Source organism: Levilactobacillus sp., from assembly GCF_022646225.1.
Lineage (GTDB): Bacteria > Bacillota > Bacilli > Lactobacillales > Lactobacillaceae > Levilactobacillus > Levilactobacillus suantsaiihabitans.
Genome location: NZ_JALCJA010000004.1, coordinates 114,645 through 172,315 on the forward strand (window position 1 = coordinate 114,645; position 57,671 = coordinate 172,315).

The following is a 57,671-nucleotide window of genomic DNA, read 5'->3' on the forward strand; positions in this document are numbered from 1 at the left end:
GGCTGCCAATTGTTCGATAATGGCCCCGGTCAGGACCTTTTGTAACGACGCAATTGGGAAGAGGGTGTTGGCAGTGTTGGCCAACTTGCTTGAGACGTCGGCATCCCCCACGCTGACGCGACTCGCCCCGGTGGCGTAGTGGTTAAATAACATGGCGCGCCCTTGGAAATGGGCGTTGTTCAGTAAAGCCGCGGCATTTTGCGAACGACTGTACTTTTGCAGGGCCTTTTGGTTGACCCAGCCAATCGTTTTGCCGTACCACGCGAACTTGACGTAGGTCGTGCCGTTAGACAGCTTAGCGACCTTGGTGACCTTGACGAAGCGGTGTTGCCAGTTTTTTCCGCTGGCATCGCGGGTCTTGGCCGACCGTTGCGTGTAGTAGGGCGCATAGTAATAAATCCCGTCATTACGGCTACTCTGACTCACAAAACGAGCATTGTAGCTGGTTGACTTTTGGCTTGTGATCTTGAGGTAACTGCTGGCGTGTGCCAAAGTGGCAGGCACGACCAGTACCAGACCCAGAGCCGTTCCCAGAACTAACAAAATTTTCTTCACAATCATCATCCATTTCCCCTTATAGTGTTTTCCATAGTACCGCGGTTTGGTTGCGAAAGGGTAACAGGACTGTCACTTTTCGGTAACATTTTGAACAATTTATTTTATAATCGAATTCGGTGAACTAACTAAGTTGACAAAAAAATTTAGGCTTAACTCACTTAATGGGTCGCAAGTTTATAGGGAGTGTGGTAAAATTACCTCCAATATAAAATTAGTTATGAGGAGCTGACCCCAGCATTGTTACATTTTCTTGGCCAACTTTATGGGCCATTCTTTGATTTACACAATTGGGAAACGGTGATTTCATCCGGCAACGATTGGTTGATTATCTTTTCATTAGTTTTGATTGAGTGTTTACTCTCCGTGGATAATGCGGTCGTTTTGGCGGCGCAGACCCAGTCTCTGCCTACGCGTAAGGAACAGGAAAAATCCCTGTTTTACGGCATCTGGGGGGCGTATTTGTTCCGGTTCATCATCATTGGCTTGGGGACTTACCTCATTAATTTCTGGGAGATCAAGGTCGTCGGGGCGTTGTACCTGGTTTTTCTGGTCTTTCAGTACTTCACCAAGACGCGGGTCAAGCACACCCGCAAGCTGGTCAAGGATAAGAAGAAACGCTGGCTGCCACTGTTCTGGTCGGTCGTCTTGCAGATTGAAATGATGGACATCATCTTCTCTGTGGACTCCGTGCTGGCCTCACTGGCCATTTCCAGCAACCCAGTCATCGTCTTGATTGGGGGCTTGATTGGGATTCTGGCCATGCGGGGTGTCGCCGAGGTTATCATGAACTTGATGCGGCGGATTCCGGAACTGGAACCGATGGCCTACATCCTGATTGGGATTATCGCCGTTAAATTGTTCATCTCGATTCCCGCAATCGACATCGAGATTCCAGCAACGCTGTTTGGCTTTGTGGTCCTGGGCGCCATCGTCATCACGCTGATCATTCACGTGATTCGCAAGCGGCGTCATGCACGGGCGACGGCGGCTAAGACCGTCAAGCATCCTTCAAAATCTGAATTGTAATTCTGGCAAAGGTGACCTGACGAGGGTCATCTTTTTTGCTTGGATAGGGCTAATGGTCAAACCTACCAGTTGGCAGTGAGCGTGCCGACTGGGTCTAGCAGTGGTCCGTGGTATGATAAAAAGAGTGATAAACAAGGAGGAAACTGTTATGCAAATTGGGTTTATCGGTACCGGCGTCATGGGTACTGGCATTGTCTTGAATCTCTTGAAGGCGGGACATGCCGTCGTGGTCTACAATCGGACCAAGGCGCACGCGCAAACGGTGTTGGACGCGGGCGCGACCTGGGCGGCATCACCCGCTGACGTGGCCAAGCAGGCGAAATTGGTCATGACCATGGTCGGCTATCCCAGCGATGTCGAGGCCGTCTACACCGGCGACCACGGTATTTTCACGACTATTCAACCAGACAGTGTCGTGGTCGATATGACGACCAGTACGCCGGCGTTGGCGGTCAAATTAACCAGCATTGCCCACGACCATCACGCGTTGGCTTTGGACGCCCCGGTTTCCGGCGGGGATGTTGGCGCCAAGAACGCCACGTTGACGGTCATGGTCGGTGGTGATCGGGCCGCCTACGACCAGGTCTTGCCGGTCTTTGAACAAATTGGCCAGCGGGTCAACTACTTTGGAGATGCCGGTAAGGGGCAGCACACCAAGATGGCCAATCAGATTATGATTGCCGGGACCATGACTGGTTTGACGGAAATGTTGGTCTACGCCAAGGCGGCCGGTTTGGATCTGCCTCAGGTGCTGGCCACGCTCAGCAGTGGCGGTGCCGACAACTGGAGCATGGACAATTACGTGCCCCGTATTTTAAAAGGCGATTACACCCCCGGCTTCTTCGCCAAGCATTTCCTAAAGGACCTGCGTATCGCCTTACAAGAGGCCGACCGCATGCATCTGGACTTGCCAGCGACCAAGCAGGCCAAGTTGTTGTACGAGGCCATGGTCGATGACGACGGCCTGGGCAACGACGGGACGCAGGGGTTGATCAAGACCTATAAACAGAAGTAGTGCAGGAGAGTGGGCCAACAGGCGGAACCAGTTGTCTATTGGCCCACGTTTCGGCTATTTAAAATAGACGGCTAAAACAGGTCTAGGATGTGTTGTCCTGGCCTGTTTTATTGTGCTGTTGAGGGCGCCATGGTATAGTTAGCCCTGCAAAATTAGGAACTGAGATATGTTCCCCCTATTAATCCGATTTCTGATAGTGAGCTTGCCAGCACAAGCGAGACGCCGACCACCACTATGGACTTCACGTCTTCAACACTGAGGCGGCCAGCTTTGCTTCAGTGCAGGCGATGGACCCGTACTTTGCAGGCTGCTTAGAAATTGCGGACTTAGACGACTTCTTTGATTTTTACCGGCGAGTCCATACGCCGCAGTCGCAAAACCTTGCAGTAAGAAAATAAAACACGCCACAAACCGACAGCATCGACAACTGTCAGTCTGTGGCGTGTTTTCAGTTAAATTTTTTTCGCAGCGTCACGACCGGCGCGCCGTCCTCATCAAAGGGCGCGCCAATAGCGTGATAGCCGCAACGTTCGTAAAAGGCTTGAGCTGTGAGTTCGCCGTCGATCAGACCAGCGGTAAAGCCGTGGACGCGGGCCCAGTCTTCTCCAGCGGCCAGGACTTGGCGACCGATCCCCTGACCACGGTAGGCTTGACTGGTACAGACGCGGCCAAAGCGCATTTCCGTGGGTGACTGGGGTTCTAAGCGTAGCGTGCCCACCGGCAAATCTGGTCGGTCATAGGCGACTACGTACAAGCGGTCCGGTGTATCGCGGTCATCGAATTCGACGTCGCGGGGAATCCCCCGTTCTGTCACGAAGGTGGCTTGGCGTAGGGATAGGGCGGCCGCGCGGTTAAACGGGGCGTTTGAGATTACGATTTCCATGGGGCACCGCCTATTCGATCTCAGCGAAGAAGCTGTAGAGCTGTTCGCTGGTCAGCGCCTGTTTCTCGGCACCGGCCACGTCGTAGGTCACCTGGCCGTGGTGCAGGACGATCAGCCGGTTGCCGTAGGTCAAAGCGTCTTCCATGTGATGGGTGATCATCAGGCAGGTCAGCTGATCTTGCGCGACCCGTTCGTTGGTCAAATGCATCAGGTCCTGGCCGGTCCGCGGATCGAGCGCCGCCGTGTGTTCATCCAATAGTAAGATCTCGGGCCGTTTCAACGTGGCCATCAAGAAGCTCAAGGCCTGGCGTTGCCCCCCGGATAGGTTACCGGTGGCGGTCGTCAGCCGTTGGTCGAGGCCGTTGTGCATGGTTGCGGTCAGTTCTTGATAGTGGGCCAGGTGATGCTTCAACCCCCGGGGCATCAACCCGCGCCGTTGTCCGCGGCGTTCGGCCAGCAATAAGTTTTCGGCGACGGTCATCCGCGGTGCCGTGCCTAACTTGGGATCCTGGAATACGCGGGCTAAGAAGCGGGTCCGCTTTTCCACCGATTCGTGGGCGATGTCGTGGCCGTTTAACAGAATCTGGCCGCTGTCAATGCTGAGGTCGCCGCCAATCGCGTTGAATAGCGTGGACTTCCCGGCCCCGTTGGATCCCAGCACCGTGATGAAATCGCCGGCGTTGATGGTCAAGTTGAGCTTATTTAAGATCGTAATTTCTTCGGGCGTGTTGCGGTTGACCTTTAACACGACGTCCTTTAATTCGAGTAGTGGTTTAGTCATTGGTATCCAACCCCCGTTTCAAAATGTGCTTGAAGTTCAAAACGCGCTTGAAGACCGGCAACATCATGCATAGCGCCAGGATGATGGCGGAAATCAAGTTGAGGTCGTTGGCACTGAAGCCCAGCTTGAGGACCAGCAACAGCACGAAGCGGTACAAAATACTGCCCAGCGTGACGGCGACCAGTCGTTGGTTCAGGGTCAGATCGCCAAAGGCCACCTCACCGATGATGATGGAGGCCAGCGCAATCACGATGATGCCGATCCCCATGTTGACGTCGGCATAGCCGTTGTTTTGGGCAACCAGTGCGCCGCCAAAGGCAATCAGACCGTTAGAGACCATCAGTCCCATGATCTTCATGTTGTCGGTGTTGATGCCCAGCGAACGGGCCATGGTCTGGTTGTCCCCGGTGGCGATGAAGCCTTGACCGAGTTCCGTTTGTAAGAAGTAGATGACGATGCTGGTGATGACGACCATGACCACGATGCCCAACACGACGCTGTCAAAGTATTGTGGCAGGCCGGCGAGCAGGTGGTTCTTGAACAGCGTGGCTTTTCCCAGCAAAGACACGTTGGCCCGGCCCATGATCCGCAGGTTGACCGAGTAACAGGCGGTCATGACCAGGATACCGGCCAACAGGATGGGGATGTGGCCCTTGGTGTAGAGCAGACCGGTGATCAGGCCGGCTAGCGCCCCGATGACGAAGGCGAGCAGGGTGGCCAGCAGGGGGTTCATCCCCTGACTAATGGCAGCGACGGCGGTGGCGGCACCGAGTGGAAAGGTCCCTTCCACCGTCATGTCGGCAAAATCTAGAATTCTAAAGGTCAAGAACAGCCCGACCCCTAAGACGGCCCAGAGCAGGCCCTGACCGATGGCGGATACAGCTAAACTCATTTGAAGACCTCCCCGTTGGTTTTGGCTTCTTTGACAACGTCGGCGGGAAGCGTGATGCCCAACTTCTTGGCTTGTGTCAAGTTGATGGTCATTTCCCCGCGCTTTTCAAAGTGAATTGGTGTGGTGGCAGGATTCTTGCCCTTTAAAATGGCGGCGGTCATCTTACCAGTTTCCACGCCCAGCTGGTACTGATTGATACTCAGTGTGGCCAGGCCGCCCGCTTTGACCATGGTATCGACGGCCGGGAAGACCGGAATCTTCTTGGCGTTGGCCGTCGAGACCAGCGTTTGCATGGCACTGGCGACGGTGTTGTCGGTCGGCACGTAGATGGCGTCGACCTGACTGACCATTTGCTCGGCGACCTGGTTCAAGTCGTTGGTGCTGGCAATCGTGTAGGCCTTGAGGCGGACGTGTTCTTGCTTGCACAGCGCCGCAAACTGGTGATACTGCGCGGTAGCGGAATCATCAGATGAGGTGTAAATGATGCCCAGCGTCTTCATATTGGGCATGATCCGTTGAATCAATTTGAGCTGCGACTTCAGCGGCGCTTGGTCGGACACCCCGGTCACGTTATTGCCAGGACGGGTGTTGCTCTTGACCAGGTCAGCGCCCTTCGGATCAGTGATAGCGCCCAACACCACAGGGATGTTCGAGCTGGCATTGGCCAACGCCTGGGCAGCTGGAGTGGCAATCCCAATCATGGCGTTGGCGTGTTCGTTGACGAAACGCGCGCTCATGGTCTTGAGATTACTCTGGTCGTTTTGAGCATTTTGAAAATCGATCTTGACGTTCTTGCCGACGTGATAGCCTTCCTCAGCCAACCCGTGGATGATGCCCTTGTGAATGGCGTCTAGGGCGGGGTGGGAGAGCAGTTGTAAAATGCCGACGGTCGGGACCGCCTTTTGGTGCGCGGATTCGGGTCGACTCTCCTGAACGAAGGCAAACCCGAGGAATAAGAGCAGAATCGCAATGAGTCCGTACATGCGTTTCATGATGATAACCTCACTTTTACTGGATTGAATGAACGGTCGGTGATACAAAAAAGCACCCAGACCGGCTGGGTGCCCAAATAAAAAGGCCCGCAAAACCGGAATGACAACATCCGTGCGGGCTTTTGCATCAGAAAAGTTAGCCGGCGCAGATGCGAGAATCGCTCTGGGAGCTCAAGTCGCATCAACACTGATGAGACTTGATTTACCGGCTTTGCCAACGTCCATTAAGTTCAATGCTAGACAGTTGCATAACTTTTCCTTCTTTCCGTAATTGAATAAATTTAGTTTACGGCATCCTTTTCAGACCGTCAACCTTAATTTGTGGTTTCGGTCAAATTTGGTGGGATTTTCGGTGTGAGGGTTGGCTAGTTGCTGGGTTGGCGAGGGGTAAGACTCATGGTGATGCGTAGGCCCAATCCAGCGGCATAGCGGTCAAGGGTTCTTAAGGTTGGCATAGAATCTAAGTTTTCCAGTTTTGCTAATTGCGGTTGCTTCATGCCGATTCGCTTTGCAAATTCCTTTTGCGAAATTCCCCGCCTGATACGTTCAACTTGCAGGGCACTGAGGGTGTCAATGATTGACATTTCTTGTGGGGCTATATTTTCAATCGTTGGTTTAAAGTTTTCCCAAGTCCATTCTGACATTTGCTGCTACCCCTTTCGTTGTAACCAGTCTGTCAAATTATTAAGTGCTTTTGTAATTTGTCGCTGATCTGTCTTGTTTGTACGCTTTGTGTAATGGTGTAAAAGTAAGATTTCGTTGTCCCAGACAACGGCATAGAATATTCTCTCAGGTTGTGGTCGAAGTTCATAGAGTGGGTATGCGTAACCTTTAAGCAATTTAGACTGCGGCATACCAAGATTAGGGCCTAAATCTGTAAGCATATCTAACTGATGGGTAATTTTTTTCATTAAAGCGATCTCATTTTTTTGATGGCTTTTACTCAAATTTGTCAAAAAAGTTGCGATATCATTATTACCCTTAGCATTGCTGTAAAAGAGAATCTGATACGTCACAAGGGTAAACCTCCACTTCAATACTCGTCGACATAATATAACATGATTGCTAATGGATAGTCAATTGATAGCTGTTAGGGTTAGATAGCAATTTTTTTAATTTAGTATGTCACTGGTTGGCGCTTGCATTAATATCGGTTCCAACACGATTTTTGCGTTAGCGGCCGCGGATTTTGGTATACTAGACGGTAACCAATTGCGCTTGATCACGATGTTGATTTGTTGGCATGGTTGGTCGCGCGAGGCTACACCAGCCTTGAAAGCAGAGACAAGGAGGGCTACTCCATGAAAATTGCAGTTTTAACAGATACGTCTTCGGGCATCGACTTTGATGAGGCACAGCGGCGGCACGTGACGTTGCTAGCGGCGCCCATCATGTTTGGCAACCGTCAATATCACGAGTACCAGGACCTGAGCACGGCCGATTACTACCGGTTGATGCGGCTGTCGAAATCCAAGAAAATGGTGCCGACTGCCCCGCAGATTTCGATGAAGACGGTTCAAGCGGCTTGTGATCACTTGGCCCAAACCGGCGTGACCGACGTCATCGTGATCGGGCCGTCGCTGGGCATCTCCGGGTTTGTGAACACGTTAGCGGCTTACGCGGAAAATATCACCAGCGTCCACGTCTGGCCGTGGGATTCGCGCGGCATCTTGACGACGATGGGCGAGCAGGTGCGGCTAGCCGCGGCTCTGGTCGAACGGGGGGCCACGGTGGACCAAATCTTTGAACGGTTGACGCAGCTGCGGGCCACGGCGCACAGTGGGTTCGTGGTGGACTCCATCAAGCCGCTGCTGCGGACTGGGGAAGTCAATCCCAGCCACAGTCCCGGCAGTACGCCACTATTGGCTGGGAAACCCATCTTGATCTTCGACCCGTCCGGTAAGATGCGCGTCGCCGGCAGTGCCTTGCGGGTGAAGGGGGCCATGGCCGACTTCTCCGATGCCTTGGCCACAGATTTGGCGGGCGCCGCGCCGGTGCGGGCCACGATTTTAAATGCCGACCAACCCGAGGCCACCCAACGGTCCGTCGACCGGGCGCAGAAGCGGTTTCCGACGGTCAAATTTGACGTCGCGTTGATCGGGCCCAGCTTCGGCGTCCACGTGGGGGATGGCGCCATGGGCCTGGCCTGGTGCCAGGACTACCGCAGCCTCCTCGAACCAGCCACCGACTTTAGCGACCAGTAACAGTTTTCGTGGCGGCATGGGGACGTGCTGGCCGCCTTACCGTTCGCCAAAGATGGGCTGGAACGCGGTGGGCGGACCGGACCGAGCCAAAGTGCGGTCTCGGCCTCGCTTTGAGCCGAAGGTCGCGTCTCAAAGACGCCAGTTCCCTAAGCGGCATGAATCGCGCCGCTAAAGGAACTCCCACGGCTGAACCCATCTGCCGGAGTTCTTGGCTGCCGCAGGCACGGTTTTGTACTATATAACGCACTTGAAAAATGAGAATTAAATTAAAATTCAGGGTTGACAGTCTTATTTTTTCATGGTTAACTGAAAGATGTAAATTGATAAATGAAAGGGAGCTTGCCATCATGCAACTTCATTACCGAACTCATTTAAATAGCCAATTTGCCTTTAGCTTTTTCTTTAGATAGCGTTTGTATTCACCTCGTTGGATACGAACGCGCCGCACAACTGCGTTTGTATCTATCGAATAGCTAAAGTTTTTCAGCATGAACTTAGCGCCAGATAGATACGGGTAATCTATCTGGAGAAATATATCGGGCCCGATAACACCAGGTAGATTCTACTCAGAATCTGTCTGGTGTTTTTTGTTTTCCTGGCATTGACCAGGGCGGCTTGGACGCAAGCCACTTGCGAAAAATTTGGTGAGATTTACCCATTTTAAATTTCAGCAGCATTCACAGGAGGAAATCACAATGAAAAAATTATTAGCAAGTAGTCTCGCGTTACTCGGTCTCGGGCTGGTTCTGGCCGGCTGTTCGACCAAAACATCCAGTGCCAAATCAGACAGTCTTAACGTCGGCATCTTACAGGTCGTGCAACATGGCTCTTTAGATGAGGCGCGCCAAGGCTTTAAGGCCGGGTTAAAGGCCGAACTCAAGGCCCACGGCAAGTCGACCAAGGTGACGTATCACTATTTAAACGCCCAGGGCGACCAGGCCAATTTGAATACCATGAGCCAGCAATTGGTTCAACAAAAGAATGATTTACTGCTAGGCATTGCCACACCGGCGGCCCAGGCACTCGCCAAGAAGACCACCACGACGCCCACTTTGGTCACGGCGGTCACGGATCTCAAAGCGGCCGGGTTGGTCAAGGCCAACGCCAAGCCGCAGACCAACGTTAGTGGGACCAGTGATTTAACGCCGGTGGGCCTGCAGCTGAAACTGTTGAAGAGCCTGACGACCGGCAATAAACCGCTGGGCATTATGTACAACTCCTCCGAAGAAAATTCCGTGCTTCAGGTCAAGCTGGCCAAGGCCTACGCCAAGAAGCACCACTTGAACCTAAAGGTCGTGAGCGCCACCAGCACCAACGATGTCGCCAGCGTCTTAGCCGGCTTGACGGGCAAGGTTTCTGGCCTGTACTTACCGACCGACAACCTGATGGCCAGCGCCATGAAGACCATCGGCGCCAAGGCCAAGGCAGCTAAGTTGCCCGTTGTGACCGGATCGATTGAAATGGCCGAGGACGGCGGTACCGCCACTTACGGCATCAACTACTATGACTTGGGCAAGCAGACCGGGAAGATGGCGTACAACGTCTTAGAAAATAAGCAAAAGCCGCAAACCATGGCGGTCCAAACGTCGAAGAAACTTCACCTCTACATCAACCAAGCCAACACCAAGGCCATTGGGTTGAAGCCAAGTCAGATCACCAAGCCGTAAGAAAGGGGTAATCCGTTATGTTAATCACCAGCATCGGTCAGGGCTTACTGTGGGCGCCGCTCGTCATTGGCGTGTTCCTGACGTTTCGTATCTTAGATATCCCCGATTTGACCACCGAAGGGAGCTTTCCGTTGGGCGCCGCGGTCACCGTGAGTGCCATGTTGAGCGGACAATCGGCCGTGGTCGCTAGTTTACTGGGCTTTCTTGCCGGTTGTGTTGCGGGCTGGGTCACCGGGATGCTCGACACCAAGCTGCACATGCCGTCACTGCTGGCCGGCATCCTGACCATGACCGGCCTGTACTCCATCAACATGCACGTGATGGGCAAATCCAACGTGCCGCTGTTGACGCAGAAGGTCTTGACCAACTACTTGCCAGCCACCTGGTCCAGTGATCTGCAGACCATCGTGGTGGGGTTAGTCGTGACCGGCGTCGTGATAGCGCTCTTGATCTGGCTGTTCAAGACGCGACTAGGGTTGTCACTGATGGCGACCGGGGATAACCCGGCCATGAGTGCCGCCAACGGCATTTACACGGACCGAATGGTGATCTTGGGCTACATGGTCTCCAACGGCTGCATCGCCTTGTCCGGGGCCTTGATCGCCCAAAGCAACGGCTATGCCGACATTGGCATGGGCATCGGCACCATCGTGATTGGGCTGGCCTCCGTCTTGGTCGGCGAGATCTTCTTGCACGGTCGGCAGATGTGGGTGCGCTTGAGCGGCATGGTCGTGGGCGCCATCATTTACCGCTTCTTATTGACCGTCGCCATGGGCTTAGGTTTCCCGGTCGACGATTTGAAAATTTTATCCGCCATCATCTTGGTCGTGGTCATTTGCTTGCCGATTTTGCGGACCAAGGTCAAGACCCGTCAACAGCTGAAACGTTACCTCAAACAGATTGGAGCCGATGAACATGAATCAACAACCAGCAGTCTTAAGCGTCAAGCATCTCCAGAAGGTCTTCTTTCCCGGGACGGTAAATGAGCGCCACGTCTTGAAGGATGTCAGTCTGACGATTGAACCGGGCGATTTCGTTGCGGTCATCGGCAATAACGGGGCCGGCAAATCGACGCTGCTTAACACGATTGCCGGCACGCTGCCAGCCGATGCGGGCCAATTGACCTTGGCTGGCCACGACGTTACCCGAAAATCGGTGGCCTACCGTGCTAAATGGCTGTCACGCGTCTTCCAGGACCCCAAGTTGGGCACGGCGGGGGAACTGAGCGTGGCCCAGAACCTGACGTTGGCTCAGCGCCACACCGGCAGTATGAGCCTGCGCCGCTACCGCCAGGCCAGTCAGGACGCCACGTATCGGGAATTGCTTAAAAGTCTGAACATGGGGCTAGAGGACCGATTAACGACGCAGGTCAAGTACCTGTCGGGCGGCCAACGCCAGGCGCTGTCACTGTTGATGGCCACGTTGAGCCATCCGGACTTGTTGTTACTGGATGAGCACACGGCGGCCCTGGACCCCCAGACCAGCCGTCAGGTCATGGCGCTGACGCAGACGATCGTGGAGACGCATCAGCTGACCACGATGATGATCACCCACAAGATGAGCGATGCTTTGGCCTATGGCAACCGGCTGGTCATGGTCCAAGACGGCCAGATCAAGCTCGACGTCCGCGGGGCGGCCAAGGCCAATCTACAACAGGATAAGTTGATGGCGTTGTTTGCGGAATGATGGTCTGACGGGGGAGAAATTGTAATGACATCGCGAATTGTCATTCAGAGTGCAGCAAAATTTGCTGGAACTACTGGTTCATGTACTTCGTGACGTTAAAGATAGTCGTTCACAAGCTCAAAATGCGAACTGGCCGCCTACCGTTCGCCAAATAGGGGTTGGAACGCGAGCCAAAGAGCGGTCTCGACACCTCGCTTTGAGCCGAAAGTCGCGTCTCAAAGTGGCCTCATGGCCGAAACGTGCGCCAACAGGCAACTGGTTCTGCTTAACACTGCTAGGCAAATAATCCAAGACCGGGATTATCCGCCTAGCACCGTTAATGCTCGCCAGTTAACCGCCTGTCGTCACACTCTTGTTAAGCGGCTGAACCCATATTTGGCGAACTCACGGCTACGGTAGTGCTTGTCAATGACGTTTGCCTTAACCCCAGGTGGTAACTACATTGGCGATTAGTCTATCATTAACGCAATGTTGCTGATAGACGATACCTTGCCGGAGGCAGCCAGGGATGGCCCCATCTGGGTCGGCGGTGTTGGCTGAGGTTTTGTCTCAGCCTACAGCGCGGGACGACTTGAGAGACTGACGGGCTTTGTCAGGCTTTCAAGCGAACCGGAAGACCGCCCCTCAGGCTGGAGGCGTTCCCCAGAGCAGGCGGAACCCTGGCTGACGCAGGCGCCTGGTTTCACCAAATTCAGCTGTCGGAACACCGTCTTCACCGCAATTAGCGCGTTCATTTCACTTGCAATCTTTAGTTAAAAAACAGCCAGTACGTCATCTCTGAAGTGAGACGAGTACCGGCTGTTTTCGGTTTTAAATATATGCCAGCAACGACAACGCATTGTTCAAGAAATGCAGCGTCACGTTGTAGCGCAGGTCGCGGAACTTCAGGTAGGTGAAGCCCAGCACCCAGCCCAGCGCCGCATACATGAACAGCGTGGGCGTGAAGCTCATCACGTGCATCATGCCGAAGATCATCCCCGACATGAAGACGCCCAGGAAGTTCATGACCCGCGAGTCTTGCCGGAAGAAGTAATTCAAGAAGATGCCGCGGAAAATCATTTCCTCCACGAACGGCGCCAGTAAGATAGCGTAGGCCAGGTTCCAAAATGGCAGTTGCAGGATCTGGGAGTTGAGTTCTGTCTGGTTGGCGGGGCTACTCAAGATGTGGAAATTGATCAGGAGGTTCCAGCCGAATTGAATCGCCAGCATCAGGACAAACAGGCCCGCTAGTTGCCAACTGCGTTTGGTCGTGAAACGGGACTTACCGATGTGGCGGGGGTTACTTCGCTTGATCTGTTGCCAGTAGCGCCAGGTCAAGAAGGCCAGCAGCAAGGCCGAGTAGATCAGCATGACCCCAATCAGGCGCGTGGCCACTTGGGGATGGTGGGACTGACTGGTCGCCATGGACAGCAGGAGGGTGTCGCCCAAGTAGATGGCCAAAAAGCCCACCCACTTGAGACACCGCACCAGCCAGTCGCCACCGGCCGCCAACCATTGGGTCAATTTAGTCATGAACGGGTCCGCCTCCTACTGGTCGTATTTGCCGATTTCAATCAGATTTTCGTCGGGGTCGCGGACGTAGACTGACGTCATGGGGCCCAGAGCACCTTGCTTGGTCACGGGGCCGTCGACGATTTCCACCGCATAGTTGGTGAGGTGGGATAAAATATTGGCGAGTGGGTCGGTCGCAATGATGGCGAAGTCGGCGCCACCGACCGTGGGGTGCTTAGCGACGGGTAAATGGAGCTGGTCGCTTTGTTGGAAATTAATTTTTTGTTTGCCCAGCTTCACGCCGCGGCGACCATCGTCAAATTCGATGATGGGCAGGTCAAAGACCTCGTGGTACCAGCGCACGGCATGCTCCACGTCACTAACAGTTAAGGTGAGGTGGTCAATGTTACGAATATTCATGAAGTGTCAGTCCTTTAGGCATAAATTTTAATCATTATAGCATAAAATAGGTGGGCGCCCTAGGCCAGGAAGTTGACGAACCCCCGGTTTTCGTGGTAAGTTACTACCTAATATAGGTTTAGCTAAAGGCCTTGACGTTGTCGGGGCTTTTTTCGGCTTGAGAGAAGAAGGGAAGGGACAAACAGTGCCACTATTAGAAGTTGACGACCTCAGCATGAGCTTCGCAGATAAGAAGCTTTACGAAGGCGCCAGTTTTACCCTAGAAAAAGGCGAACACATGGGTGTCGTCGGGCAAAACGGGGTTGGGAAGTCAACCTTAATTAAAATTATTACCGGCCAGGAGCTCCCGTTAACGGGGTCCGTGAAATGGCAAAAGAAAACCCACATTGGGTATTTGGATCAGTACGCCGATATTCCAGACGGCATGACGCTGATCGACTTTCTGCATACGGCCTACGCCGATTTGTACGAAATGAATGACCGGATGACGGCGATGTATACCGAATACGCGGAAACGATGGAAGATAAGTTGCTCGAACGGGCCGGTCGGATCCAAGAAGAACTGGACGCGCGTAACTTTTACGACGTGGAAACGGAAATCGAACGGGTCATCTCCGGGTTGGGCTTAGACGACATCGGTCGCGACCATGAAGTTGCCAAGATGTCCGGGGGGCAACGGTCCAAGATCATCTTGGCCAAGCTGTTGCTGGAAAACCCCGACGTCATTTTACTGGACGAACCGACCAACTACCTGGACGTCGCCCACATTGCGTGGTTGGAAGACTACCTAAACAACTTTGACGGCGCCGCGTTGATCATTTCCCATGATTACGACTTCTTGCAAAACGTGACGAACTGTATCATCAACGTGGCGTTTGGCCAGATCACCAAGTACCGGGGCAGCTTCAAGCAAGCCATGCGCCAACGGGGTGAACGCGAGAAGGCCCAACAACGGGAATTCGACAAGCAACAGGTCGTCATCGAAAAGGCCGAGCGCTTTATCCGCAAGAACAAGGCCGGGTCCAAGTCGACCATGGCCAAGTCACGGGAAAAGATGCTCAACCGGATGGAACGGGTCGATCCGCCATCGACTAACGTGCAAGCCCACTTTGATTTTCCGTATCAAGAGACCGGGTCGCAAAACGCCTTGGTGGTCGATGAACTATCCGTGGGGTATGACCGGCCCTTATTGAAGCCGGTGACGTTCTCCGTGACGACCGACCAAAAAGTTGGTCTGACCGGGTTCAACGGAGTCGGGAAATCGACGCTGATCAAGTCCATTTTAGGCATCATCAAAGCCAAGGGTGGGGAAGCGCATTTTTCACCGTCCGCACGGATCAGCTACTTCAGTCAGGATCTGGTTTGGGACAACACCCAACAAACCCCACTCCAGATTATCCAGGCCAAGTACGAAAAGTTGCCGCAAAAGGCGATTCGCACGAAGCTGTCGAAATGTGGGCTGGACTCCGCCAACGCCATGAAGCCAATTGGCGAGCTCTCCGGTGGAGAACAGACCAAGGTCAAGTTGGCGTTGATGGAATTTGAACCCGCCAACTTCTTGATCATGGATGAACCGACCAACCACTTGGATGACGAAACCAAGCAGGCGTTGAAGCAAGCCATCTTGAATTTCCCGGGCAATGCGATTATCGTTAGCCATGAGGCCAGTTTCTACACCGGCTTAGTCGATAAGATTTTGAACGTGGAGAAGCTGAGTTTAAGGAATTCTGCAAACTAGATTGCACCGAGATTACGTTTTGGTAAAAGGCGTTCCCTTTTTCAGAAAAATCCGTTACAGTAGGGGTAGTTAGGAAAATTTGAAAAGGACGGCAGACAATGAGACGTTTAAGACAGTTACTCGTAGTTGTCGCGCTGGTCATCGTGGCGGCGGTCGGTGTGAACCGGCTGATCCAAGGCCACACAGCACAGCCGACGAGTCAACCCACTAGCCAAACGACGAAGAAGGCCAATAACACGGCCAAGGCGGACACCATTAATTGGCGGAAGCCGTCGGAAGACAAGCCTTATCCGAACCTCAAGCAACACACCGATGCCTGGCTGGACGTGAATACCAGTCGCCAACGGGTGTATATCCGGGATGCCAATAACAAGGTGCTGTACACCATGTATTGCTCCACGGGAACGGGGAAGGAAAATAAGACCCCTCACGGCACGTATGCCATCCAAGGGGAACGGGGAAAATTCTTCTACAATCAAAGTTCTGGTGAAGGGGCTAAATATTGGGTCTCTTGGAAGGACCACGGGATTTATCTATTCCACAGCGTGCCCACTGATGCTAACGGCAATTACATCAAGAGCGAAGCCGAGGAGTTAGGCAAGACGGCCGCTTCTCACGGTTGCGTGCGCCTGTCAGTGGCGGATGCCAAGTGGGTCTACAATCACGTGCCTTATGGGATGAAAGTTGTGGTTCACTAGTTTTGATCTAAGGGTTGAAAGTCTAAAAACAGATCTCAACCCTGGGAAAATTTGAATTGAAGCAGATAAATATCGTCATTTGTCATCATTGAGCCTTGCCTAATAATCTGACTAGATTATTAGGCAAGGCTTTTATAAACTCACCGAACACGGAACTGAGAATCTCTGTGTTTAGGTCAAACCTTTTTTACCTATGGTCGACGTGGGTGCTGCTGTCACAAGGTTACCGACACAAAAGCCTTCACCGGGCCCCAGTGGGGTGGTGAAGGCTTTTGCGGTTAATCCTTAATCATTAAAATTATCATTTTCGACGTCGCGGATGAAGGTTGCCAGGTGATCGTAGTAAACGGGTGCGTTGTCGATCATGTGGTGGTGGCCACCTTCTGGCGTGGTGACGAAGCGGGAGTGTGGAATCAACTCAGCCATCTTCTTACCAGTAGCCAGTGGCATGGTTTCGTGTTCGCCAAAGGTCAACAGGGTTGGCACCTTGATGTCCTTCAAGTGATCACGGAAGTTCCATTCAGCCAACTTGCCCTTGATGACAAATTCGTTGTCACCTTGGAAGGCGCCGTAAACGTCGGTCGCCATGGTGCTGATCAAATGAGAAATGGCAGCGGGCTTCTTCCGGTCCACGTAGCCGTCATTTAAGATGTCCACGTAGCTTTGGTACTTTGGATCGTCGTAGTTGCCGTTGGCCTCGATCTGCTTCATGTAAGCCACTTGGTCGGCGGTCAGAGCCGTTTCCCGAATATGGTTGATGCTTTCAACGTATTCGTCGATGTTATCAACCATGGAGGAAATGATAGCGCCCTTCAAGTGTTGGCCAAATTTAGCCGCGTACATTTGGACCAATGCGCCACCCCAAGATTGGCCGATCAAGTAGAACTTGTCGATGCCCAGCTTTTGCCGAACTTCTTCAACTTCATTCAAGAAGTAGTCGTAAGTCAGATATTTCTTAGCGATTTCAGGGTCGCTATAGTCGGGTTGGTCGGAGTACCAAGAACCCAATTGATCGTACATGTGGACCTGAACGTTTAGGCCTTGAGCGGCTAATTGCTTGGCCGTGTCTTCCCAATATTCATGGTTGCCACCAGGGCCCCCGTGTAAGGCGAGCAGGTGGATGTCACCAGTGCCTTGGGTGTTGGTCCAAAGGTGGTAACCGTTGTCTAAGGTAATGATCGTGGTACCTTGCTTCATGTCAAATTCCCCCGTTTCTAATGAGTTACTAATAGTTTATCACTGTTAGCTATATTTCTAAACCGTTAACCGTGGAATGATGTAGTGTCGGCTATAGGATTGGTGGCGACTAGGTCGTTCGCAACTGCCAGGGATGTTGCCTGTTGGGAAAATCCCTGAAGATACTGTCTTCCCTAGTACCGTTCTGTTGTCAAAGTCATTTCGCGGAGCAGACTGAACAAAATTTCAACTTATACCGTCGACACAGCAAGCACCATCCTTGGCTGGCTCTAGCGAGTTGACCAGGAACAACGTATCGGCTGAACGCTAGTTGACGAGTTAGGCGGCTATCAAGGGCTAAATCGATGGTTGTTGACAACCACTACTGTAGCCGAGAGTTCGCCAAATATGGGTTCAGCCGTGGGAGTTGTCTTAGCGGCACGGTTCATACCGCTTAGACAACTGGCGTCTTTGAGACGCGACCTTCGGCTCAAAGCGAGGCCGAGACCGCTTCTCAGGCTCGGTCCGGTCCGCCCACCGCGTTCCAACCCATATTTGGCGAACGGTAAGGCGGCCAGTCCCTGCTATGTTGCCCAGGCTATTCCGCCAGGTAAGGCAGGTGCAGGGCGGAGTTGCCGAGCTGGATGGAGTACTGCAGGTCCTGATTGCCGCGGACGGTCATGCCGAAGTCGGTAGCATAGATGACCAGTCCCAACTGGTGGCCGGCAAGCAGCCGGTAGTGGGTCGGCTGCAGGGTCACGCTCAGGTCGTAGAACGCGTTAGGCTTCAACTCATCGACGTGGTAAGCGTTGGTCCGGTTTTGCAGGTTGCGGTGGCCTTTGGTGATCATTTTAAATGGCGTGGTTGCGGCCGGCTGGAATTCACGCAGGTCGTCTTCACGCCAACGGTAGCCTTCGTCGAGGGCCTTGCGCGCCAGAATGGTGGGCGAGACACCTAGGCGTTTGGCATCGCCGTAGTCCACGAGTTGGAAGCTCAACATGCCGACCGGTTGGTTGACCGCCACGCGCAGGTCGACCACTGGCTTGCCGTCCAGCAACAGGTCGTCGGTCAAGACCGCGGACTTGAAGATCAACCGGTGGTTAAACATGGCATTATGTTTGTCGCCCAGTAGGTCGTTTTGCCAAGCCGCGATGTCGTGTGTGTAGCGGTTGTATTGTTCGACCGGTAGTTGGTCGCTAAAGCTGGTGGCGTAGGCCAGTGGGTCGTGGGTCTGTTGGTCGACCAACTCGTCGTGTTGTAAATTAAAGCTACGCGTTGGATTGGTTGGTGCATCCCAGTCGGAGTAAGCGTGCCAGATTTCCGGTTGCGTATTGTCCTGAATGATAACGTTGGGCAACAGCGTTTCGGCCTGGTTGTCGACGCCCAGCAGTTCGTGGGTCAGCCACAGGTTGACGATGTCGGTGTAGTCGATCGAGCGAAAGGCGTTGATGTAGATGTGTTGGCCTTGGTGCAGAATCAATTTCTTGGTGACGGGTAAGTCGCGCACGGCGTTCCAAAGGTTATTAACGTTGCGTGGTTTGACGTTCCAGTCGTTGAGGCCGTGGACCAGCAAGAGGTCAGCCTTGATATTTTTCGCATGCTTCAGGTAGTTACGGGCGTCCCAGAAACGGTTGTAGTTCCCGGTCGCGCGGTCCTGGTCATGGGTGATGGCAGCCAGGTCGGCTTGCCATTTGGCCTGGATGCGGTGGTAGTCGCCAGCTTGGAGTTGCCGGCTAAACGTTTCCTCGGCCAGCACGTCGGCGTCTTCACCGGGGAAGCCCCCGGGCGCAATGACCAGACCGCCGTCACGGTAGTAATCGTACCAGTTGGAAATGGCCGCTTCGGAAATGACGGTCTTGAGACCCGCAACACCGGTCGTGGCCGCAGCCGTGGCTAGCGTGCCCAGGTAGGAACGCCCGGTCATGGCGATGGCGTGATTGCTCCACCAAGCGGGGATGGCCTGAGTGGCCGCGCGGCTGGTGAAGGCCGTGCGGTTGCCAGCCAGCCATTCGATGATGGCAATCGTGGAGGTCGTTTCCTCGGGGTCACCGGTGGTCCGGACACCATCGGAATCCAGCGTCCCGATTCCGGCCGCATAAACGACCGCGAAGCCGCGGGCCAAGAAGTAGTCGTTCAACGTGTAGGATTGTTCCCGCGCAAAGGTCTGTTCGGCTTCCTTGGTAGTGGCAGTTACGGGCCGAGGGGCCGGGACTGGCGTGGTATCTGGTTGGGCGGTCACGTCGGCTAACGTCGTGTCATTGGGCTGCTTGGGCTGCAGCGGCACGTTGACGTTGTGCATCATGTGGTCGCCGGCCTCGTCGTTGGTGCCCTGATTGTACGGGCTGGCGGTGTAGAGGACGGGCACTTTTAACCCGGCTTCCGTTTCCGCTGGGCGAATGATCTCGGCTTTCAACAGGTCGCGTTGGCCGTCGTGGTCGGTATCTTGGGCGCTTTCGACGTAAACGACCTCGCGAATCAGCTGGGTCGTGTCAAAGACCGCCTGGGACTTGCCGTTAAAGATCAGGGGCTTGTCCACGTTGGGGTCGTGCACGAGTGGTTCGAAATAGCCGTGGGTGGTCAGTTGGTCTAAGAAGGTCTGCCCGTTCTTGGAATGCGTCGTCAGCAGGTGATACCAAGCCTGTTTGAGCTCGGCAATAGTGAAGTCATTGCCGGCATGGTCGGCCACGGGCAACTGAATCTTGGCCATGGCAGCCAGCGGGTCGGCCAATTTGAAGTCCAGGTCGACCGCAAAGCCCAGCCGTTGTAATGCCAGGTTGTAAAAGACTGTGACGGGAACGTTGTCATGATGGCTTAGAAACGCCCAGCCATCGGTATCTGGCGTTGCCATCAGGTTGGCCAGTTGCTGGTGAATGACATCAGGGGTCTTAAACTCTGGCCAACTCCGGTCATACAAGTCTTGCAAGAGCAAACTGGGGGTACTGAGGTCAGCATTTTTCTCATCTAAAAAGTGAATTCGTTGAAGTTCGTCAAGGGCCTGGGCGGGTGCCGTGGGCCGAATGGCAAATTGTTGGTTACGCATAAATCTTCGCCTACCTTATCAATTTTTTTGAAATCAACGTTTCTTGGAAAAACTAGGGGGGACTGGTCGCCTGCGGCTGTCAGGGATTCTGCCTGCTATGGGGAACACCTGCAGCCCAGAAGCGGGCTTCCGGTTCGCTTGGAAGCCTTGCACAACCCGCAAGTCTCCCAAGTCGTCCCACGCTGTAAGCAGAGAAAAAACCTCTGCTAACACCGTCGACACAGCTGGCGCCATCCCTGACAGCCTTCGGCTACGAAAACAGTTAGCTGAAAAGTGGGATTAGCAATTGCTGAGGCACACGACACAATGCGGCCAATGGTTCTGACATCTGCCATCTAAGCCGTGAGTGAAATCCCCCGGCTGGGACTTTGAAACGCGGTTTGGGCGGTTCAAAGCGAGGTGAAAGACCGCTCTTTGGCTTTCGCCGTCCTTCCCCAGCGTTCCAGACAACGGTAAGGCGGCCAGCACGCACCGTGTTGCTTAGAACCTAGGATTGGTCGTTGAGCCGGCTGTGGCGGAGGCCGTAGCCGAAGTAGATCAGCAGGCCCAGCGCAAACCAGATGGACGACGCAATCCACGTTTCAGCTGGCAGTTGGAGCATCATGTAAAAGCACAGAAGTCCGGACAGAATCGGCAAATATGGATACAACGGCACCTGGAAGCCCGTGTTGTGGGGCAAATCGGGGAGGTTGCGCAAGCGTAAGATCCCGAAGGAGACAAACAGGAAGGCGACCAACGTCCCGATGTTAACCAGGTTGGTCAGCTGGGCCAGTGGCACGAAGCCGCCCAGTAAAGCAATCACAATGGTCACCACGCCCAGACTATGCTTTGGTGTCCCGGTTTGGTCGTCGATCTTGCCTAGAAATTTTGGCAACAGGCCGTCGCGACCGACCGAGTAGATCAACCGCGAGGAGCTGTAGATCATGGTGACCATCATGGTAAACATCCCGGCCAACGCGCCCAGTGAGATGATGCCAGACGTCCAGTTTTGGTGGACCAGCGTCAAAGCAAAGGACACGGGATCGGCGACGTTTAGCTTGGTGTAGTGGACCATCCCGGTCAAAACGATGGCGACCAGCATGTACAAAACGGTGGCCACAATCAGCGTGCCGATGATTCCGATGGGCATGTTCTTCTTGGGGTTCTTGACCTCGGCCGCCGATGCCGAGACCACGTCAAAGCCCAAGTAAGCGAAGAACACGGTCGAGGCCCCGCGCAAAATCCCCTTGGAGCCAAACGGAGCGAACGGCTGCCAGTTGCTGGGCCGCACGTAGAAAATGCCGACCGCCACAAATAAAATGATAATGGCAATTTTGACGATGACGATGGCATTGTTGATGCGCATGGATTCACGCATCCCGCGATTGAGCAGCCAACTGATGAAGAAAACCACCAGAATGGCGATTAGGTTGCCGTAAGTGCCGTGCGCCGGGTCGTAGGGACCGGTGATGGCGTTGGGCAGGTTGAGGCCGAATCCTGCCAGAAAGGACTTGAAATAGGCGCCAAACGCGTTGGCCACGGCGGCGACGGCTAAAACGTATTCCAGGATCAGTGCCCACCCGAGAACCCAGCCAATGATTTCACCAAAGACCAGGTTGCCATAGGAGTAGGCTGAACCGGCGACCGGCAAGACGGAGGCAAATTCGGCGTAGCACATGGCGGCAGTGGAACAGACAATGGCGGCAATCAGAAAGGATAAGACGATGCCGGGGCCACTGTATTGCGCGGCGATGGTACCGGGCAAAATGAAGATCCCGGTCCCAATGACGGCCCCAATCCCCAACGACATCAAATCCTTGGCCGTCATTGTTTTGGCAAAGTGTTGGTCACTTCGCAAGTAGTTATCTAAGCGTTCGCGACGAAATATACGCGCAAGTCCCATAAAAAGCCTCCTAATATAATAGATGAAACATGGTGATGCTGGTGTAAGCTGTCCGCCTTGCCGTTCGCTAAATCTGGGCTGGAACGCGGCGGGCGGACGGGGCGAGCCAAAGGGCGGTCTCGCCGCCTCGCTTTGAGCCGAACCCCACGTCTCAAAGACGCCAGTTTCCTAACCGGCATAACCCACCGGTAAGGAAACTCCTGCAGCTGAGCCCAGATTTAGCGAACTATCGGCTCCGTGGGTGGTCATCAGTCACATGGGGGTGATAATTATCCCGCTAGTAGTGGTGAACCTCCGCAATGCTTATTATCGATAATGTCGCGCCGGGACGACAGGTGTTCATGGAAGCGTGGGGACGCCACTATCTAAGCCGTGAGTGGAGCAAAAGCTAGGCTCAGCCGGGGAATTTAGTCGCGCTTTTGGCGGCTAAATTGGTGACTTTGAGACAGCGGTCTTCTGGCTCAAAGCAAGGGCCGAGACCGTCCTTTGGCTCGGGCCGTCCTCCCCCAGCACCAGTCCCCCCCTAGAATTTTGCGGAACGGTAAGGCGACGGTTATCACTCCCCCATACATTGATAATACACATTGTGCCCGCGAGTTTCAGCACTTTAGGCGGTTTTTCCCGCGAAATGGTGATGTTGCAGATAGTGTACCCTAAGATTAAATTAAAAGTCAATGAGAGTTCGCGGCATTTTCGAGGAAAAGAGAGTGAAATTCTACCCATTACCCGGTGTTTCGATTTAGAATAGAAGGAGTTTAGTCAAATTCGAGGAGGAAACACCACATGATTACCGAAAATGCTAGTGGAGCGGTCGTTTACCGCTTGGTTGATGATCAGATCCAATATCTACTATTAAAGAGTGCCACCAGCGACTTCTGGGGATTTCCCAAGGGCCACGTGGAGGGCGACGAAAGTGACATTGCCACGGCAGTTCGTGAGATTCGCGAGGAGACTCAGTTAGTGGTCGCCATCAATCCGGAATTTCATGCGGACCTGGACTACGACATGGCCAATGGGCATCACAAGCATGTGGTGCTGTATACGGCGTTGGTGCCAGCCGATAGCAAGATTACGCGTCAGGTTGAAGAAATCAGTGACTTTGGCTGGTTTGATTATCCCACAGCACGGCAGACGTTGAGCTATGACAACCTGAAGGGCTTGTTGGATCAGGCCAACACCTATCTGGAGGGCCACCATGACGCCTAAAGTATTGGTGATTACCGGCGCTACGGGGACGGGCAAGACCACGGTCCAAAATTACCTGGTGAGCCACTATCCCGTGACCAAGGTCATCACGCACACCACGCGTCCACCACGCCAGGGGGAAGTCGACGGCGTTGATTATTATTTTGAAACGCCAGCGAGTTTCCCGCAGAACCATTACCTGGAATCCGTCGTTTATGCGGGCTACCATTATGGGTCGTCGAAAGAAGGCCTGGCGCGCGGGTTCAAACGGGCGCCGTTTGACGCGATCGTGTTAGATTCGGCCGGCGCCATCACCTACGCTCAGGAGTTGGGCGACCAAGCCGTCATCATTTTCCTAACGGTGAGTCAGCCAGATAAATTGGTCCACCGGTTGAGCAAACGGGGGGACGATGAACACATGATGGCCCAACGTCTGGCCAGTGCCGAGTACCGCCGCGACTTGACCATGCCCCTGGCATTACAAGGCAAGGCCATTCAGTTGAACAACGACGATTGGCAACAAACCCAGATCAAGCTGGACGACCTGATGACCCGCCTCCAGCGCGACGAGGCAATTGATAGTTGAGTTTCGCAGTAAATATGATAAACTAACAGGGAATTCGGCGGTTGGAAACGACGGGCACAAAAGATGGTTAGCTGGGATAACGCAATGGGACTAATCCCAGGACGTACTCAGCGCCTTGCTTGCCAAATCGGTCAGAATTGCGTCGGTATGGAAGCGCCCACGGCTGAATATCCGCGGCTACCGGGTGATGGTCAGTGACGATTGATTTCGTCTTTGGTGACCATTAATGGCTAACTACCGCAGTGTTGCTGATAAGTTCCAACTCGCCGGAGGCAGCCAGAGATGGAGCCAGCTGTGTCGACGGTGTTACCTGGCGTTGTTTGCCAGGTTACAGCGTGGGACGACTTGAGAGACTGACGATTTTTGGCAGGCTTTCAAGCGAACCGGAAGACCGTTCCTCAGTCTGGAGGTGTTCCCCAGAGCAGGCGGAATCTCTGGCTGATGCAGGCTCTGGTTTAACCATTTTTAGTTGTCAGAAGACTATTATTTTGCAATCCAACGCGTTCATATCAAAAATAAATCAAGGAGGCCACCCATCATGGCAGAATCTTTAAGTACCGCCGTAGCGATTTTAAAGAAGAATAAATTAAAGATGACCAAGCAACGGCACGCACTCTTAGAGTTCCTGTTGACCAATCAGGCGCACTACACCGATGTGGTGACCGTCGATGCTTACATGCGCACGGAGTTTCCGGGGATGAGCCACAACACGGTCTACCGTAACTTGAAGGAATTCGAGGAAGTCGGCATCGTGGAGCAAAACACGGAACAAGAACGCGCGCGGGTCAAGTATCAGTGTGACTTGCACCACCAGCACCACCATCATTTTGTTTGCCAAAATTGCGGCAAGGTGATTGAACTGCAAATGTGCCCGATGGACTTTTTCTCCGACCAGTTACCCGGTTGTGAAATTGCGGGGCACAGCTTTGAGCTCTACGGCCTGTGTGCCGAGTGCAAGGCGGCCGGTGTTCAGGAACAAGACTTAGTGAAAAATTAAGAGAAATTTGACGGATTTTTGAGTTTCCTATGCGACAATGGTCGTAGTTAGGCAAACGGAAGGAGGAATGACGCATGGGGTATCGTACACCACCCTTGATTACGCCATTCGCGATTGTCTCGATGGCACTAGCGCTCGGGGCAACGAACGTCGTGACCAACACCGTCACGAAGACCAATGAAGGGGCTTCACGAGTGTCAAATACCAGCTCGTCACTCGTTAGCAGCTTCTCGTCGAGTGATTCGAAGAAGGCCAGCGACGACAGCAAGAAAAAGGATTCAGATTCATCTAAAGACAGTTCTGACAGCAGTAGCGAGTCGTCTGACAGCTCATCCACGGATACGGAAAGTTCGTCGGCCAAGAAGACGTCCACCACGGAATCCAGCACGGCTGATACGACGGGCACGACTGGAAGTACTGGGACGACCACGTCGAAGAAAAAGAAGACGTCTTCCAGTGCGGTCAGTTCTTCAACGACTACAACGGATGATAACACGACCGACAACAGTACGGCCGACACCGCCAATGACACCACTGACACGACCGATAATCAGAATGCGACGACTTACGGGACAACTGATTCGAATCAATAACGAAGGAAGGGGGACCGACAATGTTAAGCTTTCTTGACATGGTCAACCATTATTTAGGCTACATCAACGTCAACGCAAAAATTAAGAACCGTATCTACGTCATCATTGGCGCCTTAGGGGACCTCTACCTGTTTTACATCGGGTTCCGGTATCTCCAAAATGGCCACCCGTTCTGGGGGTTATTGATCCTGCTCGTGGCACTGATTCTGTTATACTTTGTTTATTTGAACACGGTGTATTATTTCACGGAAAAAAAGGCGCCATTTGACATCTCGCCCAAGATTGAAAAATGGCTACACATCAAGCCCAAAGAAGCAGAGGAAACGACCCAACCCATGCGTGGTGGCCGCAACATTCCGGCCAACGGGTATTTCGACGAAAAGAAAATATTACCCGGGAAATTAACGGCCACCGCCAGCGACGCGCAAAACGTCCAAAACCTGGCGACGCGCCTACAACAGAACCAACTGCTCCAGCTGGACTATTCTGGCTTGGGCGACCGCGAAATCATGGAACAGACGCGTAAAACGGGCAAACCGGTCTACGCCTCTGGCCCGGCGGTATTGATTCCCTACTTTGAAATGCAAACGGAAGGCCACCAACTGGTGGTTTACGCCGGTATCAATCAAGCGGAGAAACAACGGGTCGGCGTGGTCAGCACGGTCGGCCTGCAAGACGTCGCCGATGTCCGCGACCAGTTTGAACTGTACCTGGCCAACGCAACGTTGGTCGGCGGGCCGTTCAAGGTCTTGGGCCGGACGTCGTTGATCGAACAGCCCAATGAGTTCCAAGTGGCCGTCCAACTGGCGTACAAACACCATGACGACCGCCCAGCTACGGCACGTTACGCCCAGCGCGAGACGCCGACAGAAACCAGTCGCCAGGCCCGCTACGACGCCACTGCCACCAGCGACGAACCAATGACGCGCACCTCCCGTTACCACCACTAAGCTTTTTTGGGGGGCCGCCTGCGTTAATGGTGGGGGCGCCTGCCGCCTCCAGTTCGCTAACGATGAGACTGGAACGCGGCGGGCGGACGGGTCGAGCCAAAGGGCGGTCTCGCCCCTCGCTTTGAGCTGAAGCCCGCATCTCAAAGACGCCAGTTGCCTAACCAGCCAAGAGCGCTGCTAAGACAACTCCCACGGCTGAGCTCATCCTTAGCGAACTTCCGACTACGGTAGTTCCTGCCAAGTAACTGGCTGACGATTGTTCGCCAAGCCGGTTAGTGGTGGTGACAGAGTCGTGTCAACTAATCTGAAACTGAAAAGCATTGCGTCGGCCCGTTATCGGGGTCGGCGTTTTTTGTTGTGGCGAGGGAGACTCTGGTGTAAACCTCAGTGATAACCGGCTTTAGCTGGTGTCCTGAGGCGGTGTATGAGGGGACGGACGGTGCATTCTGAAAAAATAACGTCTGGTTTGGAACGTCGAGATACTATTTTCGTACAGTCATTCGTTAAATCGACGGTAGCAATTAAATTGGGTTGGTCACAGGGGATGATGATAGAAGATAGTGGGCGACAGATAACAGTAATCGTTGCGGACACCCATCATCGTAGCCGAGAGTTCACTAGATAGGCGTTCAGCCGTGGGAGTTCCCTTAGTGGCATGGTTCTGGCCACTTAGGGAACTGGCGCCTTTGAGACGCGGGCTTCGGCTCAAAGCGAGGTGTCGAGACCGCTCTTTGGCTCGACCCGTCCGCCCACCGCGTTCCGACGCCTAGCTAGTGAACGGTAAGGCGGCCAGTACACACTATGTTGCGGTCTCCGACAATGCCAGTCACCCCTCTATCTTTACTAACGAAATCCAACCCGGAATTGTCACCCCAGATTGGCGCAATCACGGGAAAAAGCGTCACGGTAGTATAAATGGTTGTGGACGTGAAAAGTTGGCGAAGGACGCATCTGTCGCGGGTTGACGCGTTTGAAAAAAATTTTAGGGCGCAAAAACCCGTGGTACACCTAACCTTTGACCCCCAAAACGGTCTGTGGGACTAGGCGGTCTAGAGCTGTTTATTTTGACCGGGTAATTTTTTTGGTTTAAACTTTACTTTAGACACTTTAAAAACTCAGTCTTACGGGATTGGGTTCGGGCGCTAGTCGCCGCAAGTACGGCAAAAAATCACTAGTGGAGGGAATACTTATGTCAATGATTGAATTTCACAACGTGGAAAAGTATTACGGCGATTTCCACGCGCTACACAATATTAATTTAACGATCGATGCCGGGGAAACGGTTGTGCTGATTGGGCCGTCTGGTTCCGGGAAGTCGACGCTGATTCGGACCGTCAATGGGCTGGAACAGATTCGCCATGGGCAATTGATCGTTAACGGCCAAGACCTGGCCAACCCGAAGACGGACATGAACCGGATCCGCAAGAACGTGGGGATGGTGTTCCAACACTTTAACCTCTATGCCAACAAGACGATTTTGGAAAACGTCATGCTGGCACCGCGGATTGTGTTGCACCGCGACGAAACGGAAAACAAGAAGATCGCCATGGAAATGCTCGACCGCGTTGGGTTAGCTGACCAAGCACCCAAGATGCCGTCGCAACTCTCCGGGGGGCAACAACAACGGATCGCCATCGCGCGGTCGCTGGCAATGAAGCCGAAGTGCCTCTTGTTCGACGAACCAACCAGTGCCTTGGACCCCGAAATGATCGATGATGTGCTGAACGTTATGAAGACCATTGCCCGTGACTCCAGTATGACGTCTTTGATTGTGACCCACGAAATGGGCTTTGCGCGTGAAGTGGCCAACCGGGTGATCTTCATGGCGGACGGCCGCATTTTGGAAGACGACTCCAAGGAGAAGTTCTTCGATGGCGAGCCAAGCAACGAACGGGCACGGCAATTCTTAAGCAAGATTTTGACACACTAATCACAGGGGAGGTATGCTCACGATGAAAAAATTAATTCGCAGTTTGGGCCTGCTACTCTCCCTGGTTGCCTTGACCGTAATCGTCAGTGCGTGTGGCAGCAAGCCGCTGTCCGCACGAAACGTGTACCAGACGGACAAACAGTCTAAGACGATCACCTGGGGTGTCAAAGCAGATACCCGGTTGTTTGGATTGCTAGACACCAAGGATGGGAAAATCAAGGGCTTTGAAGTTGATTTAGCCACGGCGCTGACCAAGCAGATGCTGGGCAAGGACGCCAAGGCCAAGTTCATTCAGGTCACGAGTTCGACCCGGATGCCGATGCTGAAAAATGGGAACATCGACGCCATTATTGCGACCATGACCAATACGCCGGAGCGGCGCAAGCAAGTCGCGTTTTCCAACACGTACTTCTACGCCGGCCAATCGCTGTTGGTCAAGCGCGGTAGTAGCATTAAAAATGTCAAAGATTTGAACCGGGAAAAAGGCACAGTCCTTGGGGTCGTGGGTTCTGACTCCGTGGAAAACGTCGCCAAGGTCGCACCCAACGCCAAGGTCTTACAACTGACCGACTACGCGCAAGCCATGACGGCATTGAAGTCCGGCCAAGGGCAAGCGTTGACCACCGATAACGGGATCCTGTACGGGATGTCCGTCCAAAACCCAGGCTATGAAGTGACCGGGGGGACGTTCGTTTCCGAACCATATGGCATCGCGATGGACAAGAACCAGACACCGTTTAGAAACGCCACCAACAAGGCCTTGACCGAGTTGCGGCAAAACGGGACCTATGACAAGCTCTTGCACAAGTGGTTCCACAACGTCAAGGGCTTTGACTACAAGGAGGCGGCTAAAGAATGATTCATATCTTTTCAGAATATGGGGGCACCTTACTCTATGGGTTAGGCCAAACGCTGCTTTGTAGCATTCTTGCCCTGATCTTCAGTTTGATTCTCGGGACGTTCTTTGCCCTGTTAGAAGAATCACCCAGCAAGGTGGCCCGCGGCATTGCCCGGGTCTACATTGAAATTTTTCGGAACATTCCGCTGCTGGTCATCACCATGTTCTTCTACGTGGTGTTCCCGCTGTACGTCATCAAGATGAACGGGTTTACGGCCGGCACGATTGGGTTGACGCTTTACACCTCGGCCTTTATCGCCGAAACGGTCCGGGCCGGGATCCAATCCGTTGACCCGGGGCAAATGGAAGGGGCCCGCTCCAACGGGTTGTCCTTCTGGCAAGCCATGCGCTACATCATCTTGCCGCAAGCCTTTCGCTACGTGATTCCGCCACTGGGTAACCAGTTCGTGAACCTGGTCAAGAACTCCTCAACGTTAGCCTTCGTGGGTGGCTTTGATTTGATGTACCAAGGCAACGTCATCGCCTCGAGTTCGCTGGAAACCATCGCGGCGTACTCGGCGGTCGGGGTCTTGTATTTGGTCATCACCATGCCGATCAGTTACTACATGCGCTACTTGGAAAAACGGTTAGCTTAAAGGGGAGGAGAATAAATTATGTTACAAAACTTTATTGATGCCTACTCCCCAGATAACCTACGCTACCTGTTCGGTGGGCTGGGGATCACGATTCTGGTCTCTATCGTGTCCATCATTGGGAGTTTTATTATCGGCTCGATTCTCGGGGTCGTTCGGTACGTGAAGATCAAATACTTATCAGCCATCGTGGGATTGATCATTGATATTATCCGCAACCTGCCGCTGATCTTGATCCTGTTCTTTACTTACTTCGGGCTCCCCAACCTGGGGGTCAAACCCGAAATTATTCCGGCCGCCATTTTGGCCATGACGATCTTCGAATCGACCATGTTGGCCGAAATCGTGCGTTCCGGGATTCAAGCCGTCGACCCAGGCCAGATGGAAGGGGCCCGGGCCAACGGGTTGACCTACTGGCAAGGCCTGTGGTACATCGTGTTGCCACAAGCCATGGTCAAGATGATTCCGGCCATCGTCAGCCAGTTCATTTCACTGGTCAAGGACACGTCGCTGGCCACTATCATCCTGTTGCCAGAAATGTTGTACCGCTCACAGATTATCTACGGGCAAAACACCAACTACATCATCCCGATGTTCGTGGCGATTGCTCTGATGTACTTTATCGTTTGTTACTGCTTATCCGTGCTCGCCCATTACCTGGAAAAGCGCCAAGCCTAACTTAAATGAAAATCAAAAACGCCCAGCCATCTCATTGCGAAATGGCTGGGCGTTTTTTGATCATTAGCTAACTGAAGATTGAAAGGTGAAAATCAACTGAAGCCATTGTTATCAAGCGACTTATGACGTCAAAAATAGTCGTTTACAGCCTCACATTCGAGCTGGCCGCCTACCGTCCGCCAAATATGGGTTGGAACGCTGGGGCGGACGGGCCGAGCCAAAGGTCGGTCTCGACGCCTCGCTTTGAGCCGAAGCCCACGTCTCAAAGACGCCAGTTGCCTAAGCGGCATGAACCGCGCCGCTAAGGCAACTCCCACGGCTGAACCCATATTTGGCGAACTCCCGGCTACGGTAGTGCTTGCCAGTAACAGTCGTCTTAACCCCAGATAGTAGCCGCATTGACGACTAGTCATTAACATAGTGTTACTGGTAGCCGTCAGCCTGGCCGGCGCGTTAATTTTAGGTCCAACCTTCAATTAGCTAAGAAAGAGTTACAAAAAGCCACTCGCAAGAAGAAGCGAGTGGCTAGGTCGATGATTATTGAGAGTAACGCTAACGGGTTGGCGTCCAGGCTTTGTGTCCACTAAGTACCTAGTAAAAACAAGAGCTTAGATCAACGGCGCTGAATGACTAGCAATTAGTCAGCGAATTCATAGCTGCCGAGAGCTAAACCGTTGTAACTGACAAGCACTCCTGTAGTCGGAAGCTCGCCACTTTGCTAGCACAATGTTACCGACAATCATGAACCGCTGTAAGTAAATAGGGATGACCACAAAAGTAGCCGAGAGCGGAGTGAAATCTAGTCTCAGCCGGGGAATTTGCCAGCGGGTTTTGCTGGCAAATTGGTGTCTTTGAGACAGTGATTTTCTGGCTCAAAGCAAGCCCCGAGACCGTTTCTCAGGCTCGGGGCGGTCCTTCCCCCAGCGTTCCAGACTAGAATTTCACGGAGCGGTAAGGCAGTTGGCGAGCTGGAGGCGGCCAAAGACCGCTTACTCAGTAACGACGTATTGCTTGAAGCGGTCGAAGTCGGCGGACTGGAGCTCAACCTTGAGTGCGGTGCCATCCGCCTCGTAATTGGTGTCCAGCACGTTGGCGTGGTCGTTCATGTAGGCCACGACGTCCCCATCCGCAAACGGAATCAGGAAGTTAGCCGTCACGTAATTGTGGAAGACCTTTTCCTTAACGGCCTGAACTAATGCGTCAATGGAATCAGCATCCATGGCGGAGAGAATCAGCTGATCGCCGACCCGGTTCGGATAGTGGGCGTCGGTCAAATCGGCCTTGTTGAAGACCGTGATCATCGGCACATCGGTGACGCCAATGTCTTCTAGCGTCTGTTCCGTGGTGGCCATCATGGCTTCCTTGTTCGGGTCCGCGTAGTCGACGACTTGAATCAAGAGGTCGGCGTTGGCGGCTTCGGCTAACGTGGAGCGGAAGGCCTTGACCAGTTGCGTTGGTAGTTGACTCACGAAGCCGACCGTGTCGCTAAGTAGCAGCTTCTTTTGGTCGGGGAAGGTCAGCTGGCGCACGCTGGTATCCAACGTGGCGAACAGCATGTTCTTGACGAAGACCTGTTTTTCTTCGCTCTTACCAAATTCACGGACCAACGCGTTCATCAACGTGGACTTGCCAGCGTTGGTGTAACCGACTAACGCGACGGAAGGCAGTTCATTGCGTTCCCGCTGTTGCCGTTGGGTGGCCGCCGCCTGATTGATTTCCTTGAGTTCGTGGTTCACGTGGTTGATGGACCGCTGAATGGTTCGGCGACTCATTTCCGTTTGGGATTCACCAGAACCACGGTTGGTGAAGCCACCGCCGCCACCGCTACCGGTCTGTTGGTCCAGCCGTTGCGAGGCGCTGGTGTGCAGCCGGGGCAGTTGGTATTGCAACATGGCCAGTTGGACCTGGAGCTTGGCTTCGCGGGACTGGGCCCGGTTGGCGAAGATTTCCAAAATCAAACCCGTCCGGTCCATGATGCGCGCTTTGGTGCCCGCCTCCAAGTTACGAATCTGACTAGGGGTCAGCTCATCGTTGACCACGATGGTATCGACGCCATCATCGGCGACAATGGTGGCCAGCTCTTCGACTTTCCCCGTCCCGAAGTAAGTGCCCGGGTTGGGCTTGGGCAGTGATTGTTGAATCTCTTCAACCACTGTCATGTTGTTGGCTTCCACCAAGTTTTTCAGTTCAGTCATCGAGTAGCCAAAGGTGGCCTGACCAGCGTTTAAGCCAATCGTGACGACCGGTGTTCGTGGGGTTTCTTCCAAAAGATCACCCTCCTTTAAAGTCTATAGGCCAAGTATAACATGCTTGCTGGTAAACGCCGCAGGATTAGGCAATGGTTCGCTGAAAAGACGCGCAGTCGCCGAATAATTCAGATCGATAAATGATAATACGATGATAGAAACTATGGCCGCTGCAGTGAGAATACGGCGCTGGTTTAACTAAAAGATGGGCGAAAGTGACTGTGGTTGAAGGGTTCCCTGCGAAATTGTTAAATAATTAAGATTTGGTATTGATTCTCATCTTATTTTAATATATAGTTGTCACCAATAACCAATTGGTTAGGTAAACTAATGAGAAGGGTTGGAAGTCTATGCAGATTCGATCAGTTTTGAAATTAGGGACGGTCGCCGCGCTGACAACGGTCGCGTTAGCAGCGTGTGGGACCTCGTCGAGTCAGAGTCAAGCCAAGAATCAAACGTTAAATTGGATGGAGTCCTCGGCGTTACCAACGATGGACAATTCATTGGCAACCGATGTGGTCTCCGGGGAAACGCTGAATAACACGGGTGAGGGCCTGTTGAAATTTGGCAAAAACAGTAGCACGCATCCCGGCGTGGCCAAGAGCTATACCAAATCCAAGGACGGCAAGACCTACACCTTTAATCTGCGTAAATCCAACTGGAGTAACGGCGACAAGGTGACCGCCAAGGACTTCGTTTACGGTTGGCAACGCACCGTGAATCCCAAGACGGGGTCGCAGTACGCTTACCTGTATGCGGACGTGAAGAACGCCAACGCCATTATGGCGGGTAAGAAGGCCGTTTCCACGCTGGGCATCAAGGCCCTGGGCAATTACAAGGTCCAGGTCTCGTTGGTTCATCCAGTCAGTTATTTCCCAACGTTGGTCGCTCAGACCGCCTTCTTCCCGCAGAATCAACGGGTCGTGGAGAAATACGGCAAGAAGTATGCCACCAACGCACAAAACAACGTCTACAACGGGGCCTTCAAGCTGACGTACTGGACCGGGACGTCCGACAACTGGACGCTGACCAAGAACACCAAGTACTGGAATGCCAAGTCCGTCAAGCTCAAGCACATCAAATTTAGCGCTGTCAAGGATCCACAAACGGCGCTGAGTCAATACCAAAGTGGCAAGCTCGACGCGATTTACCTGAGCGGGCAACAACCGAAGAACTACAAGAATTCTAAGGAATACCACGCCCGTAACAGTTCACGGGTCGCTTACTTGGAACTCAATGAGAAGAAAGACTCCATGATGCGTAACGTCAAGGCGCGCCAGGCGTTGTCGCTGGTCTTGAACCGCAAACAGTTCGTCAACCAAGTACTGGATAACGGCTCCAAGGTCGCCAACGGCATCGTGACGGCGGGACTGGCCGTGCGCGATGGCAAGGACTTCGCGTCTGAAGCCTCGATTCCCGCAGCCACGGAACACAACGTCGCCAAGGCCAAGAAGCTCTGGAAGCAAGCGCTAAAGGAGACCGGCCGGAAGAGCTATTCTCTGACACTGATGGCTGACGACACCGCCGAAGGCAAGAGCACGACGGAATACGTGCAAAGTCAGTGGTCCAAGCTGCCTAATTTCAAGGTCACCAACAGCAATTTGCCATACAAGACGCGGTTGGCTCGGTCCGCTGCTGGCCAATTTGATGCCGTGGTGACCCTGTGGGGGGCGGACTTCCCAGACCCAATCACCGACCTGTCGCTGTTCACGTCTGGCAATTCTTACAACGATGGGAAATGGTCGAACAAGACTTACGACAAGTTAGTCAAGGAAGCCACCACGACCAACGCCAACAAGCCGGCCGCGCGTTGGCAAAACCTGGTCGACGCCCAAAAGGTCTTGTTAAAGGACCAAGGGATCATTCCGATTTACCAAAGCGGCAAGCCACAGCTGATGAAGTCCAAAGTCAAGGGTATCGTCTACTTCCCAGTCAGCTCGAACTGGGACTTCAGCAAGGCTTACATTAGCAAGTAAGTCGTCAGATAGATTGCGGAAACCGGATGCCTGCGTCAGGACAGTGTTATTGCTAGACGTCAACTCTGCGGCTGCCAAGGAGGACACCTCCAGCTTGAGGGACGGTCTTTCGGTTCGCTAAGAGTGAGCCATAAGCAATGTTACTTTGCACTGACAATCTCCGCCATGGATAGAGATTGTCAGTGAAGCATTGGCATTTCGTCATCCACTAGCAATAAGAAACTGCAACTTGATGGCTGAGGAACCTGCAAATCAACTTAAAAATGGCATTCCCATGAAAATAGTGGGGATGTCATTTTGTTTTGCCCACTCGTCGCCTAAAACGGGGCTGTCCGGGCCAATTGGTAGGGAGCCGGCTAATGACGCGGGGAAGGCCGTAAGTCGGCGTGGCGGCGCAACTAGCCGTCAATTTTGGCGAATCGGATTGATCGGTCAGTGATCGAAGTTCCTCGTCCAATTCTCATAAATCGTTTTACCCTTTTTAGTAAGCGTTTTAAATATTGAATAATCAGTGAGTAGCGAGTTAATTTTTATGCCATTTTCCTGTATATGGTATACAAAAATGGTGAATTTTTGGCCGATTAAATGTGACATCAGATTTTAATTTTTATTTTATATCCCCGTCATACCAATGTTTATATAAACTCTTTTAAAATAAATTAGCCATTCCTATTGATTTTAATCTTTTTCTAATATACAATTGCAATATCAAATTTGAGGTTGTCAATTTATTTCGCAAACAACAACTAAGAGGGGTTGGATTTAAATGAAAATCAATTCGGCAGTCAAACTAGGGACGGTGGCTACGTTCGCGGCAGTCTTACTTGCAGCGTGTGGGTCATCTTCCAGCAGTTCTAGCGAAGCCAGCAAGCAAACGTTAAATTGGATGGAAAGTTCCGCATTACCTTCCATGGATTCATCGACCGCAACCGACGTCGTTTCTGGGGAAACCATGAACAACACCGGTGAAGGTCTGTTACGGATCGGCAAGAACAGTTCCATTCATCCTGGGGTCGCCAAGAGCTACTCCAAGTCCAAAGACGGGAAGACCTACACCTTTAACCTCCGGAAGTCCAACTGGAGCAACGGCGACAAGGTAACCGCCAAAGACTTCGTTTACGCCTGGCGTCGGACCGTCAATCCAAAGACGGCTTCCCAATACGCTTACATGTACGCACCGGTTAAGAACGCCAACGCCATCATGAACAAGAAGAAGGCCGTTTCTAGCTTGGGTGTCAAGGCTGTCGGGAACTACAAAGTGGTCGTTACCTTAACGCAAGCCACTAGTTACTTCCCTTCATTGGTAGCCAGTCCCATGTTCTTCCCGCAAAACCAATCAGTCGTTCAAAAGTACGGCAAGGGTTATGCGACAAACGCCCAGAAGAACGTCTACAACGGTCCATTTAAGTTAACATACTGGACTGGGACGTCCGATAATTGGACCTTGAGTAAAAACACTAAGTACTGGAACGCGAAGAATGTTAAACTAAAGAAGATCAACTTCAAGACGATGAAGGATCCGCAAACGGCTTTGAGTCAGTACCAAAGTGGCAAGCTGGATGCAACTTACTTGAGTGGCCAACAACCAAAGAACTACAAGAACTCTAAGCAATACGTTGAACGGAAGAGTGCTTCGACCTTCTACATCGAGTTGAACGAAAAGAAAGATTCCATGATGAAGAACAAGAAGGCACGTCAAGCCTTATCATTGGCCATCAACCGGAACCAATTCGTCAACAAGGTCTTAGCCGATGGGTCAACGACGGCTAAAGGGTTAGTTTCAACCGGGTTAGCTTCTTACAAGGGTAAGGACTTCAACACGGACGCCGCTGTTCCTTCAGCAACTTCCCAAAACTTGACTAAGGCGAAGAAACTTTGGAAGGAAGCCTTGAAGGAAACTGGTCGTTCAAGCTACTCCTTCACCTTAATGGCCGACGATACGCCAGCTGGTAAGAACATCACCGAATTTGTGCAAAGTCAATGGTCGAAGTTAGGCAACATCAAGGTTACCAACAGCAACCTGCCATTCAAGACGCGGTTGAGCCGTTCAGAAAATGGTCAATTCGATGCCGTGGTTTCCGCTTGGGGTGCCGACTTCCCAGACCCAATTTCCTTCCTGTCACTGTTCACCTCTGACAACTCATACAACAACGGGAAATGGGCGAACAAGACTTACGACAAGGATGTCGCTGCCGCAACTGGTAAGGATGCCAACAACACCGCTGCTCGTTGGAACGACATGGTTGGTGCACAAAAGGCCATCTTGAATGACCAAGGGATCATCCCAATTTACCAACAAGGGAAAGCCCAATTGGTTAAGTCCAACGTCAAGGGATTGATCTACTTCCCAACCGGCGCTAACTGGGACTTCAGTAAAGCCTACATTTCTAAGTAAGCCACGAATTAATTCAGTTATTACTCGTCAGGTGCAAATCTGACATAATAAGCTTTATCGGGGAGTAAGGATTAACGCGAGTTGGTCCTTACTTTTCGATATTATTGCAATCATTTATCATCTTGTTGTTTTTGTGGAGTTCTTGTTAAGTTTAACAACTTAACGGTAACGAATAAGTCTACTGATTGAGAGGTAAACAAATGGCAAAGTACCTAGCAAAGCGGATCTTTTACTTGATCCTGACCTTATTCATTGTTATTACCGTGACGTTCTTCCTAATGAAGTTGTTACCCGGGACGCCACTGACCAACCAAGCTAAGTTGTCCAAAAGTCAGATTGCGCTGATCTACGAACAATATGGTTTGGATAAGCCAGTCTGGCAACAGTACCTGCTGTATCTGGCAGGGGCTGTCCGCGGTAACTTCGGAACGTCCTTCCAATTTAGCGATCAACCCGTTTCCTACTTGCTTTCAAGTCGGATCGGACCATCCTTGCAGATTGGGCTGCAAGCCATGATCTTCGGGGTTATCCTGGGTATCATCGTCGGGGCCTTTGGGGCCATGCGGCAAAATACCTGGGTTGATACCACCGCTACGGTCGTGTCCATCTTAGGGATTTCTATTCCGTCCTTCGTGTTGGCCGTCTTACTCCAGTACTACCTGGGGTTAAAGTTAGGCTGGTTCCCCATCGCCGAATGGGGTGGCTTCATCTACACGGTGTTGCCGACCCTCGCGTTAGGAGCGACGCCGTTAGCCGAGTCGGCGCGGTTCGTCCGAACGGAAATGGTCGACGTGTTGAGTTCGGATTACATTGAACTCGCCAAGGCCAAGGGGCTGAGTCGCACGGGGATCATTTACCACCATGCGCTGCGGAACAGTCTGATTCCGTTGATTACGATCGTTGGACCGTTAGCCGTGAACATCATGACCGGATCCATGGTTGTGGAAAATATCTTCTCCATCCCTGGGATCGGGGAACAATTTGTTAAGTCCGTCTTAACGAACGATTACCCAACCATTATGGGTCTGACCATCATCTATTCATTTATGCTCTGTGTCGTTCTGTTGATCACCGACATCCTTTACGGAATCGTTGACCCACGGATTCGGATCACGGGCAAGGCTAACTAGGAGGTAAATAAATGGCAGATACAGTTAAACTCCCTGAAGATAGCTTTAAGCGAATTTCCGGCGATGATCGGGCATCACTGGATAGTGAAAAAATTGCGGCGCCTTCCTTAACGTTCGCCCAAGATGCTTGGCGGCGGTTGAAGAAAAACAAGGGGGCCTGGGTCTCCTTGATCGTGTTGGCCATCATCTTCATCATGGCCTTCGGGTCACTGGTGGTCTCCCCGCATAACCCTAACGCCGTTAACCCGTCCTACGCCAACTTACCGTCGAAGATTCCCGGTGTGAACATCAACGGGTTCAACGGGACCTTGGTCCAGGCGGGCGAACGGGTCGACGCTTACAAGCAGGCTGGGGCTTCCGGCAAGTTTTACATCATGGGGACCGACTACTTAGGTCGGGACCTGTTCTCTCGGGTACTCTACGGGACGCGGATCTCCTTGATCATCGCGTTAGTGGCCACGCTGTTTGACTTAACGATTGGGGTCACGTACGGGATGTTCTCGGGCTGGAAGGGTGGTCGCGTTGATACGTTCATGCAACGGGTCATCGAAATCATCCTCTCCATCCCTAACCTGGTCGTCATCGTCTTACTGATTTTGATCTTGAAACCAGGGATGACATCGATTATTATCGCCATCGCGCTGACGTCGTGGGTCAACATGGCCCGACTCGTCCGAGCGCAGACCATGGAGATCAAGGAGCAAGAATACATTCTCGCGGCGAGAACACTGGGGGAGCGACCGCTTAAGATTGCCTTTAAGCACCTGTTGCCGAACCTCTCCAGTGTGATCATCATCAACACGATGTTTACCATCCCCAACGCCATCTTCTTTGAAGCCACCTTATCCTACATCGGGATCGGGATTTCCTCACCACAGGCTTCGCTAGGGACGTTGTTAAACGATGGGCAAAAGAACTTCCAGTTCCTGCCTTATCAGATGTGGTGGCCAGCATTGATTCTGTCCATCATCATGTTAGCCTTCAACCTCTTGGGTGATGGCTTACGGGATGCCTTTGATCCGCGGACGAAAGAGTAGGTGAACTAACGTCATGGAAAACGAAAAAAATATTTTGGAAGTACGCAACCTGCAGGTTAATTTCAAAACGTATGCCGGTGACGTTAAGGCCATTCGGAACGTCAGCTTTGACCTCCGTAAGGGTGAAACCCTGGCCATCGTCGGCGAATCTGGTTCTGGGAAGTCAGTGACGACCCGGACCATCATGGGCTTAAACGCCCGTAACGCAGACATTACCAGTGGGTCGATCCTCTACAAGGACCAAGACCTGCTGAAGAAAAGCGACAAGGAAATGGAAAGCATTCGGGGCCAAGATATTGCCGAAATCTTCCAGGACCCAATGACGTCTCTGGACCCCACCATGCGGATCGGTAAGCAAATCGCCGAACCGTTGATGGTCCACAAGGGCATGAAGAAAGAAAAGGCCTTGGCGCAGGCGCTGGAAATGATGAAGTTGGTCGGCATCACGGATGCGGAAAACCGGATCAATGATTACCCGCACCAATTCTCTGGGGGGATGCGGCAACGAATCGTGATTGCGATTGCGTTGATCAACTACCCCGAAATTCTGATTGCTGATGAACCAACGACCGCCTTGGACGTGACGATTCAAGCTCAGATCCTGAACTTGATGAAGGAACTACAAGACAAAATCTCCACGTCGATCATTTTCATCACCCATGACCTGGGTGTTGTGGCCGGCATGGCTGACCGGGTGGCCGTCATGTACGCCGGGAAGATCGTGGAATACGGGACGGTTGACGAAATCTTCTACAACCCTAAGCACCCGTACACCTGGGGCCTGTTGAGCTCCATGCCAACGCTGGATTCCAGTGGTGACGAGTTGCCATCGATTCCCGGGACACCGCCAGACTTACTGGATCCGCCAGCAGGGGATGCCTTTGCTGCCCGGAACGCCTATGCGCTAAAGATCGATACCGAACAGGAACCCCCGTTCTTCAAGGTATCCGATACGCATTATGCGGCGACCTGGTTGCTCCATCCGGATGCACCCAAGGTGACCCCACCGGAACAAATCGTGGAACGGCAAAAGAAGTACGCCGCTATGCAAAAAGACTTGGTCGCTAAGCAACGGCCAAGCGTCCCAGTTGAAGAACAGGAGGAACAGCAATAATGGATTACGAAAATGCCGAAAAAATCCTCGAGGTCAAGCACCTCAAACAGTACTTCAACGTGGGCAAGGCCGATGAGGTTCGCGCGGTCGATGATATTTCCTTTGACATTTACAAGGGGGAAACGTTTGGGCTCGTTGGTGAATCCGGTTCTGGGAAGACCACGACGGGCCGGGCCATCATCCATCTGTATGAACCCACGTCCGGTGAGATTTTATTCAACGGCAAGAACGTGGATAACTTCAGAAGCAAGGATGACCAACGGGAATTCCGTCAAGACATGCAAATGATCTTCCAAGACCCGTACGCCTCATTGAATCCACGGATGAAGGTTAAGGATATCGTGGCGGAAGGCATCGACATCAACCATTTGGCCAAAGACGATGCCGACCGGACTAAGCAGGTGGAAGACTTGCTAGAAACGGTTGGACTGAACAAGGACCACTCCAGTCGGTACCCCCATGAATTCTCTGGTGGGCAACGGCAACGGATCGGGATTGCCCGGGCCTTGGCCGTGGATCCCAAGTTCGTGATCGCCGATGAACCGATCTCCGCATTGGACGTGTCGATTCAAGCCCAAGTCGTCAACCTGATGAAGAAGCTGCAACGTGAACAAGGCTTAACGTACCTGTTCATCGCCCATGACTTGTCGATGGTCAAGTACATCTCCGACCGCATCGGTGTCATGCACTATGGCCGGATGCTAGAAATCGCCGACTCCGACGAGATTTACGCCCACCCGCTGCACGACTACACCAAGAGTTTACTGTCCGCGGTGCCAATTCCTGATCCTGAGTTCGAACGGACTCGGGAAGAAATTGCCTACGACGGTAGCGGCGAAAACGACGGCAAGGAACGCAAGCTGGTCGAAATCGCGCCCCGTCACTGGGTCCGCGCCGCTGATGATGAAATTGACATGTACACCCAACGCGCGCACGAAGCATCGCTGATTCACAAGTAACTGACTGAAGGTTGAAAGTGAAATTAGCGCGCTGATTGCCGTAATGACGGTGTTCTGTCCACTCGAATTGATGAAACCAGGCGCCTGCGTCAGCCAGGGTTCCGCCTGCTCTGGGGAACACCTCCAGCCTGAGAAGCGGTCTTCCGGTTCGCTTGAAAGCCTGGCAAAAACCGTCAGTCTTCCAAGTCGTCCCGCGCTGTAGGCTGAGACAAAACCTCAGCCAACACCGCCGACACAGCTGGCTCCACCCTGGCTGCCTCCGGCAAGATTGACGGCTATCCGCAACATTGTGTTAATGAAAGACTAGTCGTTAATGCAGCTACTATCTGTAAGACGACTGTTACTGGTGAGCATTGCCTTGGCGAACGGTAGGCAATCAGTTTGCATTGTAAGGCTGAAAACGACTACTTTTGACGCCATGAGGACGTGATACAGTAGTTTCAGCTGATCTTCGTCTTTCAATCTTCAACTTTCAACTGAATAAAACGGAACGAGGATTCGTAGACAGTCACTGTCTGTGGGTCCTCGCTTTTTTTTGCGCCGAGACAACGCATTGGTTGTGGGGGCCGCCTTTACATAGCTGAAGCGTGCGCCACTTGCTGCGGATATGCACAAATACTGTCGTAAGTGGTGTTCCGTATGCGCTTGGCCGCGGGCGTTTCGAAGGGGTTGGCGTCTTTGAGCCGCGGGCCGCGGTTCCAGACAGGCCGCGGGCTCGTCTCTGGGTTCGCCCTGGCTGTCCGGTGTGGTTGGCGGCCAGGTCCGCAAGCAGCGACTGGTTATCCAGCAAAATAATTCGTGCACAATCTGCCCGATGAATCGACCGGGATGGTTCGGCTTTTGCATAAAGTTCAGAGCCTGACCCGTTCACTGGTTGCTTATTTATGTAACGCTTACATCCTGTTAAACCGCCATTTAAGCTTACATTAGGTTTCCATTAAGCCAGCGATAAGTTTCCCTAAGCAAATGTGAAGATACCTTAACATTATATTGGATTTATCTTCACAATTTTCACAAATTCGACTTGCATAATGGAGGTAGTTTCGAATTTTGAAAGGATTGGTGTCTGCTATGTCTTACCGTGTAATCGATCCAATGACCGGCGCTGAATACCGGTCTTACCCGGACGCAACTGATGCCGAGGTCGACCAGGCCCTGGCCACGAGCGCAAAATACTTTGAGGAACAACCGACGACCCGCTATGAACGGGCGCAACATTTGCTAAAATTCGCGCAGATTTTTGACGATGAAGCCGATAAATTCGCCGAAGAGGCGGCCCACAACATGGGTAAGCTCTTTAAAGAAGGGCAAGGTGAATCCCATGCCGCCGCCAACATTACGCGGTATTACGCCAATCATGGGGAAGCTTTCTTGACCCCCAAGCCGTACGTCTATGGGCCAAACGATGCCCACGCGCAACTGGAATACGCGCCCACGGGTATCATCATGAGCGTGGAACCCTGGAACTTCCCGTACACCCAGGTGATTCGGGTGCTGGCGCCCAATTACTTGGCGGGTAACCCCGTCATCTTGAAGCATGCCAGCTCCGTTGCCGGATGTGCCGCGTTGATTCAAGACGCCGCGCGCAAGGCCGGTATGCCAGTGGGGGCGTTCCAAAACCTCTGCTTGACCCATGACCAGGTGGCCAGAGTGATTGCGGATCCACGGGTCCAAGGCCTGGCCGTTACTGGTTCCGAACCCGTGGGCCGGCAACTCGCGGGCTTGGCGGGGCAAAACCTGACCAAGAGTACGCTGGAACTCGGTGGTAGCGATGCCTGCCTGATCCTAGACGATGCGGACATGGACAATGCCATCAAGGAAGCCGCCATTTCCCGGTTACGGAACTCGGGGCAAACGTGTACCTCGGCCAAGCGGTTCATCGTCCGCCGCGAAGTCGCCGACGAATTTGTTGCGGGGCTTAAGCGTATTTTCACCGCGCAGGTCGTGGGCGACCCGATGGATCCCAAGACCACGCTGGCACCACTGGCGTCTAAGCGCGGCCAAGAAAAGCTGGCCCAACAGGTCGATAATGCCGTGCAACACGGGGCAACCGCAATTGTGGCGGGGGGCCCGACTGGTGAGGCGACCGGCTTCATGCCGACCTTACTGGGGGATATCACGCCCGACAATCCGGCCAGCCAAGAAGAATTCTTTGGCCCCGTGGCCCAGTTATACGTGGTCGATTCCGATGACGAAGCCGTGAAGATTGCCAACGCCACGCCATTTGGGCTGGCGGGGGCCGTGTTCTCTGCGGATGAAGACCGCGCACACCGCGTGGCCAGTCGGATGGCGACCGGGCAAGTCTTTATCAACAAGGGGTCGACCGGGATTCCAGAACTGCCATTTGGCGGCGTCAAGAACTCAGGCTACGGCCGTGAAATGAGCGATCTGGGCATCATGGAATTTATGAATGCCAAAATCGTTGTGTATCCAAAATAAGGAGGCGGTTAAATGAGTGATAATGCCGCAAGCACCACGAAAGAATTTACTGAAGAGGTCGCTCCACGGACCACGACCCTGCGTAACAAGCTGGGGTATGCCATCGGGGATGTTGGGAACAACTTCCTGTTTGACATGGGGCAACTTTACTTATTGAAATACTTCACCGACGTCTTACAGCTGCCCGCAGCCTTAGCGGGGACCGTCTTTCTGGTGGCCAAGGTCTGGGACGCGTTCATGGACATGAGCGTGGGGACTTGGATCGATAACCGCCAAAACATTGGGCCCCGGGGGAAATACCGGCCGTTCATTCTTTGGGCCGCGATTCCGTTGGCTTTACTGCTGATCGCCAACTTCTCGGTACCGGACTTCTCAGTCACCGGTAAGATGATCTGGGCCTACGTTTCCTACATGATCTTTGGGACCGTCTACTCGATCTCCAACGTGCCCTTCGGCTCCATGATTCCCACGATGACGCGTAACAGTCAGGAACGATCCGAATTGGCCTCATTTCGGCAAGCCGGCTCCAACCTGGGGCTGATGCTAGCGACGATTGGGTTCATGCCCATCGTCAACATGTTGCCGACCGACCACGAAGGCTACACGGTCGCGGTCATTGGCTTTGCTGTCGTCGGGGTAGCCTGCCAGTGGATCTCTTATTTCAACATCAAGGAAGTCTACAAGGAAGCGCCGAAGCCTAAGGCCACCAAGGAAGATTTGAAGAAGAGCTTCAAGGCCTTATTGAAGAACCGGCCACTGGTCACGCTATGTATCGTGAACCTGTTTACTTTCTCGGCGTTTAACTTAAAATTAGCCGTTCAGGTCTACTACTGTGAATACATCTTGAAGGACAACACGGCCGTTTCGTATCTGGGCTTCTTCAGTATCGGGATGGTCTTCGTCGCCGTTGCCCTGGTCCCACTGTTGACCAAGCGCTTTGACAAGAAGACCGTTTATTCGATGGGCTGTATCATCTGGGCTACCGCCGATATTTTGGGATTCTTCTTTGCCAGCAACACCGTACTCCTGGTCATTTTCACCAGTATCGCTTACCTGGGGAACGGCTTTACCAGTGCGTTGAACTGGGCGCTGGTCTCCGACTGTGTGGAATACGGCGAATGGCAAAGTGGGATTCGTTCCGAAGGGATGGTCTACTCGGCCTTCACGTACTTCCGGAAGCTTTCTCAAGCCATTGCCGGCTTCGTTCCTGGGATCATCTTGACTTGGGTTGGCTACGTGCCGAACCAACAACAGACGGCCACGGCCTTGTTGGGGATTCGCGGACTGATGTTCTTCTACTCAGCCGCCATGGCCATCATGACCGTGATCATCATGCACTACCTCTACCCGCTGACTGAAAAGCGCTACCACGAGGTCTTGGTGCAATTATTGAAGCGCCGCGATAAGGACGCTGTCGTTGAAGCAACTACAGTTAAAGATTGAAAGGATGTCTGTGAACCATGAAATATTTTTTAGATAGTGCCAAAATGGACGAAATTACCTATGCCTACGAAAATTACGGGATCGACGGGGTCACCACGAACCCCAAGCACATCCAAGCTAGCGGTCAACCCTTCATGGTGGCCGTGCAAAACTTGGCGGATTTTGCGGCCGACAAGCCCGATTTCCCCATCTCAATCGAAATCAATCCGCATCTGACTGAATCGGCCGACATGATTGCCATGGCCGAAAAGATTCATCAAAAGTCCGATAACTTTGCCATCAAGATTCCGGCAACGGAAAATGGCATCATTGCCGCTCGGCACTTGGAACAAGAGGGCATTCGTACCAACGTGACACTGATCTTCTCCGCCGCGCAAGCCATCATGCCCGCCAAGATTGGCGCCAAGTACGCCTCACCATTTGTCAACTGGAAGGAACTGAACGGTGAAGACGGCATGGGCTACGTCAAAGACATCGCCCAGATCTACCGCAACTACGGCTACGACACGGAAATCATTGTTGCCGCGGTCCGTAGCGGTCACCAAATCGTGGAAGCAGCCAAGGCTGGTGCCGACATCGTGACGGCCGGCTTGGACGTTTACCGCGACAGCTTCTATCACCCATACACGGATCTGGGCCTCAAGCGGTTCCAAGATGCGTGGGACAACACCCCAAAGGAGGCGTAGGCCATGAGTCTTGTTTATATTCCAGTCGTCCGGCGGAAATTCGACGCCGAACTGGCCCAAAAACGGTTTGAAACCACGCTGGCCACGCTCCAATTGATTGCGCCCGACATCGTGGCCCCGGATGCGCCCTTAGGCGAACCAGATGAGCTGTTGGCCTTCATTGAGAACCTCGCCGAAGAACCCACGGCCATCATCTTCCAGCAACTGACCTTCACCGGCCAAGAATTCGTGACGGAACTGGTCAAGCGCTACTCGGTCCCAATTTTATTACTAATCGAAAAGGAACCCAGCGTGCACGGTTGGCTGCATCTCAACGCCATGACCGGCCTGTTGAGCACGGCCAACTACCTGCACATGCACGGCCAAGTCTACCAACAATTCATTGGTGGGGTCGACGAGGCTGCTGGGGCGACGGCCGTTCGGCAATTTATCAGCTCGGTTGACGCTTACCACGACCTGCAACAGCTGACGGTCGGTGTGGTGGGGACGTTCCCACCTGGCTTCAACTTCTCCGGGACCAATCCCCAAGAACTGCGCGACCAACTCGGCGTGTCCTTGAAGCATTACAGCATCGACGAGGCCTTTAAGGCGGCCAGCAAATTGGCGCCGGCCGCATACGCCGATCAGTTGACCTATGCCCAGGACCATTTGAAGGACTTAGATCCGGCTGATCCCCGGGCAATCAAGATGGCTCAGTACGTGACGGTCATGCAAGACCACGTGCACGCCGATGGGCTGGGTGCCATTGCTTCGCGGTGCTGGCCTGATTTCTTTGACAAATTCGACAGCGCTCCCGGTGGCGTCTTCTCACAACTGACCAATCAAAAGACGCCAGTGGCCGAGGAAGGCGACATTCACGGGGCCGTTTCGATGTACGCGTTGCAAGCCTTGAACGGGCACCAACACCCCGTCTTCTTGGGCGACCTGTGCCGGTTGGATGAGACCGACAACAGTTTGACCATTTGGCACGATTACGGGCCATACGACCTGGCTAACCCGGATTATCCGGCCACGGCGGGCGTGCACCCGAACCGCAAGATCGGCGTCAGTGTCGACGGCTCCTTAAAGCCCGGCGAAGTCACTTTACTGCGGGTCCACTACGACACCGACGGCTACCATTTGATCAGCATTCACGGCAAGGCGTTGCCGGTCGAAAACCAATACAATGGCTTTTCCGGCAAGGTCCAAGTCGACCTGCCTATCACTGAATTGGTCGACGATTTAGCGCAGAGTGGGGCCGAATCTCATTTTGCCCTGGTCTACGGTGACTACACCACGGCCATCAAGTGGTTGGGCCAATGGCTCCGGCTGCCGGTGACCCAGTATTAGGAGGTAACCCATGCAAATTTGTTTAGACGGTGACCATTTAACTGTGCGTGACGAAGCCGTGCGCGACGACTGGTCGTTACGGTGGGCCCATCAACCCGACGCCAGTCTGCACAGCACGCGCCAACACCCCGCAATTGCGGTGGGGGATGGTCACAGCCAAGTGAAAATGAACCAGGGAAACTTCCAGTTGCGCGATACGCAGGTCGAACGCATCGACTTGCCCTACGTCAAAGACCTGACTAGCACGCTGAACTCGGCGACGCTGGACTTGGCGCCAGCCATCGACAGTCCCAGCTATTTGCGCGTGACCCTGCGTTACGTCAATCACAGCTGGCGGCTGCAGTTTCAGGCGTTGGCCGGCAAACTCAATCGTTTTTGGTTGCGATTGGTGGCCGAACCTAGCGACCGCTTTTACGGCGGCGGGGAACAGATGAGTTACCTGAACCTGGCCGGCCGGAAATTTCCAATTTGGACCTCTGAGCCCGGGGTAGGCCGCAATAAGCAAACGGCCATCACCCAAGCCGCCGACCGCAATAATGGCGGGGGCGGGGACTACTACACCTCGAACTACCCGCAGGCCACGTATCTGACCAGCCGGCATCAACTGGTCCACCTGGAAACGTCGGCCTACGCGGTGTTGGATTTCACTGATCAGCGCTTCACGGAGCTCAGTGCCTGGGCGATTCCGACGGCGGTCTGGTTGGGCACGGCGCCGACATTGGCAGGCTTAGTCCGGCTGACCAAGGACTGGTTCGGCACCCAACCCGTCTTGCCCGACTGGCTGGGCGACGGCATCGTGCTCGGTCTGCAGGGCGGCACGGCGGTGGTTCGCCAACGCGTCGCAGCCGCCCAACGCGCCGGCATCAAGGTTGCGGGCGTGTGGCTCCAGGACTGGGAAGGTCCGCTGATCACCAGCTTTGGTAAACGCCTGCACTGGGACTGGCACTGGGACCAAGAGTTTTACCCGGGCTTGGACCAATTGATCCAGGAGTGGCGCCAACAGGGGATTCGGTTCCTCGGCTACATCAACCCATACGTGGTCGACGACGGACCGCTGTTTGCAACGGCCAAGGACGCCGGTTACCTGGCGACCAAAGCCGATGGCAGCGTCTATCTGGTCGACTTTGGCGAGTTCAACTGTGGCGTCGTGGACCTCTTGAATCCTGCGGCCTACAGTTGGTATCAAGGCATCGTGGAACAGCGACTGATCGACTTTGACATGAGCGGGTGGATGGCCGACTTCGGTGAGTATTTGCCAACGGACGTCCAGCTCTACGGCAAGGCCGACCCGATGCTGGCGCACAACCAGTGGCCGGTGCTGTGGGCCAAGCTCAACCGTGATGCGCTCGAGCACACCGGTAAATTGGGTGAGGTCGTGCCGTTCTTCCGCGCTGGCGGTGCCGGCACGCAAGGCTATGCGCCGCTATTATGGGCGGGGGACCAAAGTGTCGACTGGACCCCCGACGATGGCTTGCCGTCCGCGTTGACGGGGATGTTGACGTCGGGACTGACCGGTAACGGGTTGAATCACCCGGACATCGGCGGCTACACCAGCCTGTTTGGCAACGACCGCACCAAGGAACTGTGGCTACGGTGGCTGGAACTCGGGGCCTTCACGCCGGTTATGCGGACCCACGAAGGCAACCGGCCAGCGGAGAACTTCCAGTACTACGACGACTTCGCCACGATGCGGCAGGTGGCGCGCTTGACACAGGTCCACCAACGTTTGGCACCGTACCTGCGCGCGGTCATGCAGGAAAATACAGCCACCGGATTGCCGGTGATGCGGCCACTGCTCCTCAGTGACGAAGAAGACGCACAGACCTGGGAAAATCAGACCAGCTACACGTTAGGCAGTGACCTGCTGGTAGCGCCGGTCTTAGCGCCAAATCAAACGGACCGGACGCTTTACTTGCCAGGTGGCGAGTGGTGCCATCTCTGGAGCGGCGAGCGTTTCGACGGCCACCAGACGGTCACGGTCGCGGCACCAGTGGGGATGCCTCCGGTGTTCTACCGCGCCGACAGTACCTTTGCGAACCTGTTTGCGGGGTTTCAGGACTGAGATTTAATGTAAAAGTAAACGACTAAAAGCACCTACCCGATAATCTGGGGGTAGGTGCTTTTGCGTGTGGGGGGCTTTTTTGCTTAAGGAAAGGCTTCGCGGATTATGAGTGTGTTTGACACACTGTCATTGATGCTGGCATTCGCCACATTGATGATTTTAGTCGACCGTCATCACGGCAATCGTCGGTAACTCAAAAAGCCGCCCCTCACTACTCTGATAGTCGGGCGACTCATTTGTCGTAACTGTCTCCGCTCACAAAGCGGCTTGCAAGGCCGGTGTTCCAGCGCCGGCCTTTGCTATGGCCTTAATATAGCACATTTTGGACAGAAGACTAAACAGAAGGCTTAACAAATGTTTTTTTAATGTGGCATCAATTGTAAGACGTCAAAAAAAGAGACTGTCTGTCTAAAGATCTTTCATTTATTAAAATCAGTTTGAAGACGCTTTAAACGCTGCAATGGCGGCGTTAACTATCCTGAATAGTGAATAATAACAGAAATAATATTTGTACAAAAAAATAAATTTTAAGTGATTGAAAATCCTGGATTTTTCGTATTTAAGCCACTTGTAGCAGCATTCGTAGTATAAATTTGTTAATATTCGTGTAATACACGAATCATTTGGCGTTGAACGTCTGCAACGAATATGATAATCTAACTTTATCGACAGGGTAAACTGTCGATAAAAAGCAACAGGAGGTTTCACAATGGAACTAAATGCAAAGATCATCAAACGTAGCTGCCTTGCTTTAATGGCCATCACTACTCTAGGGGCTACCACCGCTCATGCGGCCTTGGCTGGTAGATATAATTGGGGATTACACTATTCAACAATGGATGGTAAGCACGTTATCTCAGAAACGGATACGACTAGCTCACGGTACAAGACGTATGCTATTGCTAACAATGATCAACCGGGTAACAATGGTCGTCGAACGGGTCCTTGGGCATATGTTAATCAGGCATCCATTGCAAGAACTGTTCAAACAAAGCACCATAATAGGACCGGCTATAACTACAAATACTTAGGCGGGAAGAGTAGTGCAGATACTGAAGGTATTACGGTTATGCACAACTTAGACTAATCCTTTTAACCTGATTTCATCCAATCTTCACTGACCCCCATCAAGTATTTTTATTATGAAGGCTTGGTAAGCTCTACCAAGCCTTTTATCAAGGAGTTAAAATGACCAAAATTCGGAATATTGTGTTTGTAATCGTTGCTAGTTGTTTTGGCTTATTGTTGTTCAGTTTTGGGCAGTCAGTGAGTTCTCATGGAATTTCCAGTTTAAGAAAGCCTTTTAATATTACTGCGAGTTCAAACAAGTTTACATCGGATGAGATAAACAAAAACCTAGAAACATTTGCTAATAAGAATAACATTAATATTGTTAAAGAGTTCTCGGTTCCAAAGGTTGGTACCAAAACTCGTCAAGCCTACTATGTTTTGGGTAAGTCTCATCATTTTTCAAAAAGCCAAGTAATAAAATCGGATATGGCTACTCATTCTGAATTTTTGACTAGCGATCTTCGATACCCGCTATACGTTTTTGGAGATGTTAACCAAAAAATCGTCAGCCAAGAACTCAATCGCTTAGGGTTATCTTTTCAGAGAAGTTCTGATAATTGGAATTGGCAAGTAAGTGATTTTCTTGAAGATAATTATTTTGACGTCTTTTTAGAACTGATACTGCTACTTTTGTTTTTAAGCTTGATTGTTTTCAATTTTAAGGCGTTGAGAGCTTCCAACATTATGTATTTACAAGGTGTGAGCAAACTAACTATCTTTAAGAAGCGGTTTATTAAAGATCAGCTTGTATTCCTTTCTGGTTATATCGTAGCTTATAGTATCAATCTCATTGTGTTGTTTTCAACACATCATTGGGGAGTAGTCTGGTTAGTGACATATTTTGCCTTAATACTATATGCGACCCAATTAATCGTTTACCTAATTGCTGGAATTATCTGGTCTTGGTCCTATAATAGAGCCACTATTTTACCAACAATAAAGGGCTCGGCTAAGAACCGATTGACCTTAGTCATCGTCCTAGTCGTAAAAACTATAACTGAAGTTATAATTCTTGCTTCATTATTGACCTTGGGACAACAGCTAATTACTAATCAGGAAATCAAGGGCCAAGTTTCAACTTGGTCAAAATTACAAGAACGTTATAGCCCAAGTCTTTCCATGAATATTACTAGTGAGGAGCAGGATACAGAAGATAAGCAAACCTATAAGCTAGTGGAATGGACATCTAAGCATCACGGCTTAATTTCGAATTATGCTGGTTATAATAGTGCGGAAGGCTCCGGGCGTTTAAACTTCAATGATTATTCGGATTACTATAACGGTGGAAATGTTTTAGTTGTAAATGCGGAATACCTCAGACTCAATCATGTGATGGATGGGCATGGAAATGAAATGTCGTTTAATGCAAACGATGCTGTAACACATTTCTTATTTCCTGAAAAGTTGAAAAATCAGGCGAATAGATTGACCCAAAAATATGTAGAGCAGATGGGACTAAGTCATATGTTTAAAGATGGAAATGCCAAGGTGGCAGTCCACTTGGTCAAGAATAATCAAAATCGTCTGACCTACAATCCAGCGAGTTTAGATATGGGATATTATGCAAGCAGTGTTCCAGATCCAGTAATTATTGTTGTTTCGCCGGAATCACTCAACGGGTCAAACTCAGATGCCAACCGTTTATGGAATGCCATGATGTCTAACAATGCCTTTAGTTTTACCGATTACCACAAGCTTAACCGAAAGTTGGTATCCTTGGGGATGTACAAACATATTGGGGGATATACCAATATTAAGAGTTACGCTAGTAAAATATATCAAGAGCAACAGTCAAAAGTGATGCAGCTATCAATTATTTTAGGATTAATGATTGGGTTGTTTGTTTTTGAATGTGTATTGGCATGTTCTCTCTACTTTGGAATCTATCAGCGCACTCATGCAATACGCACGCTAATGGGGCAGTCCTTATTGAAAACGCACTATAGGTTTGGACTAGTTTTAGCTGCACTGATCATTAGTGAATGGATGCTTAGTCTGATTGTTAGTCATAGCTTGCATCTTACATCAGTGTATTATCTTGTCGATTCTCTCATTACGTTTTTGATTTTCTACGTTAAATCCAAGAAAAATGTTATGCACATTGGGGCTAGTCTGAAGGGAGACAACTAATGTTAGAAATATCAATGGCAGCCAAAGCTTTTAATGACCACCAAATTTTCGAGGACCTGAGCCTGAAGTTTGAGCCGGGGAAAATTTATGCAATTTCAGGTGCATCGGGTGCCGGTAAATCAACGTTGTTGAATTGCATTGCCACCTTAGAGAACTTAGATAGTGGAACGATTCACTTTCGAGGTCAGAACATTAGTGATATTAACAATCGTCGTTATTTGCGTGATTACTTAGGGTATCTATTTCAAAACTACGCACTCATTGATGATGAGACAGTAAAATCTAACCTAATGATTACGAAAAAGTATGGTTTAGAACAATTAGAGTTAGCGTTAAAGCAGTTTGGTTTAGATGGATTTTACTTGAAGCGAAAGGTTTTTACATTGTCTGGCGGCGAATGCCAACGTGTTGCATTAGCTAGAATGTTATTAAAAGATCCGCCGATAATTTTGGCTGATGAGCCGACTGGGGCTTTAGATGCTGAGAATGAAAATATAGTTTTGGATAGTCTAAGGAACTTTGCTCAGATGGGCAAGGTAGTCATCGTTGCAACTCATTCTCAGTCTGTGTTGGCAAAGTCTGATGAGATTGTTCATCTGAGCTAAGATTACAAGCAGATAGTAGTAAACATTCGTGGTACTTAATTGGTTGATGAAGTGGTGTAAGGCTTCTCAGAATGGTGCACAAGCGTGCCGATTATCACGAGAGACTAGAGTACTATCTGTAGGGCAGGTGGTTTAATCTGCCTTTACTATATAATCCTTAAGGGTGCATGATAGTTAAACTATCGTGTTGCCCTTTTTTGTAATGACGAATTCTTAGAAAGGTTAAGAATTTCATGAAACTAGGCAGCAAGGGGTGACCAATTGCCCGGGAATTTCGTTAGTAAAAATGTGTGGTTAAAAAAAACGAGGCCAGGGTCACGCCCCAGTCTCGCTTTCGACGAGTTACTTTACCTGACCCGTCGTGTTGTTGTAATAATTAACTTTGTATTGACCATCAGTGACGGTAAGCTTGGTGATGCTCCCGTTATCGACCGGCACGGAGACGTCGATGTCCGAATACTTGGAAACGATGCTGCGGATGGTCGTGCTGTGGGTGGCAATCAATAGGCGGTCGCCGTCGTTGGCTGCCGCGATGGCGTGGTCCAAGCCGGGTTGAACCCGGGCCCAGAAGGCGTCATTATCTTCGGCATCGCCAAACGGATCTTGGGCGTGGAACATGTCCTTGGTCTTTTCAATCGTCAGCTTGGCGATCATGGCATTGAAGGAATCCAAGCCGACCGGCGTGCCCAGCGTGTGCCAGGTCAAACCGGTGTCGAGGCCTTCGAAGTAGCCGAAGTTTTCTTCGCGGAAAGCGGGTTCCGTCGTCAGTGCAACGGGGGCTTGATTGGCGGCTAAGATGTTTTTGGCCGTGTTTTGGGCCCGCGTCGTGTCACTGGCATAAGCGGCGGCAAAGCCAATCTTGGCTAACCGCTCGCCGGCGCGCTTGGCGTCGGCGATTCCCTTCGCGGTCAGGGGGGAGTCGGACCACCCTTGGATGCGGTGGTACTTGTTCAAATACGTTTGGCCGTGACGCACCAAATAAAGTTCAACTGTTGCCATGTCTTTCTCTCCTTTGCTGGACGCCGAAATGCTGTGGTTGTGGGCAATCGGTGATGGTTGGGTAACCTGTTTGCAGGTTGAAATCGCGTTTGTTCTGAAGCTTGAAATGCCAGAGCCTGCGTTAAATCGGATGCTGATGGCAGCGCAGAAGTCGTGCGTATCAGTCATCTGGTGTGGAAATAAGTCCCACGGCTGATCTCATTGGGCGCGACGGTAAGGCGGCTGTGTTCGCCATTTGCCAAACTTCAGTTAAACGGTCTTTCACCAGTGTAACAGTTCTAATTCAGAATGCCTAGTTCGCGCCGAATTTCACGAGCGGTCTCGGCACTGCTGGTGAAGATGATGCGGTCATTGAATTTCAGCGTTGTACTTCCGGTTGGCCGGACAAAGTGGCCCTCGCGGAAAATCTGGCTGATGGTGATGTCTTTGACAAATGGCAGACTGTGAATCTCCTGATCCGTGTAGCGTCGGTTGCGCAGGGCAACTTCGTAAACGGCCGAGGTCGAGGCGGTCAACAGGCGCAGCGTGGTTGGGGCCTCAATCAGACTACGCAACATGGCGATGTTGACGTTGGGCGTGTTGTAGACTTCGATGCCCAGGTCAGTCAGCTCGTCTTCGCGGGCGTCCAAGACGTTGCGGTCCTCGAAGCGCACGATGACGCGTTTGACCCCGTAGGCCTTGGCCGCCTTGGCCAGTTCGTAGTTCTTGGTGGCATTGAAATGGCCCAGTACGACGATATCGGCGTCAAAGGCATCCTGGGCCTCCACCGCTGCGGTGTCCAAAGAATCCAGAAGTTTAGCGTTGACCTCCGAATTGTAGGTCTTGAAGTTGGCTTGTTTGTCGGTGTACATGGTGATGTCGTACCAACTTTCGGCCAGCTGTTGGGCCACGGGTACCGTGAGCAAATTGGTGCCGATGAAGTGGACCGTTGATTTCTTCAGGTCCTCGGGTTCAGCGGAATAGCCGGTGTTAAACAGCAACGGCCCCAGGACGCAGGTCAAGATGGCGGCCAGTAGGAAGGCCCCGGATTGTTGGCTGGTAACGACTTTCATGGATTTGGCCACCTGCAAGACCGCCAGGACCATGGTGATGGTGGCAGCGGAGATGGCGGTGCCGGCAAAGGCGTTGCCTCGTTTGAAACGTAGGCGCAAGATGCCGTAAACAGCGGCCTTGGCCAGCAGGTAGGCGACAAAGAAAGCGGGAATCAACAGGAGAGTCGCCGGGTCGGCCAGCAGGGTGCGCAGGTTCAAGTCGGCTCCACTCATCATGAAGAAGATGGGGATGAAAAAGCCGTAGCCAATCCCGTCGAGCCGCACCATGGTGTCTTCTTGGGGCTGCAGTAATTTCATCACGATTCCGGCCACGAAGGCTCCGAGAATTCCTTCGGCGCCCACGGATTCGGCGATGACCACCAGACTGAAGATCAGAAAGAAGGCCAGCCGAATGTCCAGTTGGGTGGTGGACTTATTGATTCGGTCAAAGAAGGTAAAAAACGGCTTGAACCGTCGGAACAGCACGCCGGCGGCTAGGAAGACCAACAACAGAAGCCACAGGGACTGGCTGTTGTTGCCAAAGATCGAGGCGTAAACGGTCAAAGAGAACAGGGGCACGATTTCCCCCAAAGCGGCGATCAATAAGATGGTCTGGCCAAAGGGTTTGCTCAGCAGCTCCTTTTCCTTGAGCGTGGCGATGACGATCCCTAGCGAAATGGTCATGAAGATGATGGCCGCTAACCACGGGTCCTTGAACAGCCCCGTCCACTGGCAAATGAAGCCCAGCAGTAGCGATGTGACCATGATGGCCGCGTAACTGGTCACCGCTAGAAAGACCGGCGAATACTTCGGCGCGCTGCCGGCCACCTTGGCAGCCAGTGGCGTCTGCGGTTTCTTGCGCCGATTAAACAAGCTAAAATCGATCTCCATCCCACTCAAGAACAACAGGAAGATGACCCCGGTGTTCGACAGTAAGGACAGGGTGGCATTGCTGTGGACCACGTTTAAGACACTGGGTCCCAACAGAATACCCACCAAAATCTCCACCACGGCGGTCGGCAGCACGGTCAGCTTGAATTTGGCCATGACCAGCGGCGTCACCAGGGCGGCAGTTAAAATAATTAATAAGGAAAATTGATCCATCTAATTCACCCCCGCAAAAAGTCCCCTCCATTATAGCAAAGATGCTGGTAAATAAGTGATTTAACGACGGGCACTTTACTTTATTTATAGTCTGAATGCGTGTAAAATGGTAAGTCGAATTATTGTGCTAAAACCTGTTACCACAGTCGTCAGTTGCGGTCTGTAAGATGGTATTTGCAGTGGCAATGTTGTTGCTGGCCGCCTTACCGTTCGCTAGAGATGAGTTGGAACGCTGAGGGCGGACGGAGCGAGCCAAAGAGCGGTCTCGCCGCCTCGCTTTGAGCCGAGAAACCCGTCTCAAAGACGCCAGTGCCCTAAGCGCCGAAAACCGCAAGGGCACTCCCACAGCTGAACTCATCTCTAGCGAACTATCGGCTCCGGTAGTGGTTGCCAGTGAAACTGTCGTGATCAACTCACTGAACGACTGTGCTTGTCCGCCACCTGTGACGCTTGCTGATGGCGTTACTCCATGTCTGGCCACGGCTAATCGCGCCGGAGGAGGCCAGGGGTGGAGCCAGCTGTGTCGACGGTGTTAGCTGAGGTTTTGTCTCAGCTTACAGCGTGGGGCGACTTGGAAGACTCGCGGGTCTTGCGAGGCTTGCAAGCGAACCGGAAGCCCGCTTCTCAGGCTGGAGGTGTCCCCCATAGCAGGCGGAACCCCTGGCAGCCGCAGGCAACTGGCGAGGCGGTCACACGGGTTTTAGCACCAGACTGATAATTCGCAGCAGGGTAGTTTGCCCAGTTATTTGAGGAGGGATTGGCTTGCCAGATTCAATCAAGGCCCACGAGCAAGAACATTTAGACGCGGTGGTCGCAAAGATCAAGACCGCCGAAAAGGCAGCTAAGGAACGGATCGACGTTGCCGAAAGTGACGAAGCCGGCATCCGCAAGAACTTCGTCAACGATTTGCGTATCAAGACGGATAGTTACGAAGGCTTGCTGGAAACGGCGCTGTCCGTGCGGCAGCAACAACAACTGTTGGCCGAACGGCAGAACAGTTGGCAACACGCCACCACGGAATTGAGTACGCTGCAGCGCCTGGAGAAGAAGGCTTACTTTGCCCGCATCGACTTTCAAGAAGGCCCCAAGGCCAAGGTCGAAACGATTTACATCGGGCTGGGGTCCTTTTCCGATTCGCCCGACCATTTCCTGATCTATGACTGGCGGGCGCCCATCTCAAGCATCTACTATGACGGTGAGCTGGGCAATGTCAGCTACCAGACGCCCGATGGCGAACAAACGGTTAACGTCAAATTAAAGCGCCAATTTCAAATCGAAGATGGCACGATCGTGACCCTCTACGATACCGATCAGACCGTGACCGACCAAATGCTGCTGTCGGCGTTAAGCGAACAT

At 52.5% G+C, this 57,671-nt stretch carries 48 protein-coding genes (2 of these 48 cut by a window edge); 33 read left to right on the forward strand and 15 right to left on the reverse strand.

Annotated features, from left to right (window positions below; all coding sequences use genetic code 11):
* On the reverse strand, nucleotides 1–561 hold the beginning of the coding sequence (locus tag LKH74_RS07465) for a class A beta-lactamase-related serine hydrolase (protein ID WP_287708125.1). 756 nt of this gene lie to the left of the window's left edge; only the first 561 of its 1,317 coding nucleotides appear in the window; the start codon lies at nucleotides 559–561; its stop codon lies beyond the left edge, outside the window.
* A 234-nt stretch (nucleotides 562–795) separates the two neighbouring features.
* Here LKH74_RS07465 and LKH74_RS07470 point away from each other — a divergent pair, with 234 nt between their 5' ends.
* Nucleotides 796–1,584 carry a TerC family protein gene (locus LKH74_RS07470; RefSeq protein ID WP_287708126.1) on the forward strand — a complete coding sequence of 263 codons (789 nt, stop codon included), beginning with the start codon at nucleotides 796–798 and terminating at the stop codon, nucleotides 1,582–1,584.
* A 148-nt stretch (nucleotides 1,585–1,732) separates the two neighbouring features.
* On the forward strand, nucleotides 1,733–2,599 hold the full coding sequence (locus LKH74_RS07475) for an NAD(P)-dependent oxidoreductase (protein ID WP_287708127.1): 867 nt from the start codon (nucleotides 1,733–1,735) through the stop codon (nucleotides 2,597–2,599).
* A gap of 448 nt (nucleotides 2,600–3,047) precedes the next feature.
* On the opposite strand, the gene LKH74_RS07480 is transcribed toward LKH74_RS07475, so the two are convergent.
* From LKH74_RS07480 to LKH74_RS07505, 6 genes are all read right to left on the reverse strand, one after another.
* A complete protein-coding gene (locus LKH74_RS07480; RefSeq protein ID WP_135366782.1) occupies nucleotides 3,048–3,482 on the reverse strand; it encodes a GNAT family N-acetyltransferase in 435 nt (144 codons plus the stop codon).
* Nucleotides 3,483–3,492: 10 nt separating this feature from the next.
* Nucleotides 3,493–4,263 (reverse strand): ABC transporter ATP-binding protein, encoded by a 771-nt coding sequence (locus tag LKH74_RS07485; RefSeq protein ID WP_135366781.1) that lies wholly within the window; start codon nucleotides 4,261–4,263, stop codon nucleotides 3,493–3,495.
* Entirely contained in the window at nucleotides 4,256–5,155 is a 900-nt protein-coding gene (locus LKH74_RS07490; protein ID WP_135366780.1) for an ABC transporter permease, read from the reverse strand. The genes LKH74_RS07485 and LKH74_RS07490 overlap by 8 nt, the downstream gene beginning before the upstream one ends.
* Nucleotides 5,152–6,147 (reverse strand): tryptophan ABC transporter substrate-binding protein, encoded by a 996-nt coding sequence (gene trpX / locus LKH74_RS07495; protein ID WP_135366779.1) that lies wholly within the window; start codon nucleotides 6,145–6,147, stop codon nucleotides 5,152–5,154. Before trpX ends, LKH74_RS07490 begins: the two co-directional genes overlap by 4 nt.
* A 365-nt stretch (nucleotides 6,148–6,512) precedes the next feature.
* A complete protein-coding gene (locus tag LKH74_RS07500) occupies nucleotides 6,513–6,791 on the reverse strand; it encodes a helix-turn-helix domain-containing protein (RefSeq protein ID WP_287708128.1) in 279 nt (92 codons plus the stop codon).
* Nucleotides 6,792–6,797: 6 nt separating this feature from the next.
* Nucleotides 6,798–7,163 carry a type II toxin-antitoxin system RelE/ParE family toxin gene (locus LKH74_RS07505; protein WP_287708129.1) on the reverse strand — a complete coding sequence of 122 codons (366 nt, stop codon included), beginning with the start codon at nucleotides 7,161–7,163 and terminating at the stop codon, nucleotides 6,798–6,800.
* A gap of 285 nt (nucleotides 7,164–7,448) precedes the next feature.
* Here LKH74_RS07505 and LKH74_RS07510 point away from each other — a divergent pair, with 285 nt between their 5' ends.
* The 4 genes from LKH74_RS07510 (at nucleotide 7,449) to LKH74_RS07525 (ending at nucleotide 11,704) form a co-directional block, all read left to right on the forward strand.
* A complete protein-coding gene (locus LKH74_RS07510) occupies nucleotides 7,449–8,351 on the forward strand; it encodes a DegV family protein (protein ID WP_135366778.1) in 903 nt (300 codons plus the stop codon).
* Between the two features lie 695 nt (nucleotides 8,352–9,046).
* Nucleotides 9,047–10,018: an ABC transporter substrate-binding protein gene (locus LKH74_RS07515; protein ID WP_287708130.1), complete on the forward strand. Its 972-nt coding sequence runs from the start codon at nucleotides 9,047–9,049 to the stop codon at nucleotides 10,016–10,018.
* A gap of 17 nt (nucleotides 10,019–10,035) precedes the next feature.
* Nucleotides 10,036–11,004 (forward strand): ABC transporter permease, encoded by a 969-nt coding sequence (locus LKH74_RS07520; protein ID WP_287708131.1) that lies wholly within the window; start codon nucleotides 10,036–10,038, stop codon nucleotides 11,002–11,004.
* Nucleotides 10,934–11,704, forward strand: coding sequence for an ABC transporter ATP-binding protein (locus LKH74_RS07525; protein WP_287708132.1), 771 nt, complete (start codon nucleotides 10,934–10,936; stop codon nucleotides 11,702–11,704). Before LKH74_RS07520 ends, LKH74_RS07525 begins: the two co-directional genes overlap by 71 nt.
* Nucleotides 11,705–12,514: 810 nt before the next feature.
* Here the strand turns inward: LKH74_RS07525 and LKH74_RS07530 are convergent.
* A complete protein-coding gene (locus LKH74_RS07530) occupies nucleotides 12,515–13,216 on the reverse strand; it encodes a CPBP family intramembrane glutamic endopeptidase (RefSeq protein ID WP_287708133.1) in 702 nt (233 codons plus the stop codon).
* A 15-nt stretch (nucleotides 13,217–13,231) separates the two neighbouring features.
* Complete coding sequence (locus tag LKH74_RS07535) at nucleotides 13,232–13,615, reverse strand: VOC family protein (protein WP_287708134.1); 384 nt, start codon at nucleotides 13,613–13,615, stop codon at nucleotides 13,232–13,234.
* Nucleotides 13,616–13,799: 184 nt separating this feature from the next.
* Between LKH74_RS07535 and LKH74_RS07540 the strand changes: the two genes are divergently transcribed.
* On the forward strand, nucleotides 13,800–15,353 hold the full coding sequence (locus tag LKH74_RS07540; RefSeq protein ID WP_287708135.1) for an ABC-F family ATP-binding cassette domain-containing protein: 1,554 nt from the start codon (nucleotides 13,800–13,802) through the stop codon (nucleotides 15,351–15,353).
* 98 nt (nucleotides 15,354–15,451) lie between these two features.
* Nucleotides 15,452–16,051 carry a L,D-transpeptidase gene (locus tag LKH74_RS07545; RefSeq protein ID WP_135366771.1) on the forward strand — a complete coding sequence of 200 codons (600 nt, stop codon included), beginning with the start codon at nucleotides 15,452–15,454 and terminating at the stop codon, nucleotides 16,049–16,051.
* A gap of 285 nt (nucleotides 16,052–16,336) precedes the next feature.
* Here LKH74_RS07545 and LKH74_RS07550 read toward each other — a convergent pair whose 3' ends face one another.
* The 3 genes from LKH74_RS07550 to LKH74_RS07560 all read right to left on the reverse strand — a co-directional run bounded on the left by LKH74_RS07550 (nucleotide 16,337) and on the right by LKH74_RS07560 (nucleotide 22,149).
* Nucleotides 16,337–17,248: a proline-specific peptidase family protein gene (locus tag LKH74_RS07550; protein WP_135366770.1), complete on the reverse strand. Its 912-nt coding sequence runs from the start codon at nucleotides 17,246–17,248 to the stop codon at nucleotides 16,337–16,339.
* A gap of 577 nt (nucleotides 17,249–17,825) precedes the next feature.
* Nucleotides 17,826–20,267, reverse strand: coding sequence for a Xaa-Pro dipeptidyl-peptidase (locus LKH74_RS07555; protein ID WP_287708136.1), 2,442 nt, complete (start codon nucleotides 20,265–20,267; stop codon nucleotides 17,826–17,828).
* A gap of 487 nt (nucleotides 20,268–20,754) precedes the next feature.
* A complete protein-coding gene (locus LKH74_RS07560) occupies nucleotides 20,755–22,149 on the reverse strand; it encodes an APC family permease (protein WP_287708137.1) in 1,395 nt (464 codons plus the stop codon).
* 783 nt (nucleotides 22,150–22,932) lie between these two features.
* Between LKH74_RS07560 and LKH74_RS07565 the strand changes: the two genes are divergently transcribed.
* The 9 genes from LKH74_RS07565 to LKH74_RS07605 all read left to right on the forward strand — a co-directional run bounded on the left by LKH74_RS07565 (nucleotide 22,933) and on the right by LKH74_RS07605 (nucleotide 30,559).
* Nucleotides 22,933–23,355: a bis(5'-nucleosyl)-tetraphosphatase gene (locus LKH74_RS07565; RefSeq protein ID WP_287708138.1), complete on the forward strand. Its 423-nt coding sequence runs from the start codon at nucleotides 22,933–22,935 to the stop codon at nucleotides 23,353–23,355.
* Entirely contained in the window at nucleotides 23,345–23,920 is a 576-nt protein-coding gene (locus LKH74_RS07570; RefSeq protein ID WP_287708139.1) for a guanylate kinase, read from the forward strand. The genes LKH74_RS07565 and LKH74_RS07570 overlap by 11 nt, the downstream gene beginning before the upstream one ends.
* A 538-nt stretch (nucleotides 23,921–24,458) precedes the next feature.
* Nucleotides 24,459–24,917: a Fur family transcriptional regulator gene (locus LKH74_RS07575; RefSeq protein ID WP_125576723.1), complete on the forward strand. Its 459-nt coding sequence runs from the start codon at nucleotides 24,459–24,461 to the stop codon at nucleotides 24,915–24,917.
* 74 nt (nucleotides 24,918–24,991) lie between these two features.
* A complete protein-coding gene (locus tag LKH74_RS07580) occupies nucleotides 24,992–25,510 on the forward strand; it encodes a hypothetical protein (protein WP_135366765.1) in 519 nt (172 codons plus the stop codon).
* Between the two features lie 20 nt (nucleotides 25,511–25,530).
* Complete coding sequence (locus LKH74_RS07585; protein ID WP_287708140.1) at nucleotides 25,531–26,460, forward strand: DUF6681 family protein; 930 nt, start codon at nucleotides 25,531–25,533, stop codon at nucleotides 26,458–26,460.
* A 1,189-nt stretch (nucleotides 26,461–27,649) separates the two neighbouring features.
* On the forward strand, nucleotides 27,650–28,390 hold the full coding sequence (locus LKH74_RS07590) for an amino acid ABC transporter ATP-binding protein (RefSeq protein WP_287708141.1): 741 nt from the start codon (nucleotides 27,650–27,652) through the stop codon (nucleotides 28,388–28,390).
* Between the two features lie 22 nt (nucleotides 28,391–28,412).
* Nucleotides 28,413–29,249 (forward strand): transporter substrate-binding domain-containing protein, encoded by an 837-nt coding sequence (locus tag LKH74_RS07595; RefSeq protein WP_135366762.1) that lies wholly within the window; start codon nucleotides 28,413–28,415, stop codon nucleotides 29,247–29,249.
* The gene (locus LKH74_RS07600) at nucleotides 29,246–29,884 is read left to right on the forward strand and encodes an amino acid ABC transporter permease (RefSeq protein ID WP_135366761.1); all 639 of its coding nucleotides are present in this window, start codon (nucleotides 29,246–29,248) and stop codon (nucleotides 29,882–29,884) included. The genes LKH74_RS07595 and LKH74_RS07600 overlap by 4 nt, the downstream gene beginning before the upstream one ends.
* A gap of 18 nt (nucleotides 29,885–29,902) precedes the next feature.
* On the forward strand, nucleotides 29,903–30,559 hold the full coding sequence (locus LKH74_RS07605; protein ID WP_287708143.1) for an amino acid ABC transporter permease: 657 nt from the start codon (nucleotides 29,903–29,905) through the stop codon (nucleotides 30,557–30,559).
* Between the two features lie 989 nt (nucleotides 30,560–31,548).
* Here the strand turns inward: LKH74_RS07605 and hflX are convergent.
* Nucleotides 31,549–32,826, reverse strand: a complete 1,278-nt coding sequence (hflX, locus tag LKH74_RS07610) for a GTPase HflX (protein ID WP_135366759.1) — start codon at nucleotides 32,824–32,826, stop codon at nucleotides 31,549–31,551.
* Between the two features lie 329 nt (nucleotides 32,827–33,155).
* Here hflX and LKH74_RS07615 point away from each other — a divergent pair, with 329 nt between their 5' ends.
* The 15 genes from LKH74_RS07615 (at nucleotide 33,156) to LKH74_RS07680 (ending at nucleotide 53,181) form a co-directional block, all read left to right on the forward strand.
* Nucleotides 33,156–34,781 carry a peptide ABC transporter substrate-binding protein gene (locus tag LKH74_RS07615; protein WP_287708144.1) on the forward strand — a complete coding sequence of 542 codons (1,626 nt, stop codon included), beginning with the start codon at nucleotides 33,156–33,158 and terminating at the stop codon, nucleotides 34,779–34,781.
* 766 nt (nucleotides 34,782–35,547) lie between these two features.
* Nucleotides 35,548–37,176 carry a peptide ABC transporter substrate-binding protein gene (locus tag LKH74_RS07620; protein WP_287708145.1) on the forward strand — a complete coding sequence of 543 codons (1,629 nt, stop codon included), beginning with the start codon at nucleotides 35,548–35,550 and terminating at the stop codon, nucleotides 37,174–37,176.
* Between the two features lie 200 nt (nucleotides 37,177–37,376).
* Nucleotides 37,377–38,306: an oligopeptide ABC transporter permease gene (gene opp3b, locus LKH74_RS07625; RefSeq protein ID WP_135366756.1), complete on the forward strand. Its 930-nt coding sequence runs from the start codon at nucleotides 37,377–37,379 to the stop codon at nucleotides 38,304–38,306.
* Between the two features lie 11 nt (nucleotides 38,307–38,317).
* Nucleotides 38,318–39,343, forward strand: coding sequence for an ABC transporter permease (locus LKH74_RS07630; RefSeq protein ID WP_135366755.1), 1,026 nt, complete (start codon nucleotides 38,318–38,320; stop codon nucleotides 39,341–39,343).
* A 13-nt stretch (nucleotides 39,344–39,356) separates the two neighbouring features.
* Nucleotides 39,357–40,457, forward strand: coding sequence for an ABC transporter ATP-binding protein (locus LKH74_RS07635; RefSeq protein WP_135366754.1), 1,101 nt, complete (start codon nucleotides 39,357–39,359; stop codon nucleotides 40,455–40,457).
* On the forward strand, nucleotides 40,457–41,416 hold the full coding sequence (locus LKH74_RS07640; protein WP_287708146.1) for an ABC transporter ATP-binding protein: 960 nt from the start codon (nucleotides 40,457–40,459) through the stop codon (nucleotides 41,414–41,416). Before LKH74_RS07635 ends, LKH74_RS07640 begins: the two co-directional genes overlap by 1 nt.
* Nucleotides 41,417–42,487: 1,071 nt before the next feature.
* Nucleotides 42,488–43,855 carry an aldehyde dehydrogenase family protein gene (locus LKH74_RS07645; RefSeq protein ID WP_287708147.1) on the forward strand — a complete coding sequence of 456 codons (1,368 nt, stop codon included), beginning with the start codon at nucleotides 42,488–42,490 and terminating at the stop codon, nucleotides 43,853–43,855.
* Between the two features lie 12 nt (nucleotides 43,856–43,867).
* Nucleotides 43,868–45,298: a glycoside-pentoside-hexuronide (GPH):cation symporter gene (locus LKH74_RS07650; protein WP_287708148.1), complete on the forward strand. Its 1,431-nt coding sequence runs from the start codon at nucleotides 43,868–43,870 to the stop codon at nucleotides 45,296–45,298.
* A 17-nt stretch (nucleotides 45,299–45,315) separates the two neighbouring features.
* Complete coding sequence (locus LKH74_RS07655; RefSeq protein WP_135367622.1) at nucleotides 45,316–45,984, forward strand: transaldolase family protein; 669 nt, start codon at nucleotides 45,316–45,318, stop codon at nucleotides 45,982–45,984.
* A gap of 3 nt (nucleotides 45,985–45,987) precedes the next feature.
* On the forward strand, nucleotides 45,988–47,313 hold the full coding sequence (locus LKH74_RS07660; RefSeq protein ID WP_135367621.1) for a hypothetical protein: 1,326 nt from the start codon (nucleotides 45,988–45,990) through the stop codon (nucleotides 47,311–47,313).
* Between the two features lie 10 nt (nucleotides 47,314–47,323).
* Entirely contained in the window at nucleotides 47,324–49,375 is a 2,052-nt protein-coding gene (locus LKH74_RS07665; RefSeq protein WP_287708149.1) for an alpha-glucosidase, read from the forward strand.
* A gap of 105 nt (nucleotides 49,376–49,480) precedes the next feature.
* The gene (locus tag LKH74_RS11960) at nucleotides 49,481–49,567 is read left to right on the forward strand and encodes a putative holin-like toxin (RefSeq protein ID WP_225428680.1); all 87 of its coding nucleotides are present in this window, start codon (nucleotides 49,481–49,483) and stop codon (nucleotides 49,565–49,567) included.
* A gap of 517 nt (nucleotides 49,568–50,084) precedes the next feature.
* Nucleotides 50,085–50,462: a hypothetical protein gene (locus LKH74_RS07670; RefSeq protein WP_287708150.1), complete on the forward strand. Its 378-nt coding sequence runs from the start codon at nucleotides 50,085–50,087 to the stop codon at nucleotides 50,460–50,462.
* Nucleotides 50,463–50,563: 101 nt separating this feature from the next.
* Entirely contained in the window at nucleotides 50,564–52,576 is a 2,013-nt protein-coding gene (locus LKH74_RS07675) for a hypothetical protein (protein WP_287708151.1), read from the forward strand.
* Nucleotides 52,576–53,181 carry an ATP-binding cassette domain-containing protein gene (locus tag LKH74_RS07680; protein ID WP_287708152.1) on the forward strand — a complete coding sequence of 202 codons (606 nt, stop codon included), beginning with the start codon at nucleotides 52,576–52,578 and terminating at the stop codon, nucleotides 53,179–53,181. Before LKH74_RS07675 ends, LKH74_RS07680 begins: the two co-directional genes overlap by 1 nt.
* A 342-nt stretch (nucleotides 53,182–53,523) precedes the next feature.
* Here LKH74_RS07680 and LKH74_RS07685 read toward each other — a convergent pair whose 3' ends face one another.
* The gene (locus LKH74_RS07685; RefSeq protein WP_135367617.1) at nucleotides 53,524–54,180 is read right to left on the reverse strand and encodes a histidine phosphatase family protein; all 657 of its coding nucleotides are present in this window, start codon (nucleotides 54,178–54,180) and stop codon (nucleotides 53,524–53,526) included.
* A 278-nt stretch (nucleotides 54,181–54,458) separates the two neighbouring features.
* Complete coding sequence (locus LKH74_RS07690; RefSeq protein ID WP_287708153.1) at nucleotides 54,459–56,315, reverse strand: cation:proton antiporter domain-containing protein; 1,857 nt, start codon at nucleotides 56,313–56,315, stop codon at nucleotides 54,459–54,461.
* A 762-nt stretch (nucleotides 56,316–57,077) separates the two neighbouring features.
* Here LKH74_RS07690 and helD point away from each other — a divergent pair.
* On the forward strand, nucleotides 57,078–57,671 hold the beginning of the coding sequence (gene helD, locus LKH74_RS07695; RefSeq protein ID WP_287708154.1) for an RNA polymerase recycling motor HelD. 1,701 nt of this gene lie beyond the right edge of the window; the window shows 594 of its 2,295 coding nt (coding positions 1–594); the start codon lies at nucleotides 57,078–57,080; the stop codon falls past the right edge of the window.

Coding starts and splice junctions, on each gene's coding strand:
- LKH74_RS07475 (WP_287708127.1), top strand. CDS start 1,733: ATGCAAATTGGGTTTATCGGTACCGGCGTCATGGGTACTGGCATTGTC.
- LKH74_RS07480 (WP_135366782.1), bottom strand. CDS start 3,482: ATGGAAATCGTAATCTCAAACGCCCCGTTTAACCGCGCGGCCGCCCTA.
- LKH74_RS07485 (WP_135366781.1), bottom strand. CDS start 4,263: ATGACTAAACCACTACTCGAATTAAAGGACGTCGTGTTAAAGGTCAAC.
- LKH74_RS07490 (WP_135366780.1), bottom strand. CDS start 5,155: ATGAGTTTAGCTGTATCCGCCATCGGTCAGGGCCTGCTCTGGGCCGTC.
- trpX (WP_135366779.1), bottom strand. CDS start 6,147: ATGAAACGCATGTACGGACTCATTGCGATTCTGCTCTTATTCCTCGGG.
- LKH74_RS07500 (WP_287708128.1), bottom strand. CDS start 6,791: ATGTCAGAATGGACTTGGGAAAACTTTAAACCAACGATTGAAAATATA.
- LKH74_RS07510 (WP_135366778.1), top strand. CDS start 7,449: ATGAAAATTGCAGTTTTAACAGATACGTCTTCGGGCATCGACTTTGAT.
- LKH74_RS07515 (WP_287708130.1), top strand. CDS start 9,047: ATGAAAAAATTATTAGCAAGTAGTCTCGCGTTACTCGGTCTCGGGCTG.
- LKH74_RS07520 (WP_287708131.1), top strand. CDS start 10,036: ATGTTAATCACCAGCATCGGTCAGGGCTTACTGTGGGCGCCGCTCGTC.
- LKH74_RS07525 (WP_287708132.1), top strand. CDS start 10,934: ATGAATCAACAACCAGCAGTCTTAAGCGTCAAGCATCTCCAGAAGGTC.
- LKH74_RS07530 (WP_287708133.1), bottom strand. CDS start 13,216: ATGACTAAATTGACCCAATGGTTGGCGGCCGGTGGCGACTGGCTGGTG.
- LKH74_RS07535 (WP_287708134.1), bottom strand. CDS start 13,615: ATGAATATTCGTAACATTGACCACCTCACCTTAACTGTTAGTGACGTG.
- LKH74_RS07545 (WP_135366771.1), top strand. CDS start 15,452: ATGAGACGTTTAAGACAGTTACTCGTAGTTGTCGCGCTGGTCATCGTG.
- LKH74_RS07550 (WP_135366770.1), bottom strand. CDS start 17,248: ATGAAGCAAGGTACCACGATCATTACCTTAGACAACGGTTACCACCTT.
- LKH74_RS07555 (WP_287708136.1), bottom strand. CDS start 20,267: ATGCGTAACCAACAATTTGCCATTCGGCCCACGGCACCCGCCCAGGCC.
- LKH74_RS07560 (WP_287708137.1), bottom strand. CDS start 22,149: ATGGGACTTGCGCGTATATTTCGTCGCGAACGCTTAGATAACTACTTG.
- LKH74_RS07565 (WP_287708138.1), top strand. CDS start 22,933: ATGATTACCGAAAATGCTAGTGGAGCGGTCGTTTACCGCTTGGTTGAT.
- LKH74_RS07570 (WP_287708139.1), top strand. CDS start 23,345: ATGACGCCTAAAGTATTGGTGATTACCGGCGCTACGGGGACGGGCAAG.
- LKH74_RS07575 (WP_125576723.1), top strand. CDS start 24,459: ATGGCAGAATCTTTAAGTACCGCCGTAGCGATTTTAAAGAAGAATAAA.
- LKH74_RS07580 (WP_135366765.1), top strand. CDS start 24,992: ATGGGGTATCGTACACCACCCTTGATTACGCCATTCGCGATTGTCTCG.
- LKH74_RS07585 (WP_287708140.1), top strand. CDS start 25,531: ATGTTAAGCTTTCTTGACATGGTCAACCATTATTTAGGCTACATCAAC.
- LKH74_RS07590 (WP_287708141.1), top strand. CDS start 27,650: ATGTCAATGATTGAATTTCACAACGTGGAAAAGTATTACGGCGATTTC.
- LKH74_RS07595 (WP_135366762.1), top strand. CDS start 28,413: ATGAAAAAATTAATTCGCAGTTTGGGCCTGCTACTCTCCCTGGTTGCC.
- LKH74_RS07600 (WP_135366761.1), top strand. CDS start 29,246: ATGATTCATATCTTTTCAGAATATGGGGGCACCTTACTCTATGGGTTA.
- LKH74_RS07605 (WP_287708143.1), top strand. CDS start 29,903: ATGTTACAAAACTTTATTGATGCCTACTCCCCAGATAACCTACGCTAC.
- LKH74_RS07615 (WP_287708144.1), top strand. CDS start 33,156: ATGCAGATTCGATCAGTTTTGAAATTAGGGACGGTCGCCGCGCTGACA.
- LKH74_RS07620 (WP_287708145.1), top strand. CDS start 35,548: ATGAAAATCAATTCGGCAGTCAAACTAGGGACGGTGGCTACGTTCGCG.
- opp3b (WP_135366756.1), top strand. CDS start 37,377: ATGGCAAAGTACCTAGCAAAGCGGATCTTTTACTTGATCCTGACCTTA.
- LKH74_RS07630 (WP_135366755.1), top strand. CDS start 38,318: ATGGCAGATACAGTTAAACTCCCTGAAGATAGCTTTAAGCGAATTTCC.
- LKH74_RS07635 (WP_135366754.1), top strand. CDS start 39,357: ATGGAAAACGAAAAAAATATTTTGGAAGTACGCAACCTGCAGGTTAAT.
- LKH74_RS07640 (WP_287708146.1), top strand. CDS start 40,457: ATGGATTACGAAAATGCCGAAAAAATCCTCGAGGTCAAGCACCTCAAA.
- LKH74_RS07645 (WP_287708147.1), top strand. CDS start 42,488: ATGTCTTACCGTGTAATCGATCCAATGACCGGCGCTGAATACCGGTCT.
- LKH74_RS07650 (WP_287708148.1), top strand. CDS start 43,868: ATGAGTGATAATGCCGCAAGCACCACGAAAGAATTTACTGAAGAGGTC.
- LKH74_RS07655 (WP_135367622.1), top strand. CDS start 45,316: ATGAAATATTTTTTAGATAGTGCCAAAATGGACGAAATTACCTATGCC.
- LKH74_RS07660 (WP_135367621.1), top strand. CDS start 45,988: ATGAGTCTTGTTTATATTCCAGTCGTCCGGCGGAAATTCGACGCCGAA.
- LKH74_RS07665 (WP_287708149.1), top strand. CDS start 47,324: ATGCAAATTTGTTTAGACGGTGACCATTTAACTGTGCGTGACGAAGCC.
- LKH74_RS11960 (WP_225428680.1), top strand. CDS start 49,481: ATGAGTGTGTTTGACACACTGTCATTGATGCTGGCATTCGCCACATTG.
- LKH74_RS07670 (WP_287708150.1), top strand. CDS start 50,085: ATGGAACTAAATGCAAAGATCATCAAACGTAGCTGCCTTGCTTTAATG.
- LKH74_RS07675 (WP_287708151.1), top strand. CDS start 50,564: ATGACCAAAATTCGGAATATTGTGTTTGTAATCGTTGCTAGTTGTTTT.
- LKH74_RS07680 (WP_287708152.1), top strand. CDS start 52,576: ATGTTAGAAATATCAATGGCAGCCAAAGCTTTTAATGACCACCAAATT.
- LKH74_RS07685 (WP_135367617.1), bottom strand. CDS start 54,180: ATGGCAACAGTTGAACTTTATTTGGTGCGTCACGGCCAAACGTATTTG.
- LKH74_RS07690 (WP_287708153.1), bottom strand. CDS start 56,315: ATGGATCAATTTTCCTTATTAATTATTTTAACTGCCGCCCTGGTGACG.